The sequence below is a fragment of the Vibrio sp. 1-2 (7-a) genome (assembly GCF_013048515.1).
Taxonomy (GTDB): domain Bacteria; phylum Pseudomonadota; class Gammaproteobacteria; order Enterobacterales; family Vibrionaceae; genus Vibrio; species Vibrio diabolicus.
Genome location: NZ_VHSQ01000019.1, coordinates 1 through 41,539 on the forward strand (window position 1 = coordinate 1; position 41,539 = coordinate 41,539).

34 protein-coding genes are annotated in these 41,539 nt (G+C 46.2%); 14 read left to right on the forward strand and 20 right to left on the reverse strand.

Going from position 1 to position 41,539, the window contains the following annotated elements:
• The first annotated feature begins 212 nt into the window (after positions 1-212).
• Both FKN08_RS22740 and FKN08_RS22745 read left to right on the forward strand, forming a co-directional pair.
• On the forward strand, positions 213-1,589 hold the full coding sequence (locus tag FKN08_RS22740; protein WP_170892906.1) for a nodulation protein NfeD: 1,377 nt from the start codon (positions 213-215) through the stop codon (positions 1,587-1,589).
• 10 nt (positions 1,590-1,599) lie between these two features.
• On the forward strand, positions 1,600-2,382 hold the full coding sequence (locus FKN08_RS22745; RefSeq protein WP_109169864.1) for a slipin family protein: 783 nt from the start codon (positions 1,600-1,602) through the stop codon (positions 2,380-2,382).
• Positions 2,383-2,466: 84 nt separating this feature from the next.
• Here the strand turns inward: FKN08_RS22745 and FKN08_RS22750 are convergent, their stop codons facing one another.
• A complete protein-coding gene (locus FKN08_RS22750) occupies positions 2,467-2,871 on the reverse strand; it encodes a globin (RefSeq protein WP_005392547.1) in 405 nt (134 codons plus the stop codon).
• A 238-nt stretch (positions 2,872-3,109) separates the two neighbouring features.
• Here FKN08_RS22750 and FKN08_RS22755 point away from each other — a divergent pair, with 238 nt between their 5' ends.
• Positions 3,110-3,766, forward strand: a complete 657-nt coding sequence (locus FKN08_RS22755) for an NAD(P)H-dependent oxidoreductase (RefSeq protein ID WP_170892907.1) — start codon at positions 3,110-3,112, stop codon at positions 3,764-3,766.
• Positions 3,767-3,869: 103 nt separating this feature from the next.
• On the opposite strand, the gene choV is transcribed toward FKN08_RS22755, so the two are convergent.
• From choV to FKN08_RS22825, 14 genes are all read right to left on the reverse strand, one after another.
• Positions 3,870-5,048: a choline ABC transporter ATP-binding protein gene (gene choV, locus FKN08_RS22760; protein ID WP_170892908.1), complete on the reverse strand. Its 1,179-nt coding sequence runs from the start codon at positions 5,046-5,048 to the stop codon at positions 3,870-3,872.
• A gap of 2 nt (positions 5,049-5,050) precedes the next feature.
• Positions 5,051-5,893 (reverse strand): choline ABC transporter permease subunit, encoded by an 843-nt coding sequence (gene choW, locus FKN08_RS22765; protein WP_005392552.1) that lies wholly within the window; start codon positions 5,891-5,893, stop codon positions 5,051-5,053.
• A gap of 78 nt (positions 5,894-5,971) precedes the next feature.
• Positions 5,972-6,910, reverse strand: a complete 939-nt coding sequence (locus FKN08_RS22770; protein ID WP_005392553.1) for a choline ABC transporter substrate-binding protein — start codon at positions 6,908-6,910, stop codon at positions 5,972-5,974.
• A gap of 38 nt (positions 6,911-6,948) precedes the next feature.
• Entirely contained in the window at positions 6,949-8,664 is a 1,716-nt protein-coding gene (gene betA, locus FKN08_RS22775) for a choline dehydrogenase (RefSeq protein WP_048624935.1), read from the reverse strand.
• A gap of 181 nt (positions 8,665-8,845) precedes the next feature.
• Complete coding sequence (gene betB, locus FKN08_RS22780; protein WP_170892909.1) at positions 8,846-10,306, reverse strand: betaine-aldehyde dehydrogenase; 1,461 nt, start codon at positions 10,304-10,306, stop codon at positions 8,846-8,848.
• Between the two features lie 18 nt (positions 10,307-10,324).
• Positions 10,325-10,924: a transcriptional regulator BetI gene (gene betI, locus FKN08_RS22785; protein WP_005392557.1), complete on the reverse strand. Its 600-nt coding sequence runs from the start codon at positions 10,922-10,924 to the stop codon at positions 10,325-10,327.
• Between the two features lie 524 nt (positions 10,925-11,448).
• A complete protein-coding gene (locus tag FKN08_RS22790) occupies positions 11,449-13,497 on the reverse strand; it encodes a tetratricopeptide repeat-containing diguanylate cyclase (protein ID WP_170892910.1) in 2,049 nt (682 codons plus the stop codon).
• Between the two features lie 429 nt (positions 13,498-13,926).
• The gene (locus tag FKN08_RS22795; protein WP_005392559.1) at positions 13,927-14,685 is read right to left on the reverse strand and encodes an SDR family oxidoreductase; all 759 of its coding nucleotides are present in this window, start codon (positions 14,683-14,685) and stop codon (positions 13,927-13,929) included.
• 9 nt (positions 14,686-14,694) lie between these two features.
• Complete coding sequence (gene mmsB, locus FKN08_RS22800) at positions 14,695-15,591, reverse strand: 3-hydroxyisobutyrate dehydrogenase (protein ID WP_170892911.1); 897 nt, start codon at positions 15,589-15,591, stop codon at positions 14,695-14,697.
• An 18-nt stretch (positions 15,592-15,609) separates the two neighbouring features.
• The gene (locus FKN08_RS22805; RefSeq protein ID WP_170892912.1) at positions 15,610-16,740 is read right to left on the reverse strand and encodes an enoyl-CoA hydratase/isomerase family protein; all 1,131 of its coding nucleotides are present in this window, start codon (positions 16,738-16,740) and stop codon (positions 15,610-15,612) included.
• A 10-nt stretch (positions 16,741-16,750) separates the two neighbouring features.
• Positions 16,751-17,527: an enoyl-CoA hydratase gene (locus tag FKN08_RS22810; protein WP_170892913.1), complete on the reverse strand. Its 777-nt coding sequence runs from the start codon at positions 17,525-17,527 to the stop codon at positions 16,751-16,753.
• A 49-nt stretch (positions 17,528-17,576) separates the two neighbouring features.
• Positions 17,577-18,731 carry an acyl-CoA dehydrogenase family protein gene (locus tag FKN08_RS22815; protein ID WP_170892914.1) on the reverse strand — a complete coding sequence of 385 codons (1,155 nt, stop codon included), beginning with the start codon at positions 18,729-18,731 and terminating at the stop codon, positions 17,577-17,579.
• Between the two features lie 95 nt (positions 18,732-18,826).
• On the reverse strand, positions 18,827-20,320 hold the full coding sequence (locus FKN08_RS22820; RefSeq protein WP_170892915.1) for a CoA-acylating methylmalonate-semialdehyde dehydrogenase: 1,494 nt from the start codon (positions 20,318-20,320) through the stop codon (positions 18,827-18,829).
• A 70-nt stretch (positions 20,321-20,390) separates the two neighbouring features.
• Positions 20,391-21,569 (reverse strand): thiolase family protein, encoded by a 1,179-nt coding sequence (locus FKN08_RS22825; RefSeq protein WP_170892916.1) that lies wholly within the window; start codon positions 21,567-21,569, stop codon positions 20,391-20,393.
• Positions 21,570-21,778: 209 nt separating this feature from the next.
• Between FKN08_RS22825 and FKN08_RS22830 the strand changes: the two genes are divergently transcribed.
• The 6 genes from FKN08_RS22830 to FKN08_RS22855 all read left to right on the forward strand — a co-directional run bounded on the left by FKN08_RS22830 (position 21,779) and on the right by FKN08_RS22855 (position 28,911).
• Positions 21,779-22,165, forward strand: coding sequence for a MerR family DNA-binding transcriptional regulator (locus tag FKN08_RS22830; RefSeq protein ID WP_005373242.1), 387 nt, complete (start codon positions 21,779-21,781; stop codon positions 22,163-22,165).
• 45 nt (positions 22,166-22,210) lie between these two features.
• Positions 22,211-23,380, forward strand: a complete 1,170-nt coding sequence (locus FKN08_RS22835) for an isovaleryl-CoA dehydrogenase (protein ID WP_170892917.1) — start codon at positions 22,211-22,213, stop codon at positions 23,378-23,380.
• A 96-nt stretch (positions 23,381-23,476) separates the two neighbouring features.
• Positions 23,477-25,084 (forward strand): carboxyl transferase domain-containing protein, encoded by a 1,608-nt coding sequence (locus FKN08_RS22840; protein WP_170892918.1) that lies wholly within the window; start codon positions 23,477-23,479, stop codon positions 25,082-25,084.
• A gap of 108 nt (positions 25,085-25,192) precedes the next feature.
• Positions 25,193-25,975, forward strand: a complete 783-nt coding sequence (locus FKN08_RS22845; protein ID WP_170892919.1) for an enoyl-CoA hydratase/isomerase family protein — start codon at positions 25,193-25,195, stop codon at positions 25,973-25,975.
• Positions 25,968-28,028, forward strand: a complete 2,061-nt coding sequence (locus tag FKN08_RS22850) for an acetyl/propionyl/methylcrotonyl-CoA carboxylase subunit alpha (protein WP_170892920.1) — start codon at positions 25,968-25,970, stop codon at positions 28,026-28,028. The genes FKN08_RS22845 and FKN08_RS22850 overlap by 8 nt, the downstream gene beginning before the upstream one ends.
• The gene (locus FKN08_RS22855) at positions 28,009-28,911 is read left to right on the forward strand and encodes a hydroxymethylglutaryl-CoA lyase (RefSeq protein WP_170892921.1); all 903 of its coding nucleotides are present in this window, start codon (positions 28,009-28,011) and stop codon (positions 28,909-28,911) included. Before FKN08_RS22850 ends, FKN08_RS22855 begins: the two co-directional genes overlap by 20 nt.
• An 86-nt stretch (positions 28,912-28,997) precedes the next feature.
• Here FKN08_RS22855 and FKN08_RS22860 read toward each other — a convergent pair whose 3' ends face one another.
• A complete protein-coding gene (locus tag FKN08_RS22860; RefSeq protein ID WP_170892922.1) occupies positions 28,998-31,619 on the reverse strand; it encodes an ATP-binding protein in 2,622 nt (873 codons plus the stop codon).
• Positions 31,620-31,630: 11 nt separating this feature from the next.
• Positions 31,631-32,467, reverse strand: a complete 837-nt coding sequence (locus tag FKN08_RS22865) for a phosphate/phosphite/phosphonate ABC transporter substrate-binding protein (protein WP_170892923.1) — start codon at positions 32,465-32,467, stop codon at positions 31,631-31,633.
• Positions 32,468-32,599: 132 nt separating this feature from the next.
• Between FKN08_RS22865 and FKN08_RS22870 the strand changes: the two genes are divergently transcribed.
• Both FKN08_RS22870 and FKN08_RS22875 read left to right on the forward strand, forming a co-directional pair.
• Positions 32,600-32,920 carry a DUF1840 domain-containing protein gene (locus tag FKN08_RS22870; protein ID WP_005392576.1) on the forward strand — a complete coding sequence of 107 codons (321 nt, stop codon included), beginning with the start codon at positions 32,600-32,602 and terminating at the stop codon, positions 32,918-32,920.
• 248 nt (positions 32,921-33,168) lie between these two features.
• Entirely contained in the window at positions 33,169-33,717 is a 549-nt protein-coding gene (locus tag FKN08_RS22875) for a sugar O-acetyltransferase (protein ID WP_170892924.1), read from the forward strand.
• A gap of 9 nt (positions 33,718-33,726) precedes the next feature.
• On the opposite strand, the gene FKN08_RS22880 is transcribed toward FKN08_RS22875, so the two are convergent.
• Positions 33,727-35,160, reverse strand: coding sequence for a PLP-dependent aminotransferase family protein (locus FKN08_RS22880; RefSeq protein ID WP_170892930.1), 1,434 nt, complete (start codon positions 35,158-35,160; stop codon positions 33,727-33,729).
• Positions 35,161-35,296: 136 nt separating this feature from the next.
• Between FKN08_RS22880 and FKN08_RS22885 the strand changes: the two genes are divergently transcribed.
• The 3 genes from FKN08_RS22885 to FKN08_RS22895 are packed head-to-tail and all read left to right on the forward strand — an operon-like array spanning position 35,297 to position 37,846.
• The gene (locus tag FKN08_RS22885; RefSeq protein ID WP_017447409.1) at positions 35,297-36,661 is read left to right on the forward strand and encodes a cytochrome ubiquinol oxidase subunit I; all 1,365 of its coding nucleotides are present in this window, start codon (positions 35,297-35,299) and stop codon (positions 36,659-36,661) included.
• 28 nt (positions 36,662-36,689) lie between these two features.
• The gene (cydB, locus tag FKN08_RS22890) at positions 36,690-37,697 is read left to right on the forward strand and encodes a cytochrome d ubiquinol oxidase subunit II (RefSeq protein WP_170892925.1); all 1,008 of its coding nucleotides are present in this window, start codon (positions 36,690-36,692) and stop codon (positions 37,695-37,697) included.
• Between the two features lie 20 nt (positions 37,698-37,717).
• Complete coding sequence (locus tag FKN08_RS22895) at positions 37,718-37,846, forward strand: DUF2474 domain-containing protein (protein ID WP_170892926.1); 129 nt, start codon at positions 37,718-37,720, stop codon at positions 37,844-37,846.
• Between the two features lie 69 nt (positions 37,847-37,915).
• Here the strand turns inward: FKN08_RS22895 and FKN08_RS22900 are convergent, their stop codons facing one another.
• Together FKN08_RS22900 and FKN08_RS22910 are read right to left on the reverse strand one after the other, a co-directional pair.
• Positions 37,916-38,671, reverse strand: coding sequence for a PhzF family phenazine biosynthesis protein (locus tag FKN08_RS22900; protein WP_170892927.1), 756 nt, complete (start codon positions 38,669-38,671; stop codon positions 37,916-37,918).
• A gap of 590 nt (positions 38,672-39,261) precedes the next feature.
• Positions 39,262-41,424, reverse strand: a complete 2,163-nt coding sequence (locus FKN08_RS22910) for an AAA domain-containing protein (protein ID WP_170892929.1) — start codon at positions 41,422-41,424, stop codon at positions 39,262-39,264.
• Positions 41,425-41,539: the final 115 nt, after the last annotated feature.

Consider the following 41,539-nt stretch of genomic DNA (forward strand, 5'->3'; position numbering starts at 1 on the left):
GAACAAGGCGTAGCCATTCTTGCTGAGATCTATGCTGAGACATTTTCGAGTACCTTTAACGATAAAAGTTAAAGGTTACGACGTTTATTAAAAGGATTGAATGAGTCGATTTAAAGACGCTTACGATCAATTACTTATTTGCACTAGTATTACTGCGTATATACTTGAATTAGGTTTTCAAAAAGTCCCTGTGACCGCACAAGGAGGACTGCATGAAACGACTATGGATATGGGTCTTACCTTTACTATTGTTTGCTAGTCAAGCACTGGCCAATACTGTCTGGATTGTTCCCGTCAAAGGCGCTATAGGTCCTGCTACCAGCGACTATTTGTCTCGTGAGATAGAAGAAGCGCAACTCAACGGTGTCAGTTTAGTGATCTTAGAGATGGACACTCCTGGCGGCTTAGACAGCGCAATGAGAGATATTATTCACGCGATTACCACCTCCTCCACTCCAATTGCGACTTGGGTTGGCCCGTCAGGATCTAGAGCGGCTAGCGCAGGGACATACATTTTACTCGCCAGCCACGTTGCTGCCATGGCTGAAGCCACCAACCTTGGCGCGGCAACACCCGTCGCGTTAGGTGGTGCTCCTCAGCCCCCTTCATCGGATGATGGCAAAGATCAAAACGCGGAAGAAACGTCAGAAGGAACCAACGAAAGTTCAGAGAAAGTTCCCGCGAAAACCGCGATGGAGAAAAAGGTGATTAATGATGCTAGAGCCTATATTAAAGGCTTAGCAAAGCTTCATGGCCGAAATGCAGATTGGGCAGAGAAAGCAGTGAGCGAAGCAGCGAGTTTGGACGCCACAGAGGCATTGGAGTTAAACGTTATTGATTATATAGCCAACTCACCAGAGGATTTAGTCAAAGCCATTGATGGACAAACTGTTAAAGTTAACAATCGCGATGTGACATTGTCACTGAAAAATCCCGTATGGATTGAAAGAACACCCGATTGGCGAGCAGAAATGCTAGCCGTTATCACAAACCCAAACGTCGCCTACATCCTGATGCTCATTGGCATCTACGGTTTGCTTCTTGAGTTTTACAACCCAGGCATTGGCTTACCCGGCGTGTTGGGTGGTATTTGTTTGCTCCTCGCCATGTACGCATTACAAATGATGCCTGTGAACTACGCTGGGCTTGGTCTGCTGTTACTCGGAATTGCACTGATGATCGCGGAAGCATTCAGCCCGAGCTTTGGCATTTTGGGCTTAGGTGGCGTTGTCGCCTTTGTGCTCGGTTCCATCTTCCTCATGGACAGTGAGTTACCAGGATTTCAGATCGCCCTTCCTTTAATTTTCGGTATTTCTATCTTTTCTGTCGCGCTGATCGTGTTGACGGTCGGCCTGCTGCTCAAAATACGCCGACGACGTGTGACAACAGGTTTAGAAACTTACCCTGGGAAAATCGCTGTCGTGAGCGATGACTTTATCGATGGCGAAGGGCGCGTTCAACTTGACGGTGCGCTATGGAGAGCCAAAACCAAAGACCATCAACAACTCAAACAAGGTGATCATGTCACCATTGTGAATGTGAAAGGGCTGACCTTAACCGTGATGCCTGATGACCGCCAAAATAAATAGGAGGCGCTTTATGATGCTCTATACTGTTGCGGTGATCGTGGTGCTGTTGTTCGCACTTGCGACCCAAATGTTTAAGGTTTTGAGAGAGTATGAACGTGGGGTTGTATTCTTTCTTGGTCGCTTTCAAGAAGTAAAAGGCCCTGGCTTAATCATTCTTATCCCATTTATCCAACAAATGGTACGGGTGGATTTACGTACTGTCGTTTTGGATGTGCCGACACAAGACTTGATAACCAAAGATAACGTGTCTGTGCGCGTCAATGCGGTTGTTTATTTTCGCGTAGTCGATCCTCAAATGGCAATTAACAACATTGAAAGTTACAGCGATGCCACCAGCCAGTTAGCGCAAACCACGCTGCGATCAGTATTAGGCCAGCATGAACTGGATGAATTACTTTCAGAGCGCGAGCGTCTCAATAAGGATTTACAATCCATCCTCGATCAACAGACTGATGACTGGGGCATCAAGATTGCCACGGTTGAAGTCAAACATGTTGATTTAAATGACAGCATGGTCAGAGCGCTAGCGCGTCAGGCTGAGGCAGAACGTAACCGTCGTGCGAAAATCATTCACGCTACCGGTGAGTTAGAAGCTTCTAATAAATTAAAAGAGGCAGCTCAAATGCTCAACGAAGCGCCGAATGCGCTGCAATTGCGTTACATGCAGACACTCACGGAAATCACGACAGACAAAACATCGACTATTATCTTCCCTATGCCGATCAACCTTGTCGAAGCCGTCAGTGATATCGCCGAAGCGGTAAAAAAGAATAACGAGACACAAGACAAATAAAAGCCATACTCAAGGAAGTAAGCTGTTTACACGTTACTTCCTTGCTTTAACTTGCTTGTTTTCGAAGAGCATTTAGTTTCTCTTTTAGTGTTTGGAGCACTCCCGCTTCATTACCGACAAACCTGTGTTAAAACAAGCTCTCCACGCTGTTTCGACATCATCGTCGTATTCAAAATCACACTCTTGAACCGTTTCGATAAGGCTTTCAAACCAAACATCAATATCCTGTGGTTCAATGCCAATATCGGAACTCGCATGCTTCTTACCATATTTCTCCACCATCTTGTGCGCCTCGTTAGAGGTATCGGCCATCATAAAAAACACGATAGATCCTCTAAGCATTCGCACCTGTTGGTGCATGTCGACACCATCAAACTTTTGTCTGAAGCTTGTACTTTTTGACCATAAATTCTTGTAAAACAAGTCGAAAAAGCCTTGGTTCGCGATACAACGTTCATAACTATCGTTGAAAACTTGAATCACGTTCATGTTGTTCTCCATTACTCTCTTAATATGAGTGTAATTTAATAATCATCAAAAGCATCTAAATGATGATGCCTAACCCTATGAAGCACACCAATTTTCAATAAAAAGTAAAAAGTGATTCAAATAAACGCCCTCTTATCAATGAAAAAATATCCCGTATTATGAATCCATATTCGAGGTACGCATGGTTGTCGATGCTAAGCGCATCCTCATTTGTCACAAAAATAAAAAGGATACAAACGTGTCTCATCAAATCATTACTGATCTAAACAGCCGCTACACTGCTAAAAAATACGACGAAACTAAACGCGTTTCTCAAGAAGATATGGCAATCATCAAAGAAGCACTCCGTCTTTCAGCGTCTTCGATTAACTCGCAACCGTGGAAATTCATCGTGATTGAAAGTGATGAGGCCAAGCAACGTTTCCACGATACATTTGCAAATATGCACCAATTTAACCAGCCACACGCGAAAGCCGCATCACATACGATTCTGTTTGCGTACGATCCAAACTTCACCAAAGAGAAGTTCGCGAAACGTGTGGATGCCGAAGTAACGTCTGGCCACCTACCGGCAGAAATGTACAACAACTTTATGGGCGCCTACGCTTTTGCCGATACAAATACGGATGAAAATGGCTTTAACGGAAACTGGACAAAAGCACAAGTCTATTTAGCGCTAGGCAATCTACTACACACCTTGGCTCGTCTGGGTATTGACTCAACGCCGATGGAAGGTGTAGATCCAACACTGATTGGAGAAGTATTCAAAGAAGAATTAGAAGGCCATGTCTGTGAAGTTGCACTGGCGATTGGCTACCACAAAGACGGGGAAGATTATAATCATGGTCTACCAAAAGCTCGCCTTGCGATGGATGATGTAATTACGACTCTATAATCGACCGTTTCCTTAGCTTAACTATTTAACTCATTGTTTAAACCAAAAAGAGCCGCACTAATGTGCGGTTCTTTTTTAGCTTGGCTTCAACTCTACTCTAACTTTATGCCACTTGCTCGGACTTAAAGTTACCAAGCAATGCATCGTAAAGCTCGTTGTCGCTTAACACACCAACTAACTGGTTGTCCTCCACCATAAGCAGAGGCTGATTGCTGCGCTGCTTAAGCTCAATCGCTTCTCGCATACTGATTTCCGGGCTAACCTGAACCAGAGAATTTTCGTTTACCTCATTAAGGTTCGAAGAATCGCTCTTCCATTGAACCAACGACTTATCTGTACCCGCTAAGCTTAAGCCTTTGCTCTCTTGGGTCACCCAAATATCTTTGTCAGGGCAAATCAGTACACGCTCATCTTCACGAACTAAGTCGTCACGCATCAAAGAGCGTCCCTTAAGTACGTTCAATGGATTAGTGTGGGCTACAAAGTCAGCCACATAATCGTTTTCTGGAGCAAGAATGATCTGCTCGGGCTTGCCGTGTTGAATCAACTTTCCTGATTCCATAATGGCGATGTTATTACCGATTTTTAGCGCTTCATCCAAGTCGTGGCTCACAAAAAGAATGGTTTTGTTTAACTTTTCTTGAAGCAGAATCAATTCATCTTGAAGCTGAGCACGAATCAATGGGTCAAGCGCTGAAAACGGCTCATCCATTAACAAGATATCTGTGTCCATCGCGAACGCTCGCGCTAGGCCAACACGCTGCTGCATACCACCAGAGAGCTCGTGTGGGAATTTCGTTTCCCACTCAGACAAACCGACCATTTCGAGCTGTTCACGCGCTTTTTTACGGCGCTCTGCTTTGCCAATGCCTTGCATTTCTAGACCAAACGCAACGTTATCTAATACTGTTAACCATGGCATCAATGCAAACTTCTGAAACACCATGGATACGCGGTGAGTACGAAGGTGGCGCAACTTCTGTTCGTCACAGTTAGAGAGCTCAACCATGTCGTCGCCGTCTTTAATTTTCAGAGAGCCACGAGAAATTTCGTTCAACCCGTTAACTGTTCGCAGCAAACTTGATTTACCCGAGCCTGAAAGCCCCATCAAAACACAGATCTCACCCTGTTTCACGTTCAGCGAAACATTATCAACCCCAACCACTTGGCCGGTTTCGTCGATGATTTCTTGTCGAGACTTGCCTTGGTCTAGTAGTGCTAACGCTTGTGACTGCTGCTGACCAAAAACCACATCAAGATTTTGAATAGTAATAGCGTCCATGATTAAGCCTCCTTCTGGTTTGGTGCTTTACACAAGCGGTCAAGAATGATGGCGACGAGTACAATCGCTAAACCCGCTTCAAAACCTTGCGAGATGTTTACGGTATTCAGTGCACGTACGACTGGCTTACCAAGTCCATCAGCACCAACAAGAGCCGCAATAACTACCATAGAAAGAGACAACATAATACATTGCGTAACACCGGCCATTATACTTGGTAATGCCGCAGGTAATTCCACCTTAAACAATAACTTCATGCGGCTTGCACCAAATGCTTTGCCCGCTTCAAGTAACTCCTCCGGCACTTTAATAATACCGAGGTACGTCAATCGAATTGGCGCAGCGATAGCGAAAATGATGGTCGAGATTAGGCCAGGGACAATACCTAAGCCAAACAGAACCAAGGTTGGAATTAGGTAAACGAATGTCGGTACGGTCTGCATCAAATCGAGGATTGGTCGCAACAAAGTGTATAACCAAGGACGGTGTGCCGCCATAATGCCCAACGGCACGCCAATTAATACGGAAATCGTTGTCGCTGCAAACACAAGGACAAAGGTTTCCAGCATTTCTTGCCAGTAACCAAGGTTGAGAATTGCGAGCAAGGCCAACACGATGAATACAACAAGCGGAATGCTGCGGTGTAAGAACCAAGCAATTGCCGCCGTCATAATGATTGGCGCTGCAGGTGGCATCCATTTAAAAATGTCCACCACGAAAAGAATGATCGTTTCAAGTGTAATAGAGATTGCATCGAAGAAACCCGATGCATTGATGGTTAACCAATCGACGCCAGTTTCCATCCATTGGCCCAACGGTAGTTTGTTGTCCGTAATAAAATTCAAAATAAAACCTTTGTGTTAATGAAGCGGGCATGACTGCCCACTTTCTTTTTCAAAAAAACGCGCTTAAAAACTGCTTAATTAAGCGTTAGTTTTTAAATAGTTTGTAATTGCTGTTACTGCGTCTTGACCATCCACCGTCTTAACGCCCTCTAGCCACGCTTCAATTTGTTCTTGGTTTGCGTTCAACCATGCTTGCGCTGCTTTCGACGGTTTCTGCTTCTGGTTGAGAATCGCTTCCATCAATTCGTTTTCCATTTCTAGGTTGAATTCTAGGTTTTTCACTAGCTGACCTACATTTGGACACTCAGCAAGGTAGTTTTTACGTACGTTTGTGTAGACATTCGCGCCGCCGTAGTTAGGGCCGAAGAAGTCGTCACCACCCGCTAGGTATTCCATTTCAACGTTGCTGTTCATTGGGTGCGGGGCCCAACCTAGGTACACAATCCATTGGTTGCGGCGCGCAGCACGTGATACTTGAGACACCATGCCAGCTTCACTGGATTCGACTAGGCTGAAGTCTTTTAGGCCGAATGCGTTGCTATCAATCATTGACTGAATTAAGCGGTTACCATCGTTACCTGGTTCAATGCCGTAAATGCGGTCTTTAAATTTGTCGGCATGTTTTACTAGGTCAGCGAAGTTGGTCACGCCTGCGTCATAAACGTATTTTGGAACCGCGAGTGTGTATTTTGCGCCGACGAGGTTCGCTCGTACGGTTTCAACGGTACCTGCATCACGGTATTTCGCGATGTCACCTTCCATCGTTGGCATCCAGTTACCTAGGAAAATGTCGATATCGCCATTGGCCATAGAAGAGTAAGTAACAGGTACCGATAGTAGATCGGTCTTCGTTTTGTACCCCAACCCTTTTAGCAGCTCAGATGTCACGGCGGTGGTCGCCGTAATGTCGGTCCAACCTACATCTGCAAAACGTACCGTTTCACATTGGTTGGCATAAGCGCCTGTTGCTAAAGTACTTAGTGCGATTGTTGAGAAGATTTTTGTCATCTTAGACATATTGAATTCCTTGTAATGATTACTGACTTTTTTCGTTTTTATGAGATCGAATCGAGATCTCTTTTTGGCGGATGCATTCGTTGCATCTCTTGCCAGTTCGGTGCAATCCAAACTGGTGCGTTGTTCGACGTTTCCAGGGCGTTATCCAAAATCATGTCCGCGGCACGTTCTGCCACCATAATAGTTGGCGCATTTAAATTACCGTTCGGAATGGTTGGGAAAATAGAAGAGTCCACCACACGCAAGCCTTGAATACCGCGTACTTGGCATCGCTCATTCAAAACCGCTAATGGGTCATTGTCTGCGCCCATTTTGCAGGTACAAGATGGATGGTAAGCACTCTCGACATTCTGCTTCACCCATTCATCAATTTGTTCATCCGTTGTGATATTCAGACCCGGCTGGATCTCATCACCACGAAACTCATCCATGGCTGGCTGATTGAGGATCTCGCGAGTAAGGCGAATACAATCACGCCAATCCTGCTTATCTTGTTCAGTGGAAATGTAGTTAAACTCAATCTTCGGCTTATCATTCGGATTCGCAGATACAACTTCGACCGAGCCGCGACTTTCGGGCTTGTTAGGTCCAACATGCACTTGGAAACCATGACCGTCAAAAGCAGCTTGTCCGTCATAACGCATTGCCGCTGGCAAAAAGTGATATTGAATATTTGGCCACTTTAGTCCCTCACGAGAACGGATAAACGCACATGATTCAAAGTGGTTAGTAGCCCCAAGGCCTTTGCGAGTTAATATCCACTCAGTGCCAATCAAGCCCTTGCTCACCAAACCTAATTTGCTGTTGAGCGTGATAGGTTGCTTACAGTGATATTGGAAGTACACTTCTAAGTGATCTTGCAGGTTTTTACCTACCCCTTCCAACGGATGTTTCACCTCAATGCCTGCTTTTTCTAATACTTCTTTAGGGCCAATGCCTGAAAGCTGCAACAGCTGAACTGAGCCAACCGAACCAGCACTCGAAATCACTTCATGATTCGCAAAACATTGCTGAACTGAACCTGATTTTTCAAATTCAACACCAACCGCTTTCTTGCCTTCTGCGCCTGTTTCTTCTAGTAATACGCGATGAACTGTCACTCGCTTCATTAGGGTGAAGTTTTTGCGTTTTTTGGCACGGCTTAAGTATGCGTTAGAGGTTGAAGCGCGTACGCCTTTGTCAACGGTCATATGCATCGGGCCAAAGCCCTCTTGCTGATAACCGTTGTAATCTTTTGTTTCTGGGTAGCCCGCTTCTTTGCCTGCATCAATAAAAGCTTGATACAACGGGTTGAGCTTCATATCGTTGCCGTTACATGTGCCGACTGGACCGTTATCGCCTCGGTATTCATCAGCACCACCAATCCAAGACTCTGCCTTACGGAAATAAGGCAAACACGATTGATAATTCCAGCCTTTCGCGCCTTCCTCTTCCCACTGGTCAAAGTCACAAGCGTGTCCACGAACGTAAACCATGCCGTTGATAGACGAACTACCGCCAAGAACTTTCCCGCGAGGACAATGAAGTTGACGGCCATCCAACCCTTGCTCTTCAACTGTCTCAAACTGCCACGCGTATTTTTCAGTGTTCATAGGGTAAGAAAGCGCCGTTGGCATTTGGATAAAAATACTTTTATCCGACCCACCCGCTTCGAGTAATAGGACCGAATATTGACCACTTTCACTTAAGCGATCCGCTAACACACAGCCGGCCGAACCCGCACCGACGATGATATAATCGTAGTGTTGTTGCATTTTGATTCTCCTAGGAGTTAATACCAATCACAGTAGATAAGTGAACGAAATTAGCGTAGGAAAAATGCTTGAGAACAAGGCGGAAATTTTCGATAAGTAGTTAGCCTACAATCAAAATTGACAACGCAGTTATCGAGCATTTTAACAAGCTAAAGTGGTCAGTTATCTACTACGATTGGTATCATTTGTAAGGGCTTTCGAAGTCGCTTAGCTGAACCAGAACACTCTTCGTTTGCGTGTAATGTTTAAGGGTTTCGACACCGTTTTCACGGCCAACACCTGATTGTTTGTAGCCACCAACTGGCATTTCCGCAGGTGAGTCGCCCCATGTATTCACCCAACAAATACCAGCTTGAATTTGATGAATCACGCGGTGGGCACGAGATAGGTTTTGAGTAAATACGCCTGCAGCCAAGCCATAATCGGTGCCATTTGCACGCGCAATCACTTCCGACTCATCACGGAATTTCAGCACTGACATTACCGGACCAAAGATTTCTTGCTGAACGTGGCTCATGTCATCATCGCAATCGACAAATACGGTTGGAGCAACAAAGTTACCATTGGCTAAGCCATTCTCTGTTACTTTGTAGCCACCAGTCAGTAACGTCGCGCCACTCGCTTTCGCGGCTTCAATCGCTCCTAGTACTTTCGATTCATGATCTTTAGAGATCAGCGCGCCAATTTGCGTGTTCTCATCAAGCGGATCGCCGACAACTAACAACTCAGTTCGAGCTTTAAGTTGTGCGATAAAGTCATCATAAATACCTTCATGAACAAACACGCGTGTACCGTGCGTACAAACTTCACCTTGCGTGTAGAAGTTCGCCACCATGGCCGCAGAAACGGCATCGTTTAACTTTGCATCATCAAAAATAATCAGTGGAGACTTACCACCCAGCTCCATCGTTACTTGTTTTAGTGTCTTAGCGCTGTCACTCATGACGACTTTACCGGTGCCTGATTCGCCCGTGAACGATACTTTTGCGATGTCAGGATGCGCCGTTAGCATCTGCCCTACTCGGTAATCCCCTTGTACGACATTAAATACGCCATCTGGCATGCCCGCTTCTGAATAAATTTCTGCTAGCTTAAGCGCTGTTAATGGTGTTTCTTCTGATGGTTTGAAGATCATAGCGTTGCCCGCAGCCAGTGCTGGCGCCGATTTCCACATAGCTATTTGGATTGGATAATTCCAAGCGCCAATACCTGCGCAAATGCCCAATGGCTCGCGACGTGTGTAGAAAAACTGGTCTTCGCTGAGTGGCTGCTGTTCACCTTGCAAGCTTGGAGCAAGACCCGCATAGTACTCAAGAACATCGGCACCTGTTGTTATATCAACCGCGATAGCTTCTTGAATTGGCTTACCAGTATCTGCCACTTCTAATGCAGCCAGCTCGTCATTACGCTCACGTAAAATGGCAACGGCTTTGTGTAAAATACGGCTACGCTCGATCGCAGTCATTGCTGACCATGCAGCAAAACCTTTCTTTGCCGACTCAATCGCCGCTTCGAGATCGTCTTGGTTCGCTTGTTTAATGTTGGCCAATGGCTCACCATTCGCCGGATTGTAAGTGGTGAAGTGCTCATCTGAACACCCGTTGTACATCGCACCATTGATATAGTGTGCTTTCATTTCCATTTTGAAGACCTGTGACTTTTATATTTTTTCAGAATAAAACGTAAGTTGTTTGTCGAGATAGTCGTTGATGATGATTCTCGCTCTTTCTGCATCAATGCCTTGCGGGTTGAGCGTTCCGCGCAGCCAAATACCATCGATAAGTGACGCAATACCATGAGCAACCAGTTCGGCCTGCTCTGCATTTAATAATGCTTTGAGTTCTTTTCTTAGGTGGGACAATAAACGTCGTTCATTGACACGCTGCAAACGCTTAAGCTGTTCGTCATGCATTGAGTACGACCAGAACGCTAGCCAAGTCTTAGCAACTTGGTTTTCTGCCTGATAGCCGACAAAGTTACCGTCAATGATGGCATTAATTCTCTGATGATGAGCATCGCTTGGCAGCTCACGCAACTTCTGCGTGATGGTGGACGAAAGCTGACGCAAGATTTCGCGCATCGTTTCCTCCAGCAATCCGTGCTTACCACCGAAATAGTGGTTGATAATCCCCGTTGATACTCCGGCTTCTTTGCTGATTAACGAAATACTCGCAGCGTGTAAACCGACTCTATCAATCACTGACATTGTCGCTTTCACCAGCTGTGGTTTTCTGATTTCAGGCATCCCCACCTTTGGCATTTTGCGTCCTTGTTATTTTTAATTGAACGGTTAGTTAAATATAAAATGCCTTAAAATTAGTTCGAACTCAAATCATTTTTTAAGAAAAAGGTTATTAACAAAGGAAGGAAAGTTGATGGTGTACGCAAAATTTCTATGCGATAACTTGTCGTAAAAATCAAAGATGTGTTTAAAAATCCAAATAAAAAAACAAATAAACCAATAACTTATTGAAGTGTCAATTTTTAACACACCTTTCAGAGAATTGTTTTTCGTGCCACAAAAATCCACGCCAGAAAAATTTTACATCGACCACTAATCATTTCACCTGTATCGGCTTTGTTTGTATAAAAAACAGACACACTCGTGTGTTATAGCTTCGTATACACAAGTGACATTAGTACTTTGAAAATGGGGGAGATAAAACGAGTAGAAAATACTGAACGCTATGAGTATGTAATTCGATACTCTTAAGCGATTTTGAAGTAATCAGTAGGAGGATGAATCCAGGCTCACCGTTTGATGAGCCTGCATTCTTGATTTTATTAGGTCAGCTTGCGCCCTTTCACGCAGTTACGTCCATCCGCTTTAGCTTGATAAAGTAATTTATCCGCCTGATCACAGAGTGATTTAAAATTCATCTCGCTATCTTCAGTCGTCACAACACCAAAACTACAGGTCACTCTCACTTCTTCATTCTGTTCCGTGACGAACCCATGTAAGGATAAAGCGCTACGTAATCGTTCAGCGGTAATGAGAGAGTCTTCATGATCGGTATTGGGCATCACAACAACAAACTCCTCACCACCAAAGCGTGCAACAATGTCATTTTCACGCACCGTCTCTTCTAGCACTTTGGCAACGCCTGTTAGTACGGCATCACCGAACACATGTCCATAGGTATCATTTACCTGTTTAAAATAATCTACATCGATTAGCGCTACACTTACCGGCCCCGACTGCGGCTTCTTTGGCACCATTTTCTGTTTATCGAGCTTGCTATCCACCCATTTGTTTAAAGCTAGGTAGCCGTACTTAACTTGCTCGACTTGCTCAGACACAAAATGCTGGACCTTTTCTTGCTTAGATTGAGGCGTCGGCTTTTCTTTGCGTTCACGTTTCGTCTCTACGGGTTTAGTGAACCAATCTTCTAAAAAACGGCGATTGAATAACCCTGTCAACGTATCTGTCTTTGCTAGGCGGCGCATTCTTAAACGTGATCGATTCACAACAAGGAATACCACTGCCATCAAAAAGAGAACACCAATGAGTGCTAGTAGCGCTTCACCCAATAGATAAAAGGTACGACGGTTATTTTCCAGTTCCATACGCTGCAACACGTTGTTCCAGTTGAGATCTTCGTTCTCATATTCAAGTCTTTCTAGCTCAAATAGCGTCTGCTGACGCTCAAGATTTTCAACTTCTCTTTGGTTGCTAAATTGGATGAATTTATCGTGATAGTTGCCGTAAGTTTTATACGCTAATTTAAAGTCATTGCTTCCCGCGTAGGCCATGGCAGCCACTTTTAGTAGTTCCATTTGCTGTTGCTTAACATATCGGCTCTCGATAATTTCCGGCAACATAGGCGCGATCATCGCTAGAAGTGTCTCAAACTGCTTCTGTTCTAGCATATATTCGGCTTGCAACAGCTTAAATGTAGCTAAGTAGGCGCTAGAGGTTTCTCTATACTGTAAGTTCTCCGCCAACTTTAAGTGGCGAACCATCTTATTTTCTTGGTTCGTCTCACGGTATAACGCAGCAAGCTCGAGGTTAACTCGAAACCTAAAGCGCCCGTCACCAATGATTTGCGCGAGCTTTAGCGCTCTCTGATACGATACAATCGCCTCTTCGTATTGGAACTGTGCCTTATGAAGCTTTGCTATCGTTAAGACGCTCAGCAGCTCATTGAACGACATGCGTCTATCCCTAAAATAACGGTACGCTTGTTCCAACAATGCTTCTGAACGGTCATAGCCCTGAATTTTGACCAGTACGTCACCAAGCTCTAGCGCCGCCCGTTCGACCAATCCTTGAACGCCAGAGGACTCAGCCGCATCCATTGACGACATAATTGCGGCATAGGATTTTTTAAACTCGCCCTGCTCATCGTAGTAACGTCCTTTTAGCAACAGGATCTCAGACTCGAGCTGCTTATCGCCATTTTCACGCGATGTTTCCAACAAACTATCCAACGAAGAAAGCGCGGTATCGATATCGCTCTTTCCGACCATAGTTCGCATCTGAATCAACTTAAATAAGAGATACTCATGGCTTTGTGGACGCACAAGTTCCAACCCTTTTTGTGCGACGTTTTGGCTCTCTTCCGCGCGTCCAAGTAGCTCTAGAACCGTGGACTTTGCAAGCCAATAACGTACCAGTAGCTCTGTTGGTTGATTTTGTAGTAGAGAGTCTTCTTCTAACGCCTCAATCAAAGCCAAAGAGCTCTGAGGTAATGCGTAAATTTGATTTTCAATGCCTTCTAGCGACTGTAAAAACTTACCTTCTTGTTCAACCTTTTCTGCGGATGCCTGAATAGAAAGACACAGACACCCCAATAGTAGTGGCATCGTCCTAAGCGAATGAAATAGTGACATTATTGCTCTTCCCTAATGGGTAGTTACTTCAGTGTAATAGAGAATTCTGGTTATTTTATTATTAAGGTAGCTGAAGGTTATTCAGCCAGCCTCATATTCCCATGTATTTTGCGCTGAATAATAAATCACCATCTTTAGATGTCGAAATGGTTTTCGGTCACAATATAATCAATAAGAGTATTTTTCATACCCCAAGAAGCAAAATCTCATTAATGAGACAAACAATTGTCTTGATTGTGAATTAATGCATTTACATAAAAATTAACACGAGAGCACTTATTCATACCAAAAATACAAAAGAGTTGTAAATGTAATCGGTATAGCAGCCGTTACTAAAACATCCATTAAAAATTATCGATAGAAACAATATAAGAAAGGAGGAAGGAAGCGGACAATCAGGCTCGCTCCCCTTTTTAATATGAGGAGGGGCTACATTCGCATTCCGCCATCGACTTCGAATACTCTTCCAGTCACGAACTCATTGGTTAACACGTATTTGATGGTCGAAGAAATTTCATCAGCAAGACCTAAGCGTCCGACAGGAATCATTTTAACTAAACGCTCCATCGCTTCAGGTTTAATTTGGTCCGTCATGGCAGTCTTGATGACACCCGGAGCAATCGCTACTGAGCGAATTCCGAAACGCCCTAACTCTTTCGCCCACACCGTCGCCATGGTGGCTACCGCCGCTTTGGATGCAGAATAGTTAGTTTGACCAATATTCCCCGCACGCGCGACGCTAGATATGTTGATCAGAACGCCTTTGCTATCGGTGTTCAGCATTACCTTGCTCGCTTCGCGGCCACACAGAAAAGTACCTGTCACATTCACATCCATAACAGACTGAAATTGTTCCAGCGACATCGCGTTAACCTGACCATCTTTAACTTTGATGAACATGCCATCGCGCATAATGCCTGCGTTATTGATCACGCCATTGAGCTGTTTGAAATCCGCTTCAATTTGCGTAAAAGCAGCGCACACTTCTTGTTCTTCCGTCACGTTCGCTACATAAAAACGAGTGGTGACGCCGAAAGATTCACACTCCGCTTTCGTTTCAGCCAGTTGGTCTGAATTGAGGTCGATAAGCGCAAGGTGAACACCGCTTTCCGCTAGCGACAGCGCCATTTGTTTACCAAGCCCCTGCCCGGCCCCCGTGATCGCAATAACCTTATTTGCTAGATCCATAAGCACTCCTTAGGCCTGATTTTGCTTTTGGTAGAACTCAAACAAGCTTGAAAAATCTTTTTGTCCGTTGCCCTGACCGTTGTGAAAATTAAACAGGTTACGAGCCAAGCTGCCCATTGGTGTTGATGTTTGACTGGTAACCGCCGCTTCCATCGCAAGACCGAGATCTTTCGCCATTAACTGACTCATAAAGCCGCCCTGATAACCATTGCTTGCAGGCGTGTTTTCCATCACACCTGGGCACGGGTTGTAAAGCTCTAGCGCCCAGTTACGGCCTGAACTTTGCAGCATGATGTCAGACAGCACTTTGGGGTCGAGTCCGTTTTCCATGCCTAAATTGAGTGCTTCACAAGTGCCGCTCATCAAAATGCCCAACATCATGTTATTGCAGATCTTCGCCACCTGACCGGCTCCGGCATCACCTGCATGGAAAATGTTTTTGCCCATGTGGCTAAGCACCACCTTGGCTTGAACAAAGTTCTCTTGTGAGCCGCCAACAATGAAAGTCAACGTACCTGCCGCTGCGCCCGCAACGCCACCAGATACCGGTGCATCAACAAAGCTGATGCCAAGCTGCAGCGCCTTTTCGCCAACCAAACGAGCGGTCGCTGGATCGATGGTCGAAGAGTCGATTAGCAGCGTTCCAGAATCTACGCTATCTAAGATCCCGCCTTGACCAAGATAAACACTTTGAACGTGTTGGCTAGCAGGTAGCATGGTGACCACCACGCTCGCACCTTGAACGGCTTGTTTTACCGAATCTGCACTCAACGCACCAAGTGCGGTAAGTTCTGCCACAGCGTTTGGATTCAAATCAAACACTTCGACGTTCAAGCCCGCTGTGAGTAGGTTCTTAGCCATAGGCGCGCCCATGTTGCCAAGGCCAATAAATGCAATTTTATCCATGTCGTATTTCTTCCTTGTCTAAAGTGCCACAGTGGCAACCGAGGATGCGGTCAGTGGGTATTCTGCTGAATCAATTGGCGCGAAGAAGCGTTCCAAAACTTGTGGCGTTACGTCAGAAACCGTGCGATGTTGCCAAGTCGGTTGATTGGTTTTATCGATAATCAGCGCACGAACCCCTTCTCTAAAATCACCTTCTAAGCCGCAACGTAACGTCAGATTAAATTCCATATCAAAGCACGCTTTCAAAGAGAGATTTTGATACTGCGTTAGCTGCTGATAAGTGATATTGAGCGACAGTGGGCTGCCGTAGCTCAATGCTTTTTGCGCATTGACGAACCACTTATCATCAACGTCGGCACTGCTGATTGCGCGAACAATCGAATCTAAATCACCCGAACAAAGCTGCTCAATCAATCCCGCATATGGCATCAACATCCCTTCGCTTGGCTCGTCCACTTGTACCGAACGTAGCGTAGTAGCGATTTTTTCGTTGATGTTCACTTCATCCTTCCAACTTACCGATGCGAGTAGATCCAACAGAGCTTGTTTGCTTTCTGGCTTTGCAATCCATTGGCTTAATCCCAACGCTTTCATGTCTGTCGCATTAATTTGGCAAGCCGTCAAACTTAAGAAAAGTGCCAAATGTTTTGGCAACTGATTTAGGAAGTACGTCGCGCCTACGTCTGGGTAGAGGCCGATTTTAATCTCTGGCATCGCAAAGCGTGTGGTGGTTTCTGCTACGCGGTGGCTTGCGCCCATAAACAAGCCCACACCGCCGCCCATCAGGTAACCATGCCCCCACGCGATGATCGGTTTTGGATAAGTGTGAATAAGATGATCACAGCGATATTCGAGGTCAAAGAAGGTTTCCATCGCTGAAAACGCAGAATCAAAGTCTTGCTCTTTGTTTTCAAGTGCACGGTAAATCGCTTGAATGTCACCACCAGCACAAAACGCTTTTTCACCCTTGGCGTGCAAAAAGATCGCGACGATGCTGTCGTCCATTTGCCATTCATTAAGCTGTTTGTACAACTGCTCAATCATCACGTAACTCAGCGCGTTAAGGGCGGCTGGATTATCAAGCTCCAACACACCAATGACAGAGCCATCAGCGCACTCAAGTTTTGAAACATTTACTGTACCTGTCATTTGGCCTCCGCTAGCTGTTTGTCCATTGTGGCTTACGCTTTTGCAAGAAGGCGTTTACACCCTCAGTCTGATCTTGTGTATTGAACAACTGCAAGAACAGTTCACGCTCCGAGACCAATCCGGCCGCGTGAGTTTGGCTGCGTCGACCTTGAATGAGCGTTTTGCACGCAGACACGGATTTCGGCGATTGGCCAGCAACACGCTGTGCAAGTACTATCGCCGCTTCTAGTGCTTGGCCTTTCGCCACCACTTCTTCAACCAAACCAATTTTTTCCGCTCGCTCGGCCGTCACTCGTTCGCCACATAGAATCATACGCTTCGCCCAACCTTCCCCTACCAGCGCGGTCAGGTTTTGCGTTCCGCCCGCGCAAGGCAACAAGCCGACCGATGCTTCAGGAAGTGCCATTTGTACTTGTTCTTCTGCGATGCGAATGTCACACGCCATCGCCACTTCCAGACCACCACCCATCGCATAGCCATTAACCGCTGCGATAGAAACCCCATCGAATGCAGACAGCGCTTCAAACGCTTCACCAAATGCGAACGCCATGTCTGCTGCTTGTGATTTATCACCCGATGCAAAGTTGTTGAGATCCGCTCCAGCAGAAAAGAATTTCTCGCCTTCGCCCGTCAGTACCAACGCATAAATAGAGCGATCATTACTGAGTTCAATCGCCAACTCTTTGAGCTGATTTAGGGATTCAAGCGTCCAAGTGTTCGCTGGCGGATTACTAACCGTGAGTTTGGCGATATGCGCTTCGCGCTCCAATTTGATTTGTGCCGTCATAATCTTTCAGTCCTTTTTAATTTCTTTAGGTAAGGCTGTGTCTCGCTTTCTAGAGCAGTTCAACGCCTTCCGTTAGTAATCGTCTTGCGACGATCAGACGCATGATTTCGTTGGTGCCTTCAAGAATTTGGTGAACACGAACGTCTCGGAAATGGCGCTCAACAGGATATTCTTTGATGTAGCCATAGCCGCCATGGATTTGCAGCGCCTGATCACACACCTTAAAACCCACATCCGTTGCAAAGCGTTTCGCCATTGCGCAGTAGGCGCTTTTTTCTGCGTGTTTCGCGTCCAGTTTGGCGGCGGCGAGTCGCACCATTTGGCGCGCTGCCACCAGCTCTGTCGCCATATCAGCAAGCTTGAACTGCAACGCTTGAAATTGCGCCAGTGAACGGCCGAACTGTTTACGCTCGGTCATGTATTGCTTGGCTTCGTTCAGTGCTTGTTGCGCAGTACCAACGGAACAAGTGGCGATATTGATTCGACCACCATCAAGGCCAAGCATGGCGAACTTAAAGCCTTCTCCCTCTTCACCCAACAGATAGTCAGCCGGAATGCGGACATTTTCGAAGGTGATCATGCGCGTTGGTTGGCAGTTCCAACCCATTTTGGCTTCTTTCTTACCGTAGCTAATGCCTTCGATGTCAGCAGGAACGACAAACGCAGAAACGCCACCCGCCCCTTCACCGCACGAACGCGCCATCACGACGAGAACATCTGTATCACCCGCGCCAGAGATAAACACTTTTGCGCCATTGAGGACAAACTCATCGCCGTCACGCACTGCACTTGTCGTCAGCGAAGCGGCGTCCGAACCCGCATTTGGTTCGGTTAAACAGTAGGAAGCGAGCTTTTCACCCGAAATTAGATCCGCGCTAAATTGCTGCGCCACTTCCGCTTTGGCAAAGCTGGTAATCATCCACGTCGCCATGTTGTGAATGGTCATAAACGCAGTAGTCGCGGTACAACCCATAGCCAACTGCTCGAAAATGATCGCCGCATCCAAACGAGACAATCCCAAACCACCATGCTCTGGCGGCGTATAGATGCTCAGAAAGCCAAGTTCACCTGCTTGACGCAGTACATCTTTAGGGAAGTGATGGTTTTCATCCCACTCGGCCGCATGCGGCGCCAACATTTGGTCTGCAAACTGCTTTGCTACTTCGGCAAACGCGAGTTGATCTTCGTTTAATTCAAAATCCATCTTGAAGTCCTAAGGTCTAATTCGTTGCATTTGTATCCGAGCCAAGCCCTCTAAAGGGTTGAAAGGCTTGGCTAGAGGTGTCGCTACTTCTGTGACTAGCTCAATTGAATGGTCATGTTTGGACCGCTTGGAATGTCATCTTCAAACCAACGCGCAGTTACAGTTTTCGTCTCGGTGTAGAAGCGAACCGCTTGTTTACCGTAAGCATGCAGGTCGCCGTAGAAGCTGCCTTTCCAACCCGTAAATGAGAAGAACGGCAATGGCACCGGAATCGGCACGTTGATGCCTACGTTACCTACTTCGATATTATGTTGATACTTTCTCGCGGCAGCGCCGTTCGCCGTGAAAATAGACGTACCATTACCAAAACGGTTCGCGTTGATTAGCTCAATTGCCTCATCTAAATTGTCGACTTCCATGGTGAGCAGCACTGGACCGAAAATCTCTTCCTGATAAATCGACATGTCTGTCGTCACATTGGTAAACAGTGTTGGACCGACCCAGTTGCCGTTCGGGAAGCCAGATACTTCGCAATCTGTCCCATCCAGAACACAATTCGCGCCTGACGCTTTGCCTTCATTAATCAGATTCACCACGCGCTGCTTCGCTTGTGGGCTAATCAGTGGGCCATAACCGGCGGTTTCATCATCCCACGCGCCAGGTTGAACCTGAGCTAACGCCTCTTTAAGCTCTGGAATCCATTCTTTGGTTTCGCCGACAAATACCGCCACCGAAATCGCCATACAGCGTTGGCCTGCGGCACCGACTGACGCGCCAACTAGGTTATTGATGACTTGCTGCTTGTTTGCATCTGGCATGATGACCATGTGGTTCTTCGCACCCGCAAATGACTGCACGCGCTTTAGGTTGTCCGTACCCGTTTTGTAGATGTACTCACCAACTGGCACTGAGCCAACAAAAGAGATCGCACGAACGACTGGATCAGTCAGAATGCGGTCGACTTGCTCTTTGGTGCCGTGAACAATTTGCAAAACACCTTTCGGGGCGCCTGCTTGTTCAAATAGCTCTGCCAATTTCATTGCAGTCAGCGGAACTTGTTCCGAAGGTTTTAGAATAAAGGTGTTGCCACAAGCGATCGCCATTGGGAACATCCACAATGGAATCATCGCAGGAAAGTTAAACGGTGTGATGCCAGCACAAACACCGAGCGGTTGAATGTAAGAGTAACCATCAATATTGGTTGCGACGTTTTCCACCGTTTCACCCATCATTGAGCTACAAATGTTCGCCGCTTGTTCTACGACTTCAATCCCACGCCAAACATCACCTTTTGCATCCGCTAGGGTTTTGCCTGTCTCGCTCGAAAGCAGTATCGCCAACTCATCGTGTTGCTCTTTTAGAAGGTGTTGGTAACGCAGCATCAATCTCGCACGCTCCGGCGCTGCAACTTCTTTCCAACGCTTGAATGTTTCTGTTGCGCTGGCGATCGCCGCATTCATTTCCGATTCCGTGGCACAAGGTACTTGCGCAATCACTTCGTTGGTTGCCGGGTTGGTTACATCTAGCCATTGTTTTGAGTCGGAGATGGCGAATTCACCACCGATATACTGCTTTACTTGTTCTGTCATGATGACATCCTTGTATTTTTCAGCTTGTTACTGACTACTGTTATGTAAGTGAAACTTTGTTGAGAGTGATTTAGCAGATTTCAATCGCGATAGCGGTTGCCTCGCCGCCGCCAATACAAAGCGATGCAACGCCACGCTTACCACCAGTTTGTTTTAGCGCATGAATCAAAGTGACAAGGATTCGATTGCCACTTGCGCCTATTGGATGCCCCAGCGCACAAGCCCCTCCGCGAGGGTTCACTTTGCTCTCGTCCAGTTCGAGTGCTTTCACCGCGTATTGAGTCACGACAGCAAAAGCTTCATTGATTTCCCAAAGGTCCACGTCTGATTTGTCCCAGCCCGTTTCTTCCAGCAGCGTTTCAATCGCGAATACGGGTGCGATGGTGAACTCATCAGGCTGTCTTGCATGCGTGCTGTACGCGACAATTTTGGCTAGAGGTTGAAGGTTTTCCTGACGGCCAAATTCACTATCAACCAATACCATTGCCGATGCACCATCAGAAATAGAACTTGAGTTGGCTGCCGTTACGCCGCCATCTTTAGCAAACGCAGGGCGTAAGGTAGGAATTTTAGTGACGTCGAGTTTACTCGGTTGCTCATCGTCTACAACCAAGGTGTCACCACGTCGACTTTTTACGTTAACAGGCACGATCTCTTCTTTGAACAAACCTTGCTCGATCGCTTGCTGCGCACGAGTCACCGACTGCTGCGCCCATGCATCCATACTTTCACGGCTGAATTGGTACTTTTGCGCGGTTTGTTCGGCAAAGACACCCATCAATTCGCCTTGGTAGGCATCCTGCAAACCGTCATAAAACATGTGATCAAGCACTTGCTCGTGACCTAAACGGAAACCATCACGCGCTTTCTTTAATAGATAAGGAGAAGACGACATGTTTTCCATACCACCAGCGATAACCGCATGCGCATTACCAGATTGAATAAGATCATGGGCCAGCATCACGGTTTTCATACCCGAGCCACAGACTTTGTTCAGTGTCGTACAACCAATCGATTGTGGCATTTCTGCTTTAAGACTTGCTTGTCTTGCTGGCGCTTGCCCCACACCGGCGGGTAAAACGCATCCCATCAACACTTCGTCTATTTTTTGCACATCGAGTTGGCTTTCGGCTAGTGCCCCTTGGATGGCTTTCGCACCGAGTTCCGTGACTTCTGTTGAAGCTAATGCACCTTGAAAAGAGCCGATAGGCGTTCGCTTGGCGGCAACAATCCATGTTTCATTTTTCATTCCATTAACCTTTTGTTGACGTTTACGTCATAACTATACTAACATTTACGTTAACGTCAAGTTTGAGGTTATTGTTTGTTCGAGTGATTATTTTATTTCGAGTAAATGCGAGTGATATCAAGGCTCAAGAGTGGATGTTGTTTATTTACTTTAACGTTAACGAATTGTATATTCGTATGAATGTTATACGAAAGTCGTAAGGTTAAGGAATGAACACATTTAAGATCAGCGAGCTCGCGAAAGAGTTCGACATTACTACCCGAAGTATTCGCTTCTACGAAGATTTAGGTCTCCTAACTCCAGAACGTAAAGGCAACACTCGAATCTACAATGGTCGCGATCGAATTCGACTAAAACTGATTTTGCGAGGTAAGCGATTAGGCTTTTCTCTTGCAGATATCAAAGAGTTATTTGAACTCTACGATACCGATCAAAGTACTGAGCAGTTGAACTATATGATTCGGTTGATCGAAGAGAAGAAGGCAGCATTGCAACAGCAAGCAAACGACATTCAAGCGGTAATGATGGAGTTAAACGCGGCACAGTTGCGATGCCAAAACACACTGAGATCCATGAAAGGCGAAAAAGTCACCTGACACCTCAGCATTGGGATGTAGGTGACGTAAAGGCAAGGACACGCAATGAAATCTACCTACTCTTCCCTGAACTTTGTTTATGACGAAAATACCGATTTGCTTCGCGAGCAAATCAATAGTTTTGCTGCAAGAGAAATTGCGCCGCTAGCGCAATCTATCGACCAATCTAACGACTTTCCAAACCATCTTTGGTCCAAACTGGGTGACATGGGTCTTTTAGGCGTGACCACCAGCGAAGAGTTTGGTGGTGCGAACATGGGTTATCTCGCCCACGTTATCGCTATGGAAGAGATCAGCCGAGCATCCGCTTCGGTTGCGTTAAGTTACGGTGCTCACTCCAATCTTTGTGTCAACCAAATCCACCGCAACGGCACACAAGCGCAAAAAGAGAAATACCTACCTAAGCTCATCTCTGGCGAACATATTGGTGCACTAGCAATGAGTGAGCCCGGAGCAGGTTCCGATGTAGTCTCTATGCAACTTAAAGCGGAACGTAAAGGCGATATATTCCTGCTAAATGGCAACAAAATGTGGATCACCAACGGCCCTGATGCATACACCTATGTTGTCTACGCCAAAACCGACCCAAGCCAGCACTCCAAAGGCATCACGGCGTTTATTGTGGAACGCGGATTCCCTGGATTTACTCAAGCACAAAAACTCGACAAGTTGGGTATGCGCGGCTCGAATACGTGTGAGCTGGTCTTCCAAAACTGCGAAGTCCCTGCGGAAAATATTCTCGGCGAAGAAAACCAAGGCGTGAAAGTATTGATGAGCGGCCTCGACTACGAACGTGTGGTGCTTGCAGGCGGCCCACTTGGCATCATGCAGGCGTGTATGGATATCGTTGTGCCTTACATTCACGACCGTAAACAGTTCGGTAAATCCATCGGTGAATTCCAGCTAGTTCAAGCAAAAATCGCGGATATGTACACACAAATGAATGCCGCTAAAGCGTATGTTTACGCTGTCGCTGCCGCTTGTGATCGCGGTGAAACCACCCGTAAAGATTCTGCTGGCGCGATCCTCTACAGCGCAGAGCTGGCAACCAAGATGGCACTGGATGCGATTCAACTACTTGGCGGTAACGGCTACATCAACGAGTTTGATACGGGCCGTTTGTTGCGAGATGCCAAGCTGTATGAAATCGGGGCGGGCACGTCAGAAATTCGCCGCATGCTTATTGGTCGCGAATTGTTTAACGAAAGCGCCTAATATCAGCCCAGGCGTTCTGACTCAAAAACATTTTCTTACTCAACCTAAATAAAGACGGGTGGTGACACCCGTCTACCGAATGGAGATCGGCTATTTATGGCTTGTTTGACGACCAATATTAATACCCATTCAGAGCAGTATCAGGAAAACTACCGCTCTATGGCATCACTCGTGGATCAACTCTATACCGTGACTGCGCAAATCGAAGATGGCGGCGGTGAGAAAGCACGCGAGCATCAGCAGAATAAAGGCAAACTTCCGGTACGTGAGCGCATTCTTGCCCTACTCGACCCCGGCTCATCTTTTTTAGAAATCGGTCAGTTTGCTGGCTGGGATGTGTATCCAGATTACGTTCCATGCGCGGGCGTAGTAGCGGGTGTTGGTGTGATTGACGGCACCGAGTGCATGATCGTCGCCAACGACGTGACGGTAAAAGGCGGCAGTTACTACCCACTTACCGTGAAAAAGCACTTACGCGCACAGGAAATCGCAGAGAAGTGTCAGTTGCCGTGTGTTTACTTAGTCGACTCTGGCGGTGCTAACCTACCCCGCCAAGATGAAGTATTTCCAGACAAAGACCATTTTGGCCGTATTTTCTATAACCAAGCTCGAATGTCAGCCAAGGGTATCCCGCAAATTGCGGTGGTCATGGGGCTATGTACCGCTGGCGGTGCTTACGTTCCTGCCATGTGTGACGTTTCCATCATCGTCAAAGAACAAGGTACGATCTTCTTAGCTGGCCCTCCTCTGGTAAAAGCAGCAACAGGCGAAGAAGTCAGCGCGGAAGATCTTGGTGGCGCAGACGTTCACTGCCGTACGTCTGGCGTAGCCGATTACTATGCTGAAAATGATCACCACGCGTTAGAACTGGCAAGACAAGCTGTCTCTCAAATCAACCACTTGAAACCCGTCCAACTCAAGCAAAAAGCGCCACAGGAACCACGCTTTACTGCGCAAGAGCTGTACGGCATCGTCGGAACCGATCTTAAAAAGCCGTTTGATGTCAAAGAGGTCATTGCCCGAATTGTTGATGATTCACAATTTGATGAATTTAAAGCCTTGTTCGGTGAAACCTTGGTCTGTGGATTTGCTCATATTCACGGAATGCCGATTGGCATTGTCGCTAACAACGGCATTCTATTCTCGGAATCGGCGCAGAAAGGTGCGCATTTTATTGAGCTGTGCGCACAGCGTAAAATTCCTCTGCTTTTCTTGCAGAACATCACTGGCTTTATGGTCGGTCAGAAGTACGAAGCCGAAGGCATCGCTAAACATGGTGCGAAAATGGTAACTGCTGTTGCGTGTGCAGACGTGCCAAAGTTTACCGTGGTTATTGGTGGTTCGTATGGTGCAGGTAACTACGGTATGTGTGGCCGCGCCTATGATCCAATCATGATGTGGATGTGGCCGAACGCGCGCATCTCCGTTATGGGCGGCGAACAAGCGGCTGGCGTAATGGCGCAAGTGACCCGCGATATCAAAACGCGCAAAGGTGAAAGCTGGAGCACTGAAGAAGAGGAAGCGTTCAAACGTCCTATCGCGCAGCAGTACCAGACTCAAAGCCATGCTTATTACGCCAGTGCTCGCCTGTGGGACGATGGGATTATTGATCCTGCAAAAACCCGTGATGTTGTGGGTATTGCTCTATCTGCTGCGCTTAATGCACCAATACCAGACAGCAAATTTGGCATCTTCCGTATGTAGTCGGATACAAAGCAAAACCCTAACTCCTCGCTATCCATCAATGATGAATAAAGTGCTGATTAGCGAGTATTGGAATATCAGACTGAAATGTCAGACAAAGGAAGTCACATGACCGGACTACTGCTTGAAAAAGACAGCAATGGCGTTGCCTGGTTGAGCCTGAATCGGCCAGAAAAACACAACGCGTTTAATGACGCATTGATTGCCTCACTAATTGAGACACTAGAACAGCTCGAAAAGGACGATTCTCTCCGTGCACTGGTGTTAAGTGCACAGGGAAAACACTTTTCTGCGGGAGCAGATCTGGGCTGGATGCAATCAATGGCAACCAAAACCGAAAGTGAAAACCTGCAAGATGCACAGCAACTAGCAAAACTTTTGCATACGCTGGATACCTTCAGTAAACCAACGATTGCCATGGTGCACGGCGCAGCATTTGGTGGCGCGCTTGGGCTGATCTGCTGCTGCGATATTGCCATTGGCACACCTGAGAGCAGCTTCTGTTTGAGTGAAGTGAAACTCGGCTTATTGCCCGCGACCATCGGTCCCTACGTAATCCGAGCAATTGGACAACGACAAAGCCGACGCTACTTTTTAACTGCCGAGTTGATTGATGCCGAAACCGCGCTATCGATGAACATTCTTCACCAGACCGACTCTCAGCCAAGAGAAGCCGTCAACCGCATCATTGATCACCTGCTTAATAATGGTCCGCAAGCGATGCAGGCAGCAAAAGCACTCTGCTTACGTTGTGATAGCCAACCTATCGATCACTCATTAATTGAATACACCAGCCAAGCCATAGCAACCGCCCGCGTGTCCAGCGAAGGACAAGAAGGGCTGACTGCGTTTTTTGAAAAGCGCACCGCCAATTGGAGGAATCATGTTTAAAAGAATACTGATCGCAAACCGCGGTGAAATTGCCTGCCGAATCATTAAAACCGCAAAAAGCATGGCTATCGAGACGGTTGCCGTCTATTCCGAAGCGGACCGCAGCAGTTTACATGTTAAACAAGCGGATTTCGCTGAATTCATTGGCCCAGCTCCGGCGAGTGAGTCTTATCTTGATATCGATGCGATTATCGATGCAGCGAAAAAATGGCAAGCCGATGCTATCCACCCTGGGTATGGTTTTCTTTCCGAGAACCCGAAACTAGCCAAAGCGTGCAGCGAAAATGACATCGTCTTTATTGGCCCTTCCACCAGCGCAATTGAGGCAATGGGTTCAAAATCTCAAGCCAAGGCAATCATGTCAGAGGCGAACGTGCCCTTGGTTCCCGGCTATCACGGCACAGACAACAGCGTTGAGCACTTATTGGCTGAAGCAGAGAAAATCGGTTATCCAGTGATGCTCAAAGCAACCCAAGGGGGCGGCGGTAAAGGCATGCGAGTGGTCAACAGCGCCGCCGAAATGCCCTTGGCCATCGACGGTGCGCAGCGTGAAGCGCTCTCAAGCTTTGGCGATAAGCAGCTTCTAATCGAAAAATGCATATTGCAGCCTCGCCACGTTGAAGTTCAGGTATTTGCTGACCAACATGGCAACGGTGTTTACCTTTCTGACCGCGACTGTTCCATTCAGCGTCGTCACCAAAAAGTAGTCGAAGAAGCGCCTGCTCCCGGTCTTAGTGATGAACTGCGTAAACAAATGGGTAAAGCCGCGATTCAGGCCGCTCAAGCGATCGACTATGTTGGCGCTGGTACGGTTGAATTCTTGCTCGATAGCCGAGGTCAATTCTACTTCATGGAGATGAATACCCGTCTGCAAGTTGAACACCCTGTCACTGAATTGATCACTGGCGTTGATTTGGTTGAATGGCAATTCAAAGTCGCAGCTGGCGAGTGTTTACCTATCTCGCAATCCGAAATCACCCATAACGGACACTCAATCGAGCTGCGAATTTACGCCGAAGATGCCGACAACGACTTTATGCCGTCGACTGGACGCATTGATTATTTACAAGAACCCATTTCGGACAGCAATGTTCGACTAGCATTTTTGCGCGTTGATAGTGGTGTGACCCAAGACGATACCATTAGCGAGTACTACGATCCGATGATCAGCAAACTGATCGTCTGGGGGCAAACACGTGATATCGCGCTCAAGCAGCTTAAGCAGGCGTTAACTCAATATCACGTGCGTGGAGTGACTACAAACATCGGTTATCTGCATAGCATTATTTCGCAGCCAGCCTTTGCCGAGATTGAGCTTGATACAGGTTTCCTCGTCACACATCAACAAAGTATAAATGAGCAGCAAAACGTGTCGGATTCGATCTGGCTAACGTTGGCGGCGGTTGCTCGCTGGAATGATCTCATTTCAAAATCAGACAGCTCAACGTTACCCGCGCCAACCTCACAAGGTTTTAGGCTGTCAGTTGACAACGTTTATCGATTTAACTTCACGGATGCCAATGCCAACCATCAAGTACGCTTGCAACAATCATCGCAAGATACAGGGGCTCAGCATCTTAACCTCTTCACTGTCCGGTGCGGCGAGGAGTTGCATCAAGTCATCCTGCTTGAAAGTGAGAGCCAGTTTATCGTCGATATCGATAGTGTGCGTTACACCTTTAATGCGCTCAACGACGAGCAAAAGACGACGCTGTTTTATCTTGGTCAGCAACGCACATTCGAACACCAACCAAGCTTTGAATCAGCAAAAGGCGAGGATGATGAGCTAAGCCCAACCGCGCCACTTAACGGCATAATCTCTGCTGTCATGGTGAATAAAGGCGACGAAGTGGCGGCTGGTGATCCATTGTTAGTTCTCGAAGCGATGAAGATGGAATACACCATCACAGCTCCGGTAGCTGCAACTGTTGATGAGATTTTTTATCAGCATGGAGACCAAGTACAGCATGGTTCGATACTGCTGCATTTAGCTTCGATACCCGAAAATGTCTCTGTCGATAAGGAGCGTGAGTATGCTACCAGCGAAGGTTAATATCGTCGAAGTCGGTGCTCGCGATGGCTTACAAAATGAAACGGCAGTGACGCTGGTCGATAAAATCCGTTTTATCAATCAGCTAAGCAACAGTGGTTTAAAACATATTGAAGCGGGTTCTTTCGTCTCACCTAAATGGGTGCCACAAATGGCCGACTCTGCTCAGGTGTTTGCGGGTATCACACAGCAACCAGATGTTGTTTACAGCGCGCTTACTCCCAACCTAGCAGGGTTAGAACGTGCGCTGGAAAGTGGTGTAAAGCAAATTGCAGTCTTTGGTTCCGCTTCTGAAGCGTTTAGCCAAAAGAACATTAACTGCAGTATCGCTGAAAGTCTCTCTCGATTTGAGCCAGTTATCGAGCTTGCAAAGCAGCACAACATTCCTGTGCGCGGGTACTTGTCTTGTACCATGGTGTGTCCATACGAGGGAGAAATAAAACCAGAGCAAACTACCAAGGTCGCGAATGCGCTTTTTGATATGGGATGCTATGAAATATCTCTGGGCGATACTATCGGTAAAGCAACGCCTAATCGCGTTATCGCCATGCTGGATTCGCTGTTAACGCAACTGCCAAAAGACGCGCTCGCGGTACATTTTCATGACACCTATGGACAAGCGTTGGCCAATATTTACCAAGCCTTGTTAATGGGCATCAACACCATTGATAGTGCGGTTGCTGGTTTGGGCGGCTGCCCTTACGCGAAAGGTGCCAGTGGCAATGTTGCAACGGAAGATGTGCTTTATCTTTGTGAGCAACTTGGGATTGAAACAGGCATTGATCTTAAAATAATCAACCAAGCAGGTTGGCAAATTTGCCGAGCCTTAGGTAAACGGCCGATGTCGAAAGTGGCGTTAGCATTGGGCGATCCAAACAGCTTGTAAATTGCTCAACCCACGATACACAATTACAAACGAGCATGTTTAATAACATGCTCGTTTTTTTGAGCCGATTTAATCTAACCGAAACACTAAACAGAGGCGTGCTTTTCCTCTGCAAGGGTATGGCATCCCCACTTCGCGATCATATTAAGCAAATCACTTTTCTGAACTGGTTTTGTCAGGTAATCATCCATACCTAATGCGATACTTTTTTGTTGCTGCTCTTGCATCGCATGTGCGGAAAACGCAACGATTGGACACCAAGGAAACGCACCACTTTCCTGTAACTCACGAATGTCTTTTGTCACGCCAAAACCATCTTTGTTTGGCATAGAAATATCGGTAATCACCAAGTCCGGAGAAAGCTGTTTATAAAGTTCAACGGCTTCAACACCATCTTCCGCCAACGTCAGTTTAACACCTGTGTCTTGCAACATTTTTTCAATCAATATTCGATTGATATGGCTGTCTTCTGCGACTAATAGGTGCAGGCTAGAAAAGTCAGGATTCTCATCTGAGGAAAGTTCTCGACGCTTTTGTGTCTTAGTAGAAAACAGAGCTTGCAGTTTATGCTGCGTGACCGGTTGCGGCAATAAACGATCCCGCTCGCACGACCATGCCTGCCCTTCCTCCATCACGCAAGGTGCAAGAAACATTACCCGTTTGGCGGCGGATTCTGTCGCATCAAGCTCATAGAGCGCATCTCTATCTTGAGCATTATTTACACTCGCGAGGATACGATCAAAACCATCCAATTTTTTACCCAAAGACTGCGCAGTTGACCAATCGTTGGCATGAGTAACTTCAATGCCAATCTCTTGAGCCAAATGTATCAAGTGTTGCACGCGCGGTTGATAATCATCAATCAACAATAGTCGATTTGCACTCAGCTCTATCGGTTCGGAAAGAAGCTGACTTTGCTTAGGCAACTGCAAACTAAAGCTAAAACACGACCCTTTTCCAAAATCTGAATGCACACAAAGCTCGCCGTTGTACATGCTGATCAAACGTTTTGAGATTGCCAACCCCAAGCCTGTACCTTCATGCCGTCTTGTCGCGGAGGTATCGACCTGCTCAAACTTATCCATAATATGAGCTAATCGTTCTTCGGGAATACCAATGCCCGTATCACTCACGGAAAAATCAAAACCGTGCTCACTTTCTCTGACTTTGAGTAGCACATGGCCTTCATCCGTGAATTTCACCGCATTACCGATCAAGTTAAGCAAGATTTGATTAATCCGACCTTTATCACCGACCACGACCGTATTCATGGCCAATGGCATATCAACCAACAACTTAAGGTTCTTTTTATCCGCCTGATAGGCACACAAAGCGGTGCAACTCTCGACGAGTGAACGCAAGTCAAACTCCTCTTCAACTAACGTCAACTTGCCCGCTTCTACTTTGCTGTAGTCGAGGATGTCGTTAATGATGGTCACAAGGTTGTTGGCAGATTTGTGCAGCAGGAGTAATAACTCCCTTGGCTCTCGACGGTTTTCGTTCTCAAGCAATATCTCGCTGATCCCCATGATCGCGTTCATTGGGGTGCGAATCTCATGACTCATGTTCGCCAAAAATTCCGATTTGGCTTGCATCGCCTTTTTCGATTTATCTAAAGCAGACGACAGACGCCTCTCCATCCTGCGCCTGTCGGTGATGTCACGCTCTACCGCAATAAAACGTAACAGCCCGCCATCTTCATCAAACACAGGAGAGAGCTCCAACTCGACCCAATACGGGTGCTTCGACTTGGTATAGTTGAGTATTTCAACCCTAATAGGAGAGTGCTTACGGACACTTTTTGAGAGCAATGCCACCGTATTTGGGTCTGTGTCTGGCCCTTGGAGTAACTCGCCCGGCGATTTGCCAATAACTTCTTCCAACGTATATTCGGTTAGCTGTTCAAACGCAGGATTTACCCATGCAATAGTGCCGTCAGGGTGAGTAATGATGATGGTATCACGCGCATGTTCAGCAACCTCAGCAAGCTGCGATATTTTGGCCGATAACTGTTGCTGGGTTTGATGCTCTTGCTGAAGTTTAGTTTGCGCTTGCGCTAAAGAGCGTGACATTTGGTTAAACGCTTCGCCAACACGTGTAACTTCGTCATTGCCTGAAATCGAAATTTGCGAACCCGGACCTTGCTGTGAAACCTTGATTACCCCAGTACGAAGAAGATCGAGCCGCTTCATCAAATAGCTACCGAGAGCATACGAAAACATGGCCACCAGCGACATTTCAATAAAGGCGATAACCAAACTTGCCTGAGTCGCAAATGAAAGTACTTGATGTACATGTTCAACATTCACACCCATTTCAACCTTACCGAAAGTCTGCTCTCCAAGAGTAATCTCTTGCGCAACATCGTAAACTCCATCGGTCACATCAAACGGTCTAACACCAGTATCAACACCGCTGTAATCCCCCTGTAGCGTCAGCTCGACGCCATCTTGGTTAACAATACGAATATAAGCCAGCTCGCGCTCACTCACGACAGAACGAGCAAAACTGTCTAGATAGGCTAAGTCCGTCGCAATCACCGCATCTCTCGACGCCTGAGCAAATACACTCACCAAGTGTTGGCTCCCAACCTCAAGGCTAGTCTCGTTAGAACTTTCCAACCAATTAAGCCCACTGATGATGAGTACACCGAGCGCAAGGGCCTCAATAAGAGCAATGCCAAGTATCGTTTTCGAACGCAGCGTCATAGGACAACCATTTATCTTGAGATTCCCAATTGAACAACATCTTGCCAATCTTGGTCTTGTGCAAGCTGTAACCCGTCAATGTTGAGTAAAGTAAAACTCTCCTGTGCTTTTGGATCGTCATTAAGTTGCGAAATTGCCTTTCGTAAGGCAAGAGTAATCTCTTCATCGACATTATTTGAAACCGCAATAGCATGAGGCGTATAACCAGCAGTTGTATAAATGATGCTAAGTTGGTCTTTTATTTCACTCGGTAAGCTCTCAAAGGTACGCTTCACGCCACCACCAGCAATGTACAAACCTTTAAGTACCCCCAAATAGACTGAGTCGTGCGAACCGACGTATTTAGGCGTAAACTTGATGCCTTTCCGCGCCAACTCTGATTGTGTGATGATAGAAGCAGCAAATGCTCGTGGGGCAGGAAAAGCGATGGTCTTGTCTTGCAGCTCATCAAGGGAAACCGACTTCCCTCGCCTTGCTACAATAATGCCTGTGATCCGCTTATTTTTCGCTCTTGCTAACGCCGTATAACCTGGGTTTTGATTCACCAAGGTAAAGTGATATGGGTTCATGTACGCAATGTCGTAGGCTCCAGCCATCAAGCGTGCTTCGAACGTGGGAATATCACGCGCCGTGGCAAACTTAATCTCAACGCCAGCAAGATCTCCCCAACGTTGCAGTAATGGCTGCCATTGTTGCACTAGTTTGGTCGCCGACTGTTGCGGTACGACACCAAAAACAATGGAAGGTTGAGCAACGACAGAAGGTGACCATATGCATAACACCATAAGCAACGTAAATATTCGCTTGTGAAGCCGCCAAATCAACGTCTTTAATTGGGAGTTCAACAAAATCATCTCCTTATGTTTGTCTTTCGTTAAAGATAGATAGCTATCTGAAAGATTGCGAATTATCGGATTAAATTGCCTCGTGTCTCAGATACCATTTATACTCAAATGAACACCTACAACAGGAGCAGGTAAATGCTTATTACATTTCGTTGCCATAGCCACTCGAACGTCACTATGTTTGGCGATATTGCGATAAAGATGATCAAAATGATGGGGCATAGTGGCTCAGTACCAGGGTCTATTTCCGCTCAAGACATCCCTGATGCTCTATCTAGATTGACCTCCGCTCTCGCAGCACAAGAAGCGATAGAGAAGAACAACAGTCAAGCAATGGAAGAAGATGAGGAGCAAGAGGAACAAACGGTCAGTTTAGGACGCAGAGCATTTCCACTTATTGAGCTTTTAAAATCGGCTATTAAAGAAGAGTGCGAAGTGATGTGGGACAGCCAATAAATGCTCCAAATCAAGCTGTGGAGAGGAAAGCAACATCCAATCTATACTTTCCTCCCCTGCTAAAAGGAACTTACCCAATTCACTTCACTTCTCTATTTGAATGACTCTTAACGAGTGCTTACTCAAAACTAACCTATTGAATATAAATCAGTGATAAACGTCTGATTTCATAATAAAAATCTCCTATTGACTGAAACACTCACTTATCATTGTGGCCTCAACTGCAAACCATTAATGGAATGATTGTTATGTCAGAACTGACTCGGATGCGCTCTGGAGAAACCTATAATTGCCTGGATGAAGAACTAAAGCTAATGCGCGCCAAAACTGCGCTGCTTGTCTTCCAATTTAACCACGAGCCAAACCCAGGTATCCGTAGACAACTATTGGCGGAGATGGGCGTCCAATTAGAAAACAGCGCCTGTATAGAGCCACCGCTTCAACTTACCTACGGTTGCCACTTGTCCATCGGGGAAAACACCTACATCAACTGGGATGCCATTATTCTGGACAATGGGCAGGTTGAGATTGGCGCGAACGTCATGATTGGGCCTAGAGTGCAAGTTTACACAGCCGCTCATTCACTCGATACGCAAAGACGCTTAGCCGGAGATGAGATCGCCAAACCGGTAAAAATCGGCAACAACGTTTGGATTGGTGGGGGCGCTATCATACTGCCAGGCGTGACCATTGGCGATGAGGCCGTCGTCGGCGCTGGCTCTGTGATAACCAAAGACGTTGCGCCGGGCGATCGAGTTGCTGGAAATCCGGCGCGCTCCATTAAACCAAAAAACTGAAGAAAGTCGCTATTTTGCCAAATGATCGCGAATAATGTTGGCAAGCAGATTGAGAGCATGGACGTATTTGTCATTAAGCTCAAAAGAAGCGTTAAGACGAATACAGTGATCGTATTGTTCTGTCAGGCTGAACATCTTTCCCGGTGCGATGCTGATATTATCTTTTAGCGCTTCTCGATATATCTGCAAGGCGTCGATATGCTTGGGAAGCTCTAACCAAATAAAGTACCCGCCGCTTTGGCTTAACACTTTGACTTCTTCAGGTAACAGCTCATTAAGCAGATTCGTCATCTTACTTTTACGTTCAAACAGCTTTTTCCGTAACTGCTTCAAATGCGATTCATAATTGCGGCTTGTTAAATAGTGCACCAATGTCATTTGCACTGGTGCACTCGTCGCTAATGTACTCATTAGCTGTAACTTTTGTACCTCTAGCGCCCGCTTTCCCGCCGCAACCCAACCAATACGTAGCCCTGCGATTAATGATTTTGAAAACGACGAGCACAACATGGTATTGCCCGTGTCATCAAACATTCTTAGTGGGTAAACCGAGTCATTCTCGGCATGCAGTTCGCTGTACACATCATCTTCAATCACTGGCACGTTATATCGCTGTGTCAGTTCAATCAGCTTTTGTTTTTTCTCGTTGGAGAGCGTAAAACCCAGAGGATTCTGGAAGTTCGACATAAGCCAACATGCTTTCACATCGTGTGTTTGCAGCGCTCGTTCCAATGAATCTAGGTCAATGCCCGTGACCGGGTCTGTTCTTACTGAGAGCGCTTTCAAACCTAACCGCTCTAAGGATTGCAATGCGCCATAGAATGCAGGCGACTCCACAACCACCCAATCTCCCGGTCTTGTACAAGCTTGCAAACTGAGCGTTAACGCCTCCAGCGCGCCTGCCGTAATGACAATTTCATCGGGTGAAATTTCAATGCCTTTCGCAGCATAACGCTTCGCGATGATGGTGCGTAATTGTTCGTTTCCCGGCGGTAAGTTATCAAAGGTGATGGAAATCGGCATATTGCGAGCGGCTGCGCTCATCGCCCGATTCACGTGATAGCGTGGGTATAAACTTGGATCTGGATAGGCAAAGCCAAAATTGATCATGGATGGATTTTTACTCGCCTGCAGCACATCAAAGATAAACTCATTGATGTCTACCTGCTCTGTCCACGAGACCGCTGCTGGCGCTTGGGGTTCATTTGAACTCTTAATATAGGGAGCAACTCGATAACCAGATCGCGGCTGTGACGTTACCCAGCCTTGAGATTCCAGAATTTGATAGGCATGCAACACCGTCATCAAGCTTAAACCCGAGTGTTCAGATTGGCGACGCAGAGAAGGCAGCTTGTCATCCGGATGCCATATCCCCGATTTTATCTGCCTTTTAAGCTGTTCCACTAACTCTTGATACTTCGCCAAACGCAAATCCCCCTCCATAAAGCCGAATTCAAAATAATAACACTTCAATATTTAATCTGTTATAGGTTTATAGTCACTGTCTGTACCTACTTCCCCTACTCCGCTCCTTTTAAAATAGCTCTCTCATAAAACTTAAAAGATCAAAGGAAGTTTAATGTTTGGCCTCGACGCATTTATGCTTGCACGGATACAGTTCGCCTTTACGGTATCCTTTCATATTATTTTCCCCGCTATCACCATAGGTTTGGCCACCTATCTCGCCGTGCTGGAAGGCTTATGGCTAAAAACACGTAATCCCGATTACCAAAAGCTCTATCACTTCTGGTCGAAAATTTTTGCGGTTAACTTTGGAATGGGTGTTGTATCTGGTCTTGTCATGGCCTATCAATTCGGCACCAACTGGAGTGGTTTCTCCGACTTCGCTGGTTCTATCACTGGCCCATTACTGACTTATGAAGTATTAACGGCTTTCTTTCTCGAAGCCGGATTTCTTGGCGTGATGCTGTTTGGTTGGCGTCGCGTCGGAGAAAAGCTGCACTTTTTTGCAACCTCGATGGTGGCGTTAGGCACGATCATTTCGACCTTCTGGATTCTCGCCTCCAACAGTTGGATGCAAACGCCACAAGGCTATGAAATTGTCGACGGACGCGTGGTACCAACCGACTGGTTTGCTATCGTTTTCAATCCTTCATTTCCTTATCGTTTGGCGCACATGAGCGTCGCGGCTTTCGTCAGTTCAGCACTCTTTGTAGGCGCGTCAGCCGCTTGGCATTTATTGAGAGGCAATCAATCGACTGCGGTAAAAACCATGTTTTCGATGTCGCTCGGGATCTTAGTGTTCCTTGCGCCACTCCAAGCTGTGATTGGCGATGTGCACGGGCTAAACACCTTAGAATACCAGCCCGCCAAAATCGCTGCCATCGAAGGGCATTGGGATAACAGTGATGGCAAACCAACCCCATTGATTTTGTTCGGCATGCCAAACATGGAACAAGAACGCACAGACTATGCCTTAGAAATTCCTGTTCTAGGAAGTTTGATCCTACGCCACAGTTTAACTGAGCCAATCCCGGCGCTGAAAGACTTCCCGAAAGAGGAACGACCGAACTCACCTATCGTCTTTTGGTCATTTCGAATCATGGTCGGGCTAGGACTTCTGATGATTTTTCAAAGCTTCTACAGCATGTGGTTACGAAAAAAGAACACGCTTTATACCTCGCGTTGGTTCCTCAAGTTTTCATTATTTATGGGGCCATCTGGTCTTATTGCGATACTCGCTGGCTGGTTTACGACAGAGGTTGGGCGGCAGCCTTGGGTCGTGTATGGCGTACAAAAAACGCGTGATGCGGTTTCTGCACACGGAGACCTACAAATGAGCATCAGCCTGCTGTGTTTCCTTGTTGTGTACAGCTTGGTGTTTGGTTTTGGGTATTACTACATGATCCACCAAATCAAGAAAGGCCCCGATGCAATTGAGCACGATGAGCACGACATGACGACCGTTTCAGGTCGCATTTAGAATTTGTCACAAAGTGAAGGTAAAGAATATGCATTTTGATTTATCCGTGATTTGGTTCGCGATCATCGTTTTTGCCACTTTGATGTACATCATCATGGATGGCTTCGATTTAGGTATTGGAATACTGATGCCCTTCATCAAGGATGAAAAACAAAAAGACGTCATGGTCAACAGTGTCGCGCCAGTTTGGGACGGCAACGAAACTTGGATTGTGCTTGGAGGCGCATCTCTATTTGGCGCTTTTCCCATGGCTTACGCGGTGATTATTGAAGCGCTAGCCATTCCTTTAACACTGATGTTGATTGCTTTGATCTTTCGTGGCGTAGCGTTTGAGTTTCGCTTTAAAGCATTGGAAAGCCACTTAAAGTTCTGGGACCGCTCTTTTATGGTCGGCTCGATTTTAACCACGTTTTTCCAAGGAATCGTTGTCGGCGCGGTAATTCAGGGCTTTGCGGTGGAAAACCGCGTTTTCGTGGGTAGCCAACTAGACTGGCTTACCCCTTTTCCCATCTTTTGCGGTTTGGGTTTAGTCGCAACGTACGCGCTGCTCGGTAGCACATGGCTCATCATGAAGACGGAAGGTGCACTGCAAAACACGATGTACCGCTTCACTAACAAAACACTACTGGCGATGATCTCCGCATTAGTCATTGTGAGCGCTTGGACCCCACTTGCTTACCCTGCCATTGCGGAAAGATGGTTTTCTCTGCCTAATTTGTTCTACTTATTGCCCGTACCTGTCATTACTGGGCTGGTATGTTTGAAGATTGCCGACTCCGTAAAAAAGCGAAAAGAGCACAGCCCTTTCGTGATGGCATTGGTGATCGTGATTCTCGGGTTCGCTGGGCTTGGCATCAGTATCTGGCCAAATATCATTCCTCCTAGCATATCAATATGGGAAGCAGCCGCTCCTGCAAGCAGTCAGCGCTTTATGCTCGTTGGAGCAGTGATCATCATCCCGATAATTCTGGCTTACACCTTTTGGAGTTACTACGTCTTCTCTGGAAAAGTGAAAGAAGACGAAGCGTACCATTAACGAGTTGATAAGGAGTGAGTATGAAAGTCAAAAATTGGTGCCACCAATGGGCGTGGATGGTTGGAATTTGGGTCGCTAGCGTCGCTGCATTAGGGTTAGTGTCTATGTTATTTCGCGTCATGATGACCGCTGCAGGATTAAAATCTTAGCTCGGCACTTTTTAGTCAATAAAAAATGGATGCCTCTAGATCTTGTGTAAGAGCTAGAGGCGTTTGCATTCAAGTCCGACTTTTCACGTGTGCAGACAATACGATAGTAGATTCTGAACCGCGCGCCACTTCAAAATAACCACCAGCGCGAGATAGCTGGCGAGCCCTCAGTTTTTCTTTGCCCAGTTTTTCAAACCAATAAGGCGCCAATGAGCACTGAGCTGAGCCTGTGGCAAGATCCTCTGAAATACCGATTTTAGGTGCAAAGTAACGCAGCACATAGCCACTATCAGAGCTTTGAGCCGTCACGATGACTGCATGAAACTCATCAATTTTAATCAGCTCATCAAAGTTAGGCTTACAGTGAGCAACATCATCTTCGGATTCGAGAACAACAACCAAATCACGCGTTGTAAAAGCATCTACGGGGCGATTGGAAAAGCCTGAAATATCCAAGGGGATTACATGAGGCTTTGCTTGCCAACTTGGCATCACTATCCGATACATTCCATCCAGTTCAGTAACGGTAATATGACCATATTGGCTTTTTAGAATGACCTCATTCTGATGATAGTTGGAAATGATTGCAGCGCCTGCGCCCAAACTTCCGTGTCCGCATAGGTTGATCTCTCCTTCTAGGCTAAACCAGCGAATGTGGTAGTCACTGCCAGACTGAACCACAAATGATGTGACAGGTTGAGCGACCTGATGAGTGATTTGAAGTAACTCAGAATCACTCAGCCAGTGATTTAGTTCGACAACGCCACAAGGGTTACCTTGAGCCAACTCATCACAAAATACATCAAATATTTGCGCTTTAATCATCCATCATCCTTACTGTTTGGCGTCTTGTTGACGGGTGAGCGACTCAATACTGATACCACTGCATACCGCCTTAATCACTAAAACCAACGCACAGTAAAAATGCCATGCGTTGCGAACCCCTCTTGAACAATTTGTTCGCTTAAATTCTGTAGCACCAAGCCACACTCGCCCAAAACATAATGTTCAAAGCCCAGATCATCACACTTTGAACAGGAAGCATGTGGAAAACTAACTGTGGACATGCCCTAAGCTCTCTCAGAGAGAACAGCATTTGAGGCTGAAAGTCCCAACTGGTTGCTAAACGCAGACCTCTTTTAAACCAAGGGTGATTCACCAAATATTCAGCGTAAGATGAATAAATTGTCCACAAACCCAAAAAGACCAAACAGCTCAATTATTGAGATTACTTCCAAACTAAAGGGCAATAATGAAGGTCCTCCAATAAGCAAAATAGCCGCAAATATCCATTTTCTATTTCTCATTACACATCCTTGTTAATGATTTAATCTAACTGCGTATATAAAAGATTCGAGAAAAGCTTGTCAGTTCCTAAGCTTTGAGGCATCAGACCTGACAAGCATATGTATTAGCTATTTCTGATCGTCAAATTCATTAACGGTTTTTAGCCAAATAGCAAATTGGTTCAAGGATGTCTCATGACGTCTCTTAATATTTAACTCATCGCAAATAACATCTATTGGCGCTTCTGGGTTCTTCTGAATCGCAAACTTAGCAAGCCCCAAAGCCTCCTCATACGACAGCTCATTCCACTTTCGTTCATAACCGAATGCCTCTACACCCCGCCACTCAATCAAATCGACCATATTACTCGGCGAAACCCAGAGTGTTGGAGAGTACCCATCGCTCTCTTTGATACCAGCGAAAGTATCAAGTATTTTTCTCATATACTCGAGTTGCTTTTTGCTTGTACGTGTTAAGCCATGTAGGTTGGCTATTTCGAGGGTAAGTGCATGCAGTGTAATACCAGGGCGTTCGATAAGGATGTCTTTAGCAAGTTGAGTGAGCCTATCAACGTATTCAGGTTTAAAATAATTTGCGGCATCCAATGTAATCGATGAAGCGTTCTCGATTTCATCAAATTCTTTACCAGAGCTCCCCGTTTGTTCAAGACAAAAACCTGTGCCTGAGTTTAAAGTTGAAGGACCTTTCGCTAACACTACTTTTCCCTCTGCTTCTGCTTCTGCTTCTGCTTCTGCTTCTGCTTCTGCTTCTGCTTCTGCTTCTGCTTCTGCTTCTGCTTCTGCTTCTGCTTCTGCTTCTGCTTCTGCTTCTGCTTCTGCTTCTGCTTCTGCTTCTAGCAGTATGTCTCGCTCCCTTTCCACTTCAAGTATTTCTCTAAGTTTTGAGTCAATGTTTTCAATTGCATATTCAGGATCAATAAAGTAATCCGTCGACCATAACCTAACAATATTCCATCCTAGACCTTCCAAAACTATCTGTCTTACCCGATCTCTATCTCGGGCTGCAGGAGAAGAGTGGTACGTAGCCCCATCACACTCAACACCAGCTATGTACTTGCCAGGCTTGTCTGGATGAAGTACTCCGAGATCAACTCTAAACTTACTTACTCCTACTTGTGTTTGTATTTTCCAACCTTTAATTCTTAAAGCTTGAGCTACCGCTTCTTCAAAATCACTATCAAATTGATCGACTCCATGCTCTGCAGAAGCAATCTCAGATAAAGCAATTGGCCCCTTTTCTGCAAATTCAAGGAAGTGTTTTAAGTGCTCAACGGCAACCGAGTTCGTTCTGCTTAAATCAATCATTGAAGAGTCAAAACTACTAAAGACAACAACCTCCGTGGTTGCGCGAGTAATCGCAACATTTAAGCGGCGCTCTCCCCCGCTTTTGTTGAGTGGCCCAAAATTCATACTCATCGTTTTGGCTCCTGGCTCCGTAGGACCATACGCGAGACTGAGCATGATTACGTCTCTCTCATCACCCTGAACTGACTCTAGGTTCTTAACAAAAACAGGATCTCTTCCTGACCCCTCTTGAAAGTACTTTTCGATAGCAGGGTTTTGTCTTCTTGCGTCGTCTAACAGATCTTCAATCGTTCTTTGCTGATCAGTATTTAAAGTTACTACACCTATAGACTTATCTTGTTCATATTTATCCAGTAATCTTCGAACAATTTCATTTACGACTGCTTTTGCTTCAGCCGTATTGTTGCGACCCGCTCCTTTAGCATAAATTCCGTTAACTCGATGCAAAGAAACTGCTGAATCTTTTGTTTCTGAAGAAGGATAAGTTACTAATGAATTTTCATAATATTTATTATTTGAAAAAGCAATAAGGGTTTCATGCCTACTTCGATAATGCCCCATCAACCTTTTAAGCGGTAATCTCGCAGCAAGCGCTTGGTCAAGAATAGACTCTAGATCTTCTTCATCTGGATCATCCGAATTCCCTCGAGCAGAGAAAAAGTTTGTTGGGGGCATCTGTTTTGGGTCACCGACAATGATTGCGTTTTTCCCTCTCGCTATAGCACCTACAGAATCCCAAGTGGTCATTTGTGATGCTTCGTCAAAAACAACCAAGTCAAATCCTCTGAAATCAGAGGGCAAAAACTGAGCAACGGACAGTGGTGACATCATTAAACATGGACACAAATCCAATAACGAATGACCTAGCTCACTAATCAAACTTCGGATTGGTATATGCCGAGTTTTTTTCTGAAGCTCTTTAGCTAATACACCAAATTGTTTCGAACTCTGCTCTGTAGTGGTCAACTAAAATTGGCCACTGTTTTAGAGTTTTCCCAATATAATCGTTCTGACTCATTGGGAGTTAGACCACCGTTATACTGATGTGGCCTGAGTTGACAGTAATATCCAATGATGTAGC

Coding starts and splice junctions, on each gene's coding strand:
- FKN08_RS22740 (WP_170892906.1), top strand. CDS start 213: ATGAAACGACTATGGATATGGGTCTTACCTTTACTATTGTTTGCTAGT.
- FKN08_RS22745 (WP_109169864.1), top strand. CDS start 1,600: ATGATGCTCTATACTGTTGCGGTGATCGTGGTGCTGTTGTTCGCACTT.
- FKN08_RS22750 (WP_005392547.1), bottom strand. CDS start 2,871: ATGAACGTGATTCAAGTTTTCAACGATAGTTATGAACGTTGTATCGCG.
- choV (WP_170892908.1), bottom strand. CDS start 5,048: ATGGACGCTATTACTATTCAAAATCTTGATGTGGTTTTTGGTCAGCAG.
- FKN08_RS22770 (WP_005392553.1), bottom strand. CDS start 6,910: ATGTCTAAGATGACAAAAATCTTCTCAACAATCGCACTAAGTACTTTA.
- betA (WP_048624935.1), bottom strand. CDS start 8,664: ATGCAACAACACTACGATTATATCATCGTCGGTGCGGGTTCGGCCGGC.
- betB (WP_170892909.1), bottom strand. CDS start 10,306: ATGGAAATGAAAGCACACTATATCAATGGTGCGATGTACAACGGGTGT.
- betI (WP_005392557.1), bottom strand. CDS start 10,924: ATGCCAAAGGTGGGGATGCCTGAAATCAGAAAACCACAGCTGGTGAAA.
- FKN08_RS22790 (WP_170892910.1), bottom strand. CDS start 13,497: ATGTCACTATTTCATTCGCTTAGGACGATGCCACTACTATTGGGGTGT.
- FKN08_RS22795 (WP_005392559.1), bottom strand. CDS start 14,685: ATGGATCTAGCAAATAAGGTTATTGCGATCACGGGGGCCGGGCAGGGG.
- mmsB (WP_170892911.1), bottom strand. CDS start 15,591: ATGGATAAAATTGCATTTATTGGCCTTGGCAACATGGGCGCGCCTATG.
- FKN08_RS22805 (WP_170892912.1), bottom strand. CDS start 16,740: ATGACAGGTACAGTAAATGTTTCAAAACTTGAGTGCGCTGATGGCTCT.
- FKN08_RS22810 (WP_170892913.1), bottom strand. CDS start 17,527: ATGACGGCACAAATCAAATTGGAGCGCGAAGCGCATATCGCCAAACTC.
- FKN08_RS22815 (WP_170892914.1), bottom strand. CDS start 18,731: ATGGATTTTGAATTAAACGAAGATCAACTCGCGTTTGCCGAAGTAGCA.
- FKN08_RS22820 (WP_170892915.1), bottom strand. CDS start 20,320: ATGACAGAACAAGTAAAGCAGTATATCGGTGGTGAATTCGCCATCTCC.
- FKN08_RS22825 (WP_170892916.1), bottom strand. CDS start 21,569: ATGAAAAATGAAACATGGATTGTTGCCGCCAAGCGAACGCCTATCGGC.
- FKN08_RS22830 (WP_005373242.1), top strand. CDS start 21,779: ATGAACACATTTAAGATCAGCGAGCTCGCGAAAGAGTTCGACATTACT.
- FKN08_RS22835 (WP_170892917.1), top strand. CDS start 22,211: ATGAAATCTACCTACTCTTCCCTGAACTTTGTTTATGACGAAAATACC.
- FKN08_RS22840 (WP_170892918.1), top strand. CDS start 23,477: ATGGCTTGTTTGACGACCAATATTAATACCCATTCAGAGCAGTATCAG.
- FKN08_RS22845 (WP_170892919.1), top strand. CDS start 25,193: ATGACCGGACTACTGCTTGAAAAAGACAGCAATGGCGTTGCCTGGTTG.
- FKN08_RS22850 (WP_170892920.1), top strand. CDS start 25,968: ATGTTTAAAAGAATACTGATCGCAAACCGCGGTGAAATTGCCTGCCGA.
- FKN08_RS22855 (WP_170892921.1), top strand. CDS start 28,009: ATGCTACCAGCGAAGGTTAATATCGTCGAAGTCGGTGCTCGCGATGGC.
- FKN08_RS22860 (WP_170892922.1), bottom strand. CDS start 31,619: ATGACGCTGCGTTCGAAAACGATACTTGGCATTGCTCTTATTGAGGCC.
- FKN08_RS22870 (WP_005392576.1), top strand. CDS start 32,600: ATGCTTATTACATTTCGTTGCCATAGCCACTCGAACGTCACTATGTTT.
- FKN08_RS22875 (WP_170892924.1), top strand. CDS start 33,169: ATGTCAGAACTGACTCGGATGCGCTCTGGAGAAACCTATAATTGCCTG.
- FKN08_RS22880 (WP_170892930.1), bottom strand. CDS start 35,160: ATGGAGGGGGATTTGCGTTTGGCGAAGTATCAAGAGTTAGTGGAACAG.
- FKN08_RS22885 (WP_017447409.1), top strand. CDS start 35,297: ATGTTTGGCCTCGACGCATTTATGCTTGCACGGATACAGTTCGCCTTT.
- cydB (WP_170892925.1), top strand. CDS start 36,690: ATGCATTTTGATTTATCCGTGATTTGGTTCGCGATCATCGTTTTTGCC.
- FKN08_RS22895 (WP_170892926.1), top strand. CDS start 37,718: ATGAAAGTCAAAAATTGGTGCCACCAATGGGCGTGGATGGTTGGAATT.
- FKN08_RS22900 (WP_170892927.1), bottom strand. CDS start 38,671: ATGATTAAAGCGCAAATATTTGATGTATTTTGTGATGAGTTGGCTCAA.